The organism is Streptomyces sp. NPDC001902, from assembly GCF_042891295.1.
Lineage (GTDB): Bacteria > Actinomycetota > Actinomycetes > Streptomycetales > Streptomycetaceae > Actinacidiphila.
In genome coordinates this window covers 57,672-104,785 of sequence record NZ_JBIATA010000035.1, presented here as the reverse complement: position 1 = coordinate 104,785, position 47,114 = coordinate 57,672, and the positions used below count along the sequence as shown (strand labels likewise).

Genomic DNA, 47,114 nt, shown 5'->3' with positions numbered 1-47,114 from the left:
ACACTGGCTGCACACCTACAATCACCACCGCGGACACACCGCGCTGAACGGCAAACCACCCGCCAGCCGCGTCCCCAACCTCACAAGGCAATACAGCTAGGACACTGACCACGAGTGGCGCCCCGTAAGGGTGCACAGGTGGCCATCCGGGATCCAGTGTGTGGCTTGAACGTGGCGAGCTCCGGGTCCACCGGACTCGCTGGTCCTGGAGAGGTGGGCGCTGCGTCTCGCACGCTCCCCGCCGGCGACCGTCGCGGTTCCACGGCCGAGTAGATTCGAGCGCGGGCCGGCGCCGCCAGGAACCGGCTGACCGTCGGCGCGTCGGTGTTCCCGCAGTTTGCACACCACGACCAGCCGGACGTCCGGCAGTGCCGGTGTGAAGTGCCATCGAGATTCCAGTAGGGGAGTGACATTTCTAAGCGAGCGTCAAGTTGCTGGCAAGGTGCGTTGACCTGCGGTCATTGAATGCAACTCCTGGTATTTGGTTGCGCCATACGCTGGTGTGGTGGGGTGCCGATAGGGGACGCCTCGGTGGCGCTTCCATAGCGGACCCCTTCCACCTCCGGACCACAAATCCCATCGAGTCCGACGTTCTCCACGGTCAAGCTCCGCACCAAGGTCACCCGCGGGGCCGGCAGCCCAGCGGCGGCCCTGGCGATGGTGTTCAAACTCGTCGAGTCCGCCCAGGCGCGATGGCGCGCGATCACCGGAGCCCATCTCGTCCCGCTCGTCCGAGCCGGAGCCCGCTTCGAGAACGGCCTGCTAGTCGAACGCGCCGAGAACCACGCGGCCTGAGAGAATGCCGAGATGCCCGACTTCGACACCACCTACGGCACGAACTCCTACACGGCCAGGGAGTTGTCAGGCCTGCTCGTTGACCGACTCGGCACGACCTTCACCGAACGCGAGAGCGACTACCTCGGCGTCTACTTCCTCGCCACCCTCGCCACCCTCGCCGACACGACCCGTCTCCAGGTCCAGCCGAACGCCATTCCCGGGGACGACGGGGCAGACGATCTCTACGCGGACGAATACCCTGACGTGTCCGTACTCCTGCTCGTCACATCGTCGGCCGCCGACGAGGCCCTCAGCGACGAACTCTCGGCGATCGAAGGACTCACCCAACTGCGATCACCCCGAAGCTGAGCAACCGCTGATCCACAGGTACTGACGATTGCTCTCGGGGCGGCTCGGAACAGCTCTCCAGCGAAGGGTTGGGGATGGGCGGAGAGACGGCCACGATGATCGGCTCCGGTGTGGTGCTCGCGCTGGGACTGACCGTGCGGCTGATGAGTCGGCGCGGACGTACGGGTATGTGGGAGATCCTGCTCGAGCTGGCGAAAGGACGCACGGCTGCCGTGGCGGAGCGGGAACGCCGGGCTACCACGGTGGAAGTCCTGGATCGCCTGCTTCATGGCGGGCGCGTCGATGAGATTGACGACAGCGGCCATCAGCGGACCTACCAGGTCACGCCGGCCCGTAAACGGGAAGAGGCCCGAGGCGGTCACCGCTGTTCGCGTTCGGCGACATCTGATGTGGCCGGCGCCAGCCGCTGACGACGACGAGGAGGCCACTGTTCGCCGACCGCGGCTTCGATCACGACGGGTAAGTACCAACGCCTGCTCGAGCACCGACCGCTACGCCCGACGTCTTCGTTTGGCGTGCCCGTGCAGCCGGTGGCGGCCCCGAAAGTGATCGCGGCCACCACCTCTCCGCCTCGCGGTCTCCGTTCCGGCGCCACCCGCTGGAGCACGCGGCCCGTCAGGCACCAGACGTTCGACCGCCAACACGCAACCAGCTGGCTGACTTGGCCGAATGAGACAACCTCAAAGCCGGGACGTCATGGCACTCCTGCGGCCGCTGTCTGCGAGCAGGAGCTCAGGAGTACAGTGCAGCCGCCCCGTTCCACAGGGCACCGGGGTTAAGGCGCTCGGGGAACAACTCCAGCATGGCGTTGAAGAAGCTGAGAGCGCTGTCGTAATGGGGGAGCAGCTCATCAGCGGCGTTGAGGTACTGCCGGGTCTCGTTGATGGCGCGCGTCGCGTCGTCGTCGAGTGCCTTGTTCTTGTGACCGGTGACAATCCAGCGGGGCTGGAGCGCTTCGACGGTGTCGATGGCGCGACGCCATGCATCCAGGCCGCCGTTCTTGGCTTCCACCAGGAACTGGTGCACGCCGTTGTAGATCACGTCGCCGGCGACCACGAGATCCAGGTCGGGGATATGCAGGACGGAGGTGTCGTCGGTGTCAGTGTGGCCGACCTCGACGATCACCATCTCATGGTCTTCGAGCGTGAAGCGGTTGTTGGGCACAGTGACAGCCGTGACGGGAGTGTCGGGGATCTGGCCGGGGAGGAGCTTGTCCCAGAAGCCCGGACGGATCGCCACGTTGTGGTGCATCTGCTTGATCGTGCCCTCCGTCGCAACGACCTGGGCGCCGAACCGCTCGGCCAGGAGGTTGGCGGCGAACCAGTGGTCACCGTGACCGTGGGTCACGAAGATATGGGTCAGATTCTTGCCGCTGGCCTCAACCCACTGAGCGACCGCCTCGCCCTGAACGGTGGTCATGGGCGGGTCGACCAGTACGGCGTCGCGCTCGCCGTGGATGAGCGTGATGGACAGGGGCGAGAACATCCGCCGGTCGCCGTTGGGGACGAGTTCAGGAACGTTCAGCGGGATCGGGTCGGCGGTGAAAACCTCGTACGCGAGAGCGCTGTTTGTAGACATGGCTACCTCTTAATGAGTGATCGATGGTTTTGGGGATGACTGCCTACGGCGCAACCGCTATGCGAGCAAATAACGCTGTCGGAATCGAGGCAACGGACGACGCGGCGCAGTCGACGAGCCAGCCAGATGAATCAGCGGCCTCCGTATTCATCCGTGCAGGTAGACAATATCGACAGGTCACTGAGCTCGGACTACTCCAGGGAGTAGGTATGAAGGACTGGGCGCCGTAGTCGCCAACCTGACTAATGGCAACTATAGCCAAGTTACACCCAGGAGCGGAATAGCAAAGTCGGAAGCGGGTGTGATTGATCAGACGCACGATGGATAAAAGAGCGGTGCACAGGCGGAATAGACTTGGACCTGGTTCGCATCTGGATCGCCAATGATCCTGGCGCCGAGGTAAAGGTGCTTAAAATCGCCCTTGGGCCATTGAGTCAGGGTGGGTGAACGGCGATGAGGACGCGCAGTCGACATGCGATATGTACGGTGGACTTTCATGCCGCTGCGCCGGCGTCAAGGGCGTGACCGGCGAGCCATATGGTTGACGTGATGCCGTGGGCCGGGCGTGTACACGCCTTGGAGGCTGATGCTGCGGATGTCAAATATGCGATTCGACCTGCTCAGAACCCTAGAAGTTCAGATGGCATGATCTTCCGCGGACGCCCGCTTGCGGGCCCGCGAGGCGCGTAGGTTGGCCGGGTTTCCACATGACCGGAGGCTGTGCCAGACCCCAATGTTGTTCCGTGTCCGGTCATAGAACACGGCTACACATGCGGGATTTCGGCACGCTTTTAGGCGTCGCCACGTACCCTCCTTCTGTGCATTGAAGGATTCCGCAAGAACCGCAGAAGCTACCCAGTGCCAGCCGTATCCGTTCGGCAGGGCGACAAACGAAGGGCCCGAGGCCGTCGCTACTGTCACTGCGGCCGAGCGAAGTCGGGACGGAGGGGCGGATTGATCAGCGTCTGCGTCTGCTTGCCCGGAAACGAGTAGTCGGAGCTCGCTTCGCAGTTCCCTGAGAGCCGGGAGGTCTTCCTCGGGCAACGATGGCAGCGAGAAATCGAGTCCGGAGGACTCGCTCAGGGCCCTTCCCGCCGACGTCAGCCAGTTCCGCGCAGATGCGATGTCAGACAGAAGATCATCGTGAGTGTGTCTGGGACCTACCAGGCCGTCAGAGGAAGAGTTCAAGAGGTCCTGGACAAAGGCCAATCCTCCTGGAGCCGGAACCAGTCCGGGAATTCGCTCTGTAGCGATCCACTGCACCATGCGAGACCTCCCTCAACTTAGGTTGATCCTAAAGCCAACAGAATTCCGTACTTCGACAGCCGTTCGCACTGAGCCGCATGTTCGGAAGAGGCTACTAGGGCGAGCAATGGCTTAGGTGTGTTCGTCTAGGGGGGCGAGTTCGGAACCGAATCAACCCCCTCGGGTTGATACAGCCAACCACGCAGGGTCACATCCCCCTGCGCCCGGAATTCAACGTCAGTGCGCGTATGAGCCATCGAGTCACTCCTCCTCATAGGGCGCGACACTACTGTAAGCCTGTAGCTAGTGTCGGTCAACCAGTGTGTGCAGATGGTGCCTCCATTCCTACGCCGTTCTGCGCCTCCTCTCGGCCCACCGTCAAACGCTTCGACTGGCCAGCTGTACTGCCCCTCCCACTCGATGGTTCTTCTGGGACCTCAGGCGTTGGCGTTGCGCCACCGCAGGTAAGTCATGGAGCCTGCGGGCGAGCGCGATGTGGTTGGGGTGGTTGGAGATTTCGGGGTCTGCATCTCGCCACAGGTGCAGCCGGCGGGTTCTGACAGGGTGCCCGTTCTGGCGGCGAGACGACTATTCCGCGTCGAGCCCCAAGTCCTGAGGCGCGGCGTCACAGGCCGTGAAGACGGCTCTGCCCGGATCAAGGGGGCCTTCGACGGTCCGGCGGTGCTGTCAGATGTCTTGAGCAACGACATGCGGGTTGGACTGCGCCGATGGGTCGAGTCCACCTTCGTCGTCGCCGAACGACGGGGCAGGAGCCGCGGCGTGATCGTCGAACTACACCATGATGGAACCGTCGCTGTTGCTGTTGACCTGGCCCACGGTCTGGGCCACGGCGGCGGCATCGCCGTCAACACCCAGGTTCTGCAGGTAGTGGTATGGGAAGCCGTCGCATTGGCCGACGCCTTCCGTCGTCACAGCGCGCCGGACAGCCCTCTTGACATCACGGCGACCGTGACCACCAGGACCGTGGATTCCCGCCTGCTGCCCTTTGGCGGGAACTCAGCGGGCTATGCGTTGTACCCGGACACACGTCACCCCCGGCGACTGATACCCGCCTCCACCGAACTGGCTCCACATGCCGATGACGCGGCGTTGAGGGAGTGTGCGCACGAACTCTCCACCGGTCTGCTCCACCAGTTCGGAATCAACATGCACCGATGATCGCCGAGGGCGCATCGCACGTGCTGTGCCCGGTCTGGCCGGCTAGTGCGTTGGCCACGAACGTTGCCGGGTGTTGGTGACTCGCCGGTCGGTGCTCGCGGTGCTGGGTTGGTAGGGGTCATCCTCGTTGTCGACGTGGTCGGTGTTGAGGGTGAGGGCGAAGATGGCAGAGCCGGTCAGGGCACGGCGATTGAGCGATGAGGAAGGGCAGAGGCTGCAGCAGATCGTCCGGCGGGGCCGTCACGAGTCGGTGCGGGTCCGCCGGGCATTGATCATCATGGCGTCGGCTTCGGCTACCACCGCGACGGCGATCGCCAGGCTGGTCGCGGCGCACGAGGACACCGTCCGGGACGTGATCCACGCCTTCAACGAGAAAGGTCTGGCCGCGCTGGACCCTCGGTGGGCGGGAGGCCGTCCCCGCCTGATCAGCGATGACGACCGTGAGTTCATCATCGCGACGGCCACAACCCGCCCTATGAAGCTGGGGCGCCCGTTCACGCACTGGAGCCTTCGCAAGCTCACCGACTACCTGACCCGCAACGGGGACCGTCGGGTGCGCATAGGCCGCGAACGGCTGCGGCAGATCCTGCGCGAGCACGGGATCTCCTTCCAGCGCACCCGCACCTGGAAGGAGTCCAAGGACCCGGAAAAGGACACCAAACTCGACCGCATCGAGCACGTGACCAGCCGCTTCCCGGACCGGTGCTTCGCGTTCGATCAGTTCGGCCCGTTATCGATCCGGCCCTGCCACGGCACCTGCTGGGCGCCGGAGAAGAAGCCGGACCGGTTGCCGGGCTGCGCACCCGCCTGAACCTGCCCGCCACGCCGACCGCCCCCGGCCTCACCCTCGGGGCCGGGCATGCGTTGCGCACCACGGCCCTGCACCTGGCCGTGCTCAAGACCATGGCCGAGCACCAGCTCAAGCGGGTCCTGGTGTATTTCCAGCTTGTCGCGGACGCGAAGAGGTTCACGCGCGAGCTCGGCCACACCCTGCGCCTGCTGCGCACCACTGCCCCGGAGCTGTGCCCGGACCTCGACCCGCTGACGCTATACGTCGACGGCGACTGTGGGGTCTCAGTTTTTCGTAGGGGATTACTCGGCAGGGTGGAGCTCTGACCTTGTCATCCGTTGATTGACTGCGACGAACTGCGCCGATCTTGAACGGGGCTGACCTGGCAGCTTGGCAACCTTGCTTGCCCAGCTCTGTCCTGTCTGCTGCTGTGACCTGGGAATCCGTCGAACAGATGAAATTTCGAGCAGCAGTTGAGACCTCCTATGGCGCTCGCGAGATGCCCCGCCGGGTGCTTCGGCCTGCGTCTGAGGTTACGAAGCAGCGCAACTCGATGAGGTGAGGCGCTGTATCAACAGGCTGAGGGCCGGGCAATGTTGGTTCATTTGGATCCGCAGTCTCCCGCTGGGGTCGCGGATCGGCGCCCGACGTAGCTGCAGGCAGGCCCTGGTGCTCGACGTTAAATATCTCGCCTCGGAGCCACGGGGTACTTGGAGTGCCCGCACCCTCGCGTACGGTCCTACAGGTTGGGGCCAGTCCACAGACGCACCGGCAGCGCGTTCAGCCCGGCCGAGGGAGTGCCACGTTAACTCGCCACTTCCTCCCGTCGCCGGCCATCGCTGGACGTGGCGGGGATGGCGTTGTCGATGAGGACGGCGGCGATGGCGGCGGCGGTGGGGAAGGCGTCGGCGTTGAGGACTCGGGTGCGGGCCGCGGCGCCGTCGATGAGCAGCGCGAGCTGCTCGCCGAGCTGCTCAGGGTCGGCGGCGCCGGCTTCGCGGGCGGTCTCAGCGAGCCGCGCGGCGACGGCCTTCTTGTAGTCGCATGCGTACTGGGACGCGGGGTGCTGGGGGTCGTTCAGTTCGACGGCGGCACCGATGTAGGGGCACAGGGGGGTGGTGGGGGGGATGTCGAAGGCGGCGAGGAGTCGCTCGCGGGGCGTGAGGTCAGTGCGGTCGAACACGCCGGACAGAACGGCGGGGTCGAACCGGCGCAGGTACTCGGCGACGAGTTCGTCCTTGCCAGTGAAGTGCTGGTAGGCCGTGCGCTTGGACACCTCAGCCACCGCACAAAGCTGGTCCATGCCGGTGCGGTTGATGCCCTGCTCGCGGAACAGCTGCTGGGACGCGCTGAGAATGCGCTCGCGGGCGCCCCGGCCGCGGCGGCGGCCCGTGGGGCCCTTCTCCAACTCCGTCATAAGCCCATGGTACCCGAAATGGGTAACGGCCGGTGTACATAGTTTGCGTCCCGACCACCCGCCCCGTACGGTAAGCACACAAGGCGGTGTACATAACATCGTCATCCCAGGTGCGCACGCATCACCGACCCAAGGGGACCGACTATGGGAAAGCTCGACGGCAAGGTCGCGGTCATCACCGGCGGCACCACCGGCATGGCGCTGGCCGGCGCGAAGCTGTTCGTCGACGAGGGAGCGCACGTCTTCATCACCGGCCGCCGCCAGGACGCCCTGGACGAGGCCGTGAAGCAGATCGGCCGCAACGTCACCGGCGTCCAGGGCGACGCCGCCAACCTGGACGACCTGGACCGCCTGTACGACACCGTCAAGCGGGAGAAGGGCAGCCTCGACGTGCTGTGGGCCAGCGCCGGTGGCGGCGAGCCCGCCCTGCTCGGCGAGATTACCGAGGCCCAGTTCGACACCTGGTTCGGGCTCAATGCCCGCGGCACCCTGTTCACCGTCCAAAAGGCCCTTCCGCTCTTCAACGACGGCGGCTCCATCCTCATGACCGGCTCCAACGCCTCCCTCGGCGCCTTCCCCGGCTGGAGCGTCTACGCCGGCAGCAAGGCCGTCCAGCAGGCCTGGGCCCGCGTCTGGCTCAACGAGCTCAAGGACCGCCGGATCCGCGTCAATGTCCTGACCCCCGGCCAGGTCGCCACCGCCAAGCAGGAAGAGCTCTTCGACGAGGCCACCAAGCGCCAGTTCGAGTCCCTCATCCCCCGCGGCCAGATGGGCCGACCCGACGAGATCGCCACCGCCGCCCTCTTCCTCGCCTCCGACGACTCCAGCTACGTCAACGGCATGGAACTCGTCGCCGACGGCGGCACCACCGCCATCTGAACCGAACAACACACCACCAGGGCAGGACATCTCATGAGCAGCATCAGCATCATCGGCACCGGGAACATGGCCCGCACCATCGGCGCGCGGGCGATAGCGGGCGGCAACACCGTCGAGGTCATGGGCCGCAATCAGTCCAAGGCCGCTGACCTGGCCAAGGCTCTCGGCGGCGGCACCACGACGGGAGAATGGGGCACCGCCCCGGCCGGGGACATCGTCATCGTGGCCCTGCTGTACAACGGCGTCGTGCCGGCCGTCGCCCAGTACGGAGACGCTCTCGCGGGCAAGGTCATCGTCGACATCAGCAACCCCTTCAATTCCACGTTCGACGGGCTGGCCCACCGCGAGGAGACCTCGAACGCGCAGGAAGTCGCCAAAGCGGCCCCGGCCAGTGCCAGCGTGGTGAAGGCGTTCAACACCGTCTTCCGCCATGTCCTGGAGAAGGGTCGGCCCGACGTCTTCATCGCCGGCGACAATGCGCAGGCCAAGGCAAGTGTGGAGGTGTTCATCAAGAGCCTCGACATGCGTCCGCTGGACGCCGGCGGCCTGAAAATGGCGCACTGGCTGGAAGGAGCGGGCGTGGTCACGGTGGGCCTCGCCAACCACGGGGTGGGGAGCTTGAACTTCGCCCTCGGCATCACCGAACTTCCCGACTGAGCAAACGGTTGACGGATTACTGATAGGAGAGAGCCCACCGCCGCATCACGGCGACTGACAGTGAGCGGAACCCAGGTATGCGAGGTAGACCTACCGCTCTGGTGATGTCGAGCCTGCTGTCCATATCGAGGTGACATCTCCCGTTCGGGTCGGCGTGGGACCAGAACAGCGGGGACAGCCCGCGCCCGTCTGCGGTGGTGAGCTTCCCAGCCCACTGCGGGTCGTGGAGGGCTGCCAGGAGAAGCTGGGTGTTGATCAGGACCATGCTGGATTGCAGGAGATGGGGTGTGAGCATGGAGACCTCGGTGTGCTCGCGTGTCTGCCTCGGTGAGGATGCTCTCGCGGCCGCAGAAGATCTTGTCGTTGGCGGAGTTCCACTTCTCGACGACCTGCAGTCCGCTGTTGATCTCGCGGTGAAGATGCTCATCAGCGAGATAGTCGCAGGCGAAGACGGTCCCGACCGCCCACCCGCGTTTTTCGGCTACAGGAATTCGAGGCCGTGACCGGGGCGTGTACCGGTGGTTCTGGATATCGATGAGGACTCTCCAGAGCGTTGGAGGGGCCTCACCTGATCATGCGGTCGGATCCGTACCGACTCCGTCCGTCGGGTTCGAGGCGGCCGGGGGTGTCGGCCAGAGGTCGGTCGGCCGCAGGCTACCTGCTGGATCTCCCGGCGCAGCAGCTCCAGGTTCGCCGCGCTCAAGGGGCCCGCCTTGACCTGCCGGCCGCGCGGGCCGAAGGGCGGTACCTGCGGTCAGGGGCACCTGGCGCGACCTGCACCGCCGGGCACCTGACAAAGGCCACGATGGCGGGCGGGTCCGAAGATCAGTCGTCCGGCCCGGCACCGCCTCGCTGGCCATGCGCAGGGGATCCATCGCTCGGCGCATCGGCTGGGGGGCGGGTCATTTGTTCCAGGAGGAAGACGAAGGATTCGTACGGGCGGCCGGTGGCGTGCCGCAGTCCCATCTCGCACGTGCGGTTCGCCGACAGGTAGGCGTCGGCGGGGGTCCGGTCCAGGGCGGCCTTCTCGTCCCGTGTCGCGGATCGGACGAGTTCGGGGTGGAGGAGTCCTCTGTCGCCGGCCGTGCCGCAGCAGGTGGTGCCGACCGGGACGAGGACTTCGGCGGCGAGTTGTCCGGCGATGGCTTCCAGGGTCTTGCTCAGGCCCAGGTGCGCCGTCGAGCAGGTGGGGTGCACGGCCACCCGGTCCACCTGCCCGGTGACGGTCAAATGCGGGAGCAGGTCGGAGCACCAGGTGATCGCATCGAGAAGGGTGATGCGCTCGAGCCGGGCGCGGTGTTCGTCGTCGAGGTAGTTCTTGACGTCGTCGAGCAGGCCGTTGGTGCACGAGGCGGCGTCGATGACCACGGGAAGCGTGCCGTGTCCGCTCCAGGACCACAGGGCGTCGCAGGTGGTCGCGGCCATCCATGCGTGTCCGCGGCTGTAGCCCTTGCTGCTCCATGGGGTCGAGCAGCACTTGCCGGCCACGTCGTCGGGGATCCACAGCGGTTTGCCGGCTCGTGCCGAGACCTCGACCAGTGCGTGCTGCAGGGACGGGTGCCGCGGCATTCCGGGGTCGCGGCCGAAGATGCGGTTGACGCAGGCCGGGAAGTACACGGCCGCCGCTCCATGGCGGGATGTCGGCGGTGGCTTGCCCACCGCGGCGCGCGGCATCGGTCCCGGGACGGCCGGCATGAGGTCGTTGCTGATGGCGAGCCGCGCGCCGGCCGTGAGGCCCGTGAGGGCCTTCGAACCGACGGTTCGCTGCACGATGTCGGCGGCGCCCATGGCGGTACGGGCGAACTCCTCCACGGTCGCCCATCGCTGGGCGATCTTCAGCGCGACCTTCTCGCGCTGCTCAGTCGATTCGTCCCGCCGGAATTCCTTGATCAGCGCGCCGGTGTTGATGTGGACGGGGCACGGGAGCGCGCAGGTGCCGTCGACAGCGCAGGTCTCGATGGCGTCGTACTCGTACTCCGCCTGCAACTGGGCCAGCAGCGGGGACCCTTCCGCCTGCCGGGCCATCTCCCTGCGCAGCACGATGCGCTGGCGGGGCGTCGTCGTGACGTTCCGGCTGGGGCAGACGGCCTCGCAGTACCCGCACTCGATGCAGTGGGTCGCGACGTCCTCGATGTCAGGGGTCGACTTGAAGGACTTGAGATGGATGGTGTCGTCGCGGGTGAGGACGACGTCGGGGGCGAGGACGCCGTACGGATCGGCGAGTTCCTTGATGCGCCACATCATCCCGGTGGCCTTCTCGCCCCATTCGTGACGGACGAACGGCGCCATGTTGATCCCGGTGCCGTGTTCCGCCTTGAGCGACCCGTCGTACTTGTCGACGACCAGCGCCACCAGGTCGGACATGAACGCGGCATACCTGTCACGGTCCGCGGGGTCGGCCAGCTTGGGCGTCAGGGTGAAGTGCAGGTTGCCGTACGCGGCGTGGCCCGCGACGCCGGGCAGGAAGCCGTGCTCGGCCAGGAGTGCGTGCAGGTCGCCCGCGCCTTCGGCGATCCGCGCGGGCGGGAAGCAGACGTCCTCGTTGACCACGGCGGTACCTGGCGGACGCAGTTGGCCGACGATGCCGAGCAGGCCCTCGCGGATGCGCCAGTCCAGTTCGATGAGCTCCTGGTCACGGGTGAAGTCCAGCGGGTGCAGCAGGGGCGCGTCCGCGACCAGCTCCGCGACGTGGGCCTCGGCCCGGTCGAGATCCGCCGGGTCGGCGGCGGCGAACTCGACGAGAAGCGCCGCCGCACCCGGATCGAGGGTCTTCCAGTACGCCGGGGTCTTCGGGAACGCCTGTGCGGCCGCGGTGAGAGCGGGTGCGACCATGAGTTCGACCGCCTCGGCTCCGAGGTCGACCAGGCCGGGCACGAGGGCGACCGCTTCGCCGACCGACGGGAGGGCGATCCAGCTGACCGTGGTCGCCGTCGGGGCCGGCAGGGTGTCGATCACGGCTTCGGCGATGAACGCGAGGGTGCCCTCGGAGCCGATGAGGAGGCGCCGGAAGATCTCGAGCGGGGTGTCGGCGTCGAGCAGCGCCGCGAGGGTGTACCCGGTGGTGTTGCGGATGGAGAACTTGTGGCGCACACGCGCGGTGAGGCGGCTGTCGCCGAGCAGTTGCTCCCGCAATGCGGCGAGACCGGCCGCCAGCTCGGGTTCGGCCGCGGCGAACCGCTCCTCGGCGTCCGGCGCGGCGGTGTCGACGACCGTGCCGGACGGCAGCACAAAGGTCATGGACGCCACGGTGTGGTAAGCGTTGCGCTCCAGGGTGCAGCGCATTCCGCCCGCGTTGTTGGCGAGGACTCCGCCGATCGTGGCGACGTCCGAGGAGGCCGGATCCGGTCCGAGGCGCCGACCGTGCCGGCGCAGCAGCGCCGCGGCGTGGCCGAGGATCGTACCCGGCCGCGCCCGCAAGCGCGCACCCTCGTCCTCGACGGCCATTCCGCTCCAGTCCCTGCGCACGTCGATGAGGATGTCGTCGGACTGCGCCTGCCCGTTGAGGCTGGTCCCGGCGGCACGGAAGGTGGCGTGCCGCCCGTTGCGGCGGCAGTAGCCGAGCAGCTTCTGGACGTCGCGGACGTCGCGGGGCAGGACGACGACCTGGGGCAGGTAGCGGTAGGGGCTGGCGTCGGACGCGTACCGGACGAGGTCCGAGATCCGGTGCAGCACTTGGTCCTCACCGAGCAGCGCGACGAGGTCGCTCCTGAGTTCGTGAGGCGTTCCGCCCACGTGAGCGGAGTCGATCGCATCGGCCTGCGGGAGGCCCGGCGGACGGCCGATGGCGGGAACGCCCGGGCTGAGCAGCTTCTTCACGTTGGCAGCCTCTCCGCCACCGCACCGGCCGTCGGCGCATACGGCTTTCTTGCCGAACGGCTCAGCCGGCCACGCGGACGGTCTTGTCTGTGGCGGGTCGTGAACAGGCCATGAAAGTCATTTTAAACCGGGCCGTCCGGCGCGCGCCCGGTGGCTGATTCGCTGACCGCGTCATCTCGGGCGGCAGGGAATTGGCGTCAACGCGCGAGAGCGGCATACCTGGCACCTTCATCTCATACTGATAAATTCGCGATCAACGGTCGGCGTCACGTCGGCTGTCCTGTCCGGGTTCAGCCCGGGGGCCGGTTCACCACGTGCGTATGTCCGGTCGGCCCCGTGAACCAGCACGCAGTGCGTGCGACGAAGGGACACGCGATGGCATCTGTCCGTCAAGCCATCATCGACCTGCTCAGGCAGCACGGGCTGACGACGTGGTTCGGTAACCCCGGCTCGTCCGAGCTGACGCTGCTGGAAGACTTTCCGAGCGACTTTCGCTACGTACTGGGATTGCAGGAAATGGTGCCGGTCGGCATGGCCGACGGATTCGCCCAGGTCACGCGACGCCCCGCATTCGTCAACGTGCACACCGCACCCGGCCTCGGCAATGCGATGGGCGCCCTGTACAACGCGCATCTGAACAAGACTCCGCTGATCGTGACCGCAGGAAACCAGCGCCGTGTCATGCAGAACCAGAAAGCACTCCTGACCAATGAAGACGCGGTGCTGCTTCCGCGTCCTTTCGTCAAGTGGTCGGCTGAGCCGGCCACCGCGAGCGAGGTCCCCGCGGTCCTGGCACACGCCATTCACATCGCGCTGGCGCCACCGATCGGACCGGTCTTCGTCTCACTGCCGATGGACGAGATGGCCCATGAACTGACCGCTTCCGAGGCAGCCGAGGCCGAGGTGATCCGGGACCGCTCGGTGACCTATGCCGGAGGGTTCCCCGGACGGCTGGCGAAGGAGATCGGCGATCGGATCTCCTCCGCGAGCTCTCCGGTATTCGTCGTGGGCTGCGACGTGGAGCACGCCGGAGCACGGGAAGCCGTCGTGAAACTGGCGGAGCGGAGCAAGGCACCGGTCTGGACTGCACCACTACCGGGTCTTTCCGGCTTCCCGGAGGCCCACCCGCTCTACCAGGGCCTTCTCCCACCCGGTTCGGGCTGGATCTCGACCGCGCTGAAGGGCCACGACCTCATCGTCGTACTCGGCGGACCAGTCTTCCGCTACTACCCGCACATCCCGGGCCCCTACCTCCCCGAGGGCGCGACCCTCGTCCACATCACCAGCGATCCCGACGAGGCCGCCCGCGCACCCGTGGGGGACGCCTACGTGGCCGACCTCCGCGCAGCGGTGGAAGCCCTCCTCGACGAAGTCGTCGACACACCCCGCGGCGCACCCAACCGGCGCCCCGACGTGCCGTCCGCTGACCGGGTCGCGGCTCCGATGCAGCCGTCGCAGCTCTGGACAGCCGTCGGCCACGCCGCCCCGGCGGATGCGCTCTTCGTTACCGAGGCCGGTTCGAACGAGGCCCCCATTGCGAACTTTGTACGACCGAGCGCACCTCTCTCCCACATCTCCGCCGTCGGCGGAGGGCTGGGCTTCGGACTGCCCGCAGCCGTCGGCGCCCAACTCGCCTCCCCGGACCGTCCGGTGATCGCCCTGATGGGCGACGGATCGATGCACTACGCGATCACCGCCCTGTGGACCGCGTCCCGGTACCGGATCCCCCTGACGATTGTCGTCGCTTCCAACCAGGAGTACGGCATCCTCAAGCAGTTCGGCGACATCGAGAACACCGCGGGCGTCCCGGGTCTCGACCTGCCAGGCCTGGACATCACCGCCACGGCCGCGAGCTACGGCATCGACGCCCACGACGCCCACGACGCCCACGACTCCGACGACGTCGCCGAACTGCTGCGTGCGGGAGTCGAGGACCGCGAACGCCCCACTCTCATCAACGTCGGCACGACTCCGGTCCACGAGACGGCGTCCCGCCGTTCCTGACCGTTCGGGACCCATCGTCGCGGCGCTCCAAGAGGTCCGGGCCGCCGCACCGAGGAGCCGCCGCCCCAGCCCGGGCCGTTACGGCCGGGCCGTCCGGACTGTGCGTCCACGGGAAAGAAGTGTGCGCCGCCGCGAAAGACCTCTCCGGCGGGATGCCCCAGAGTGGACGGTGTGCCGACGGGCGGGCTGTGCCCGGGTCAGCGGTGCGGACCAGTCCTGCGGCCGGCAGGACCCACCACGACCGCGACCCCGTCTCGCACACGTCCAGCCGATGCCGATCGTGCGACAGCATGAGCCCGAAGGACTGACTTCCATGACTCCGCCCGCCCAAGTGCACACCGTCCGCGGCCCTGTGGCCGCCAGCGACCTCGGGACCGTCCTGATGCACGAGCATGTCTTCGTCCTGAGTGAGGAGTTCCGGCAGAGCCTCCCGGAGACCTGGGACGAGGAGGAGCGCGTCAGCAAGGCGGTCGACCGGCTGAAGGCCCTGGCGGCCACGGGCGTCACCACGCTCGTGGACCCCACCGTGATCGGGCTGGGGCGTGACGTCACCCGGGTCGCGGCCGTGAACGAGCAGGTCGACATCAACATCATCGCCGCAACGGGCATCTACACACTGGGCGACATCCCCCACTTCTTCCGCTTCCACGGCCCGGGAACGCTACTGGGTGGCGCCGAGGGGATGACCGAGCTGTTCGTCCGGGAGCTCACCGAGGGCATCGCCGAGACGGGGATCAGGGCCGCCTTCCTGAAGTGCGCGATCGAGGAGGAGCTCACCCCGGGCGTGGAGCGGGTGATGCGGGCGGTGGCGCAGGCACACCTGCGCACCGGCGCGCCGATCACCGTGCACACCAACGCGACCGCCCGCACCGGCCTGGTCGCCCAGGAAATCCTGCGGACCGAGGGCGTGGGCCTCGGCGCCGTCGTCATCGGCCACAGCGGCGACACCGACGACCTGGGCTACCTGCACCAGCTGATCGACAACGGCTCGTACATCGGCATGGACCGCTTCGGCCTCGACATCCTGCTGCCGGGCGACCAGCGGGTTGCGACGGTCGCCGCGCTTGCACGGGAAGGTCTGGCGGACCGGATGGTGCTGTCGCACGACGCGTCGTGCCACATCGACTGGTTCCCGCCGGGCGTGCGCGAACAGATCGCGCCGGACTGGCACCACACCCACCTTCACGACACCGTCCTGCCCGCACTCCGCCAGGCCGGCGTCACCGAGCAGCAGCTCAGCACCATGCTGGTCGACAATCCGCGCCGCTACTTCACCGCCCCGGGCGACTGACCCGCCGAGGTGGAAACAGGCTCACCCCAGGTCTGCCGTAGGGGCGAAGACGCCGTGTCTGGCATCACGGGGCGCCATGCCGAACTCCTGCCGAAACGCGGTACTGAACGACGCATGGCTGCCGAACCCACAAGAGTGAGCGATCTGCGCGATGGAATGCCCGGCCCAGCTCGCGTCGGCCAGTCGGGTCCGGGCCAGGTGCAGCCGTTCACGGCGCACGAGGTCGCGCGGGGTCGTACCGGCTGCACGCAGCACCTGCTGGATGTAGCGGGTCGACCAGCCGAGCGCCCGTGCGATGTCGGCGACGTCGAGGTCGTCGTCGCCCGCGTGGCGGCGGACGTAGCGCCTGATCTCGGCCTCGACCGTGGCCCGCTGCCCCGTCGGCGCCGAATCGGTCGCGCCTTCCGCGGCGAGGCACACCAGGTCGAGCAGCCGCTCGCAGGCGACGTCGAAGGTCGCCTCCGAGAACTGTTCCCGCTCCTCCTGCAGCGTGGCCACCATCGTGCGGATCACCCGGCCCAGGCCGCTTGTCCCCTTGAGGGTCCGCGGCTCACGGGCCAGGGCCGGGTTGCGGTGGGCGACCTCATGCCCGGGCACGATCAGCGCGATCGACCGGAAGTCGTCGTCGTGTGCGAAGGTCACCGGCCGGTCCATGTCGCACAGTGCCATACGGCCCGGCTGGAGCTCCCCCGAGGACGTCCCTTGCTCCACCCAGGCAGTCCCGGCCAGGGGGACGAGCAGTTCGTGGGTGCCACGGGGGTCAGCGGCGATGTGCCGGGCGTCCCGTACGACCGTCTCCTGGCCGCCACTGCACAAGGCGATGGCGTACGTCCGGGACTGCTGGGCTTCCAGGAGTCCCCTCCATGGCGCCTCGCGGTCCATGACCGTGATGCGGCTCGCCCCGTGCAGACCGGAGAACGCCTCGCTCCAATCGCTCAGCGACGGTGCGGACGCAGCTGCAGTCCATCGGTACATGCGCCTTCCCATCGGCTGTGCCGGCAGCGGAAGCAACCACTTGGTCACCCCGCGACCGCGCCCTTGCGACACGTCGATGTTCACACGCCGCGGCAATCAGAAGTTACACCTTCACGGACATGCACCACGCATGCAGCCAGAGAAACGGAGACCTTCCATGCCGAAAACCATCGTCGTCACCGGAGCCAGCGACGGTATCGGAGCCGCGGGCGCCCGCCGGCTGCACCGGGACGGCCACCGAGTCGTCATCGTCGGCCGCTCACCCGAGAAGACCGCGAAGATCGCCGACGAAATCGGAGCGGATCGCTTCCTCGCCGACTTCACCAGCTTGGCCGACGTCAGGGAACTCGCCGCGGACCTGGACGCCGCATACCCGCGTGTGGATGTCCTGGTGAACAATGCGGGGGGAATCTTCGGCGATCGCGAAAAGACCGTCGACGGCTTCGAGAAGACCTTCCAGATCAATCATCTGGCGCCGTTCCTGCTCACCAATCTCCTCATGGACAAGCTCCTGGCCTGCAAAGCATCGGTCATCCAGACGTCCAGCGCGGGGGCTCGTCTGTTCGGAAAGCTCGACATCGACGACCTCGACCACGACCACGGCTACTCCGCGCACCGGGCGTACGGCACGGCCAAGCTGGAGAACATTCTTTTCACCAAGGAACTGCATGCCCGATACGCGTCCCACGGTCTGTCCGCTGCCGCCTTCCATCCCGGAGCCGTCGCCACCAACTTCGCCACCGGCAGCAAGAGCTTCATGCGCCCCATCTACAGCAATCCGCTCAGCCGGCTGGCCATGGTCAGCCCCGAGAAGGGCGCCCGCCAGCTGGTATGGCTCGCCGAGACCACTCCCGGCCTGGACTGGCACTCCGGTACGTACTACGAGAACGGCAGGCCCGCTCGACGCACCAACCCGCAGGCGGACGATTCCGACCTCGCCCGTCGGCTCTGGAACCGTTCCGCCGACCTCACCGGGTTGGACATCACGGCTCCGTGACGGCGGCCTCCCCCCGCGGACCGAGGCCGGTCGATGGGTGCGGCGCCGGCGCCTGTCCGCCGCCGGAGTGAGCTGCACCCCGTCATCCGGCCGCCCCGGGTGACCGGCGCGCAGGCGTGGTTGCCGGGCTGCGGCAGAGCGCGGCGCGCGGCGATCTCCGACTGCTGAACCTCAACGATCCTCGTCGCAAAACCATGACCTCTTCCGCAGCGGCCTGTACGGGTTGCGCGGCCTCCCCTGGCAGCCCGACCGGACTGCCTTCCGGGAATCTCTACGAGTAGGTGCCATGACCTTCGAAATCACTCAGAGCTCGCCACGTGACGCCAAACACGAAGGGATACACGTGCCTTCCGCGGACGGCACCGTGAAGTGGTTCTCAGGGGACGTGTACTCGATAAAGCTGACAGCCGGTCAAACCGGCGGTGCGCTCGGGGTCGTCGAGGCCTGGGTGCCGCCAGGCGGTGGACCGGTGGCTCACACCCACGCCGACCACGACGAGACCTTCTTCCTCATCTCCGGCGAACTCGAATTCCTCGGTGGCGACCGCGTCTTAACCGCAGGTCCCGGCGACCTGGTCCACTGCCCGCGGGGTACGCGTCACCGATTCAAGAACATCGGCTTCTATACGGCCCATATGCTGTTCTTCTACACTCCCGGTGGCTCCGAGGGGCTGTTCCTGGCAGACGCTGGTGCTTGTACTGTGCACCGTCCCGAGCACCACCGCCACGTACCAGCTGGAGCGACCGACAGGTCATCTCCGCAGCCGGCGGACCCGTCGACGCCGTCATCGACCTGAGCGGGGGGCTGGACGTGCCTGTACTAGCCACCGCTGTGGCCCCTGGGGGCAGGATCGCGCTGTACGGGCGCCCACCAGCAAGCTCAGCGCCGATCAGCATGGACCTACTCCTTGGGCAGTCGCTGACCATGTCGGCGTTCCGGCTAACGCACCTGCGCCGCGATCAGATCGGCCTCGCCATGGGCATGCGCGCCTTGTTCACCACCATCCTCGACGGCACACTCATCCTGCCGCCCGGCCAGACCTACCCCCTGGGTTCTGCGGCCCAGGCACACCTCGATCTGGAAACGCACCCGGGACCTCAGAAGCTCGCCCTGGACGCCACCACCTGACCAGAAGGCTCTGGACAGGGCGGACACTGACCTCCCTGTCCAGAGCATGTCAGTCTTGAAGTAAGCGCTCATCCGACGTCCCATACCAGAACATCAGTGCGGGAAGCGTGGGTATGTCGAGGCGCTCCTTGAGCACGTTGAGACGACTGATCAGCGTTCGCTCGCTTATGCCGTGTTCCTTGGCCACCTGCTTCTGCGACTTACCCTGAGCCAAGCCGTGAAGGATTGACCGGGTCTCGGGAGTGGTGAAGGGAGTCCTGCCGCGCTCCCCCTGGTCGCCGCCCGAACCCAAGCTCGGTTCCACGCCCGGAACCCACGGCTCGGCCCGCTCCCAGTGCAACTCAAATACGGCGCGTACGAACCCCACGATCTGTGCATGCCGGATATGCAGGGCACCCGGCATCAGCTCACCGTTCTCGTAGACACCGACAAAGGCTTCGCGGTCATCGAAGATGATCAGCTTTGGCAGCGGGGTGGGAAGGGTTCGTACCTGCGCTCCGCGTTCCGTCACAGAGCGCACCCACCTACCGGTCCAGTGGTCGGGCCGATTGCTCTGGTGGTACAGAGTCCGCAGCTTGATGCCACGCGCGAGCAGTTTGTCGTCGCGCTCCTCCACGTTCTCCAGCACCACTCGATCGCGTCGACCCGGATGGCAGGTCATGGCGTCGGACTGGAGGGCATCTGAAGCCCGAGCCAGCCGGCCATTGATGTCGTCGTGCTCGGTGATGACCTCCACTGCTGCCGTCTCCGTGCGCTGAGCACGGCGGAACTCGTCAGTCATGGCGTCCACGAACCCCGGCAGCTGCGCGAGGTACCCGGTCACTGCCGAGAGAGCCTGGACCGCCCCTCCACGCAACGTTTTGGCCACACGGTCAGGCTCTGCCGGGATGTAGAAGCCCGGCCGCGTCGGATCGGGCACGATCACCCCAAGCTGAGCGAGTTCCTCAACTTCCTTGCTATCAGGGCCAATTACCTGCTCTCGCAACGCTTGCCGGTACAGCTCCCATGCCTCGGGTGACAGCTGCGGCAACCCCAACTCATGCATTCATATGCCCCGTTCGCCCTGTTTTGGCACTTCATTTTTGCGCAATGCAGGTTTCTGCGACCGGCAATCCGTTGCTCCGGCGTCGTACGTCGGGTCACCCTAAGGGTCGGCATCACAAATGCGCGATGCATGTTTCTGCAATATCGCGCTCGGGGTGAGGCCGACTGCCTGTGCCGTCGACAGCACAGGCTCGCTCAAAGAGGGGAAAACACCACATGAACCACGCGATCAAACTCTCGTCTGCCGCGCTGGCCGCCGCTCTGCTTGTGGCGCTTGGCGCTGCTGGAGTGGCGGTGACACACCAGGGCAGCGCGGTCCGGGCGGGAGACATCAACTGGAACCAAATCAATGCCACGCCCGGAGACATCAACTGGAGCGTGGAAGCGGGCGCGACCGCCACCAGCGTCGCAGCGAACGACATCAACTGGTGAGGTCCGAGGGTGCCGTGCAGCTCCGCGGCCGCCCGGCGCCCTCGCCCCAAGCACGACCGCACGCGCACCAAACCCCGGAGCCTCACGGCCCTGGGAACCGAACGAGATGGCACCGTAAGCGGCACAGGTCCACGTCGTAGGACCGTGAGTGCAGGACAGAAGGGGCTCGGGGCACATGGGGATCCAGCAGGCCGGCAGCGGGCGCGGCGGTGCCCGGTCGGGCCGCGTCTTTGCTGTACAGGCTGCCTTCACCACGATCGGCCGCCCCACCGCCCGACTTGCCGAGCTGGCCAAAGCCTCTGGTCTGGATGACTCCACCGTCAGCAGAATCCTGCAGGCCGGTGTCTATGACGGCTACTTCATCCGTCCCGAACGTGGCGTCTACGCCCTCGGGCCAGGCACCGCGCGGCTCGGATTCCAGGCCTCAGCGGCATACGGGCACGACGGAGACACAGTCACCACTCAGCTGCAGGAACTCCACCGCGTGACCGACAAAGGCCTGGTCCTGCTGTACATGGCCAGCTTCGGGCTGACCCGGCAATGCGTTGACATGGCCGTGGGCGACAGCGACCTGGTAGAGCTCGGCTGGACGCCCCGCGACATGCTCTCCATCACTCGCTCTCTGCGCGTCGGCGCACCCGGCCGGGCGATCCTGGCCTATCTCCCCAGGCCCATGCAGAAGCAGGTCCTCGCCACCCCGATCCCGGCCCGCGCAGGCCCGGGAGCCTTCCGGGACGACGAGGACCTGTGTGCCTCTCTCAGCGCCATCCGGGACACCGGCTACGCCGTTGGATATCAAGAGTGCGTACCCGGCTGGAACTCCGTGGCTGCTCCCATTTTCTGGGATGACTCGGTGATGGGCAGTCTCCTGCTCCTCAAGCCGTCTGAGGTGATGTCGGAGCCGCCCGGGGACTACATCACAGCTGTTAAAGCAGCGGCCGCCGCACTCAGCCGGTCCGCTGGCGCCTGGCCAGCATCATGAACCAGACCGCATGGGGGCGCAGCGGCCACACGGGACCTGCTGTCACCACGGTCTTCCTTCCACTTCCGTCCGCCTACCGGCGTGCGTGCGCTGGAAGAGTGAAATCCGATGGCGGGCTTTTTTCACACGATGGAAAAAGGCGCGGGCGAGGGCTCTCGTCCCATGGCCACCTGACGCCGCGTACGTAACAGTGGTCTCACTCGGCGCCCGCCTCCCTCTTGGCGGGCGCCGGTCCCGAACTCCCCGGGCTCACGCCCGGGTGCACGACTTCCGGCCGGGGACCGCAGACCCTTCGGCCGGGGGAAAGAAGGACGGTCCGATCCTCATGGAGGTGTGGTTGGACCATCCTGGACCGGCCCGCTTTGGGAGCGTGGTCGGTCCACATCGCCGACACCCCCAAGTCGGCGGGCGAAGGACCTTCCAGCGGGCGTGAGCTCCCGCCGGGAGTGGTCCGGCCGGTGCCTGGGGGCTCTTCGGAGCAAAACGCACCGGCCGGGCCACCTTCGCGTTCCGGTCCGTGACCCGCCGATAAATCAGCATCCGCAGCCGGACACACGGGCCGTCACACCCCCTGGAACCCAGGCCCGCAATCTCCCGTCGGACCCGACGCCGGTGGCCGGTGGCCGTCCCTCCCCTCCCTGGACAGCCCCGGCCACCCGCGCCCAGACGCGCCGTTTCTCCCGGTGGAATCGCGATGTTCGCATTCCACTCACCGGAACGCCGACTGTGCCAGACCCGGCCGCAGTTGCCGCGCTGATCCTGGCGCCAGCAAGGTGAGGACCCCAAGGCCCCGCCCACCGCTCACGACCGCGGGGATTTCCTCCGAGCACCGAAGGCCCCCGCCATGACCCTCCTGGACGACCTTCCGGCAACCGGTCACGAAGCACTGAAGATCGGCGGGCTGCCGCACGACCCTCGTGAAGACACCCGGCAGATCCTCCACCTGGTCGACCGACTCCGCCGGGAGACTCCCCACATCCTGGGCTACCCCGGCAACAGAGCCTTCGACTTCACCGACCTCGCCCCGGCTCTCGCCGTGATCCCCAACAACGTCGGCGACCCGACCGCGGGGAACCCGGACGACGTCACCCACACCAAACCGTATGAGCAGGCCGTCGTCGACTTCCTCACCCGCGTCGCCCACGGCGACCCGGCCCGCACCTTCGGGTACATGACCGCCTCGAGCACCGAAGGCCTGCTCTACGGCCTCCACACCGCACGCCGCCGCCTGCCCCGCGCACTGCTGTACGCCAGCGACCAAGCCCACTTCTCCGTCCGCAAATGCGCCGACCTGCTGCGCGTGGAGCTAGTGACCATCCCCAGCCTCCCCGACGGATCGATGGACCCCGCCGCGCTGCGCGCAGCGTGCCTCGCGCGCCGTCGCCGCGACACCCTCAGCGGCCGCCTCACCCGGCGCGGCGCGATCGTGCTCGCCACCATCGGCACCACCATGACCGGCTCACTCGACAACCCTGCCGCCCTACGGGAAGCGGCCAGCGTCGCGGGCGAGGTCCATGTCCACGCTGATGCCGCCTGCGGAGGCCTGCTCGCCGAATACGCCCCGACCGCCGTCCCTGGGGCTTCGACGCCGGCAGTGACAGCCTGCAGATCAGCCTCCACAAGGTCATCGGCAGCCCCGTGCCCGCCGGAGTCGTCCTCACCCGCAGCGAAGTCGTCCCCGACCAGCACGCCGGCGCGTACGTCGGCGCCATCAGCGACCGCACCCTCAGCTGCTCCCGCAGCGGCCTCGCACCCCTCATCGCCTGGTCCGCGCTCCGCCGCAGCGGCGAAGCCGGCCTGTGCGCCCAAGTGCGGCGCTGCCAGGAAACCGCCGCCTACGCCGTCGAGCGGCTCGAGGCGCTCGGGTGGAACCCTTGGCGCTTCGACGAGTCGTCCATCACGGTCGTCTTCGACCGCCCGCCCCAGCGCGTCATCGAAGGCTGGCATCTGGCCAGCGAAGGAACGCGCAGCCATCTGGTCACGGTGTCGCACGTCACCAGGCGGACCATCGACGCGCTGTGCGAGGACCTCGCTTGTAGGGTCTAGAGATCCTGTACATCGTGATCGGCCGATCGGGGCTGTCTCCAGGACTTCGGCAGGTGTGAAGGCGCCCGGTGTCGGGCCGGTGCTTCTCGGGCGCCGGGGCATATCCACCCCCGCACACAAGTGATGGAAAACCCTTTCGGCGGTGTCAGCGGCCTCTGTTAGTTTCGTGCGGCTCGTGTGATCCACGAGCTGCGAGCACTCACAGGGGAGGGTTACTTGATCATGTCCGGAAGATCGGGCAGGCGCAGACGGATGGCGGTGGTGGGGAGTTGTGCTGCGGTGCTCCTGGCCACGACCGCCGGCACGGTGCATGCGGTGGACAACCAGCCGCCCAAGCAGCCCCTGGCTCAGGACCTGCAGTCACAGGGCAAAGCCTGTGCGACCGGCGACGATACGCCGTACGTCTCCCAGCCGCCCAGACTCAGTGCCGTGCTGTACGACGCCGACGAGGACAACCAGCCTCCCCAAGCCGGCCCGCTCAACGGCGAGTTCGAAGCGTGGTGGACGGACGCGGCAGGAGCGGAGCAGCGCCGTACCTTCACCACCATCACCTTGTCTTCGGGGTCGCGTTACTACTGGACGATGCCGAACGACATCCCGGCGAACACGGTCGTCTCCTGGCACGTCCGCGCGAATGACACCAAAGCGACCTCCGCATGGAGCGATGAGGGCGACGGCTCGGTCTGTTCGTTCGTGTACGACGACGTGAACCCCGAGAAGGCGGTGATCAGCTCTCCCGAATATCCCAATCCCGAGCAGGTTTTTTGGGTGGACGGGGTGGGCGTGTACGGCCACTTCACCATGGACTCGCCCTCCGACGACGTCGTGTCGTACACGTACGGCTTCCTGGGCGGCCCTTACGGGACCGTCTCCGCGGAGCGGCCGGGTGCAGCTGTGACCCTTACGTACCTGCCGCTCACCACGGGGCCCAAGTCGCTGACGGTCCACGCGATCGACAGGTCGGGCCGGAGCAGCGCGCAGTCGTCGTACGACTTCAACGTGAAGGCCGGGCGTGCTCCTGTCGCCCGCTGGAAGCTGGACGACCCGGCAGGCTCCCGTTCGGCCTCCGCCGAGGCGGGCACCGCCGCACGGGCCGGCACCGGCGTGACCTTCGGCGGCCCCGCGCCCGCGGGCACCGGAGCCAGTGCCACCGTCAGCCTCGACGGCAGCGGCCACGGCTTCCTCACCACCGACGCCCCCGCCACCGACATCAGCAAGACCTTCGCCGTCAGCGCCTGGGTGCGGCCCGCCGAAACCGGCCGGAACATGACCGTCGCCAGCCAGGACGGGGACGGCAAGCCCGCCTTCAGCCTCGGGCTGCGAAGCCAGGACCCTGGCCCTGTCTGGTCGTTCGCGATCGCGGGCGCGCGGGTGACCGGCGGCGCGCCCGAGACCGGCGAGTGGGCCCATCTGCTGGGTCTGTACGACGCGGAAACAGGTCGCGCGCAGCTGTACGTCAACGGCCAAGAGGTGGGTACCGCGGCAGAGGCGAAGCCCGTCGAGACGGCCGGCGCGTTCCAGATCGGACGCGCCCGCGGGACTACCGGCTACCGTGACCGGTGGCGCGGTGACATCGGTGACGTACAAATCCACGACCGGGTCGTGGTGCCGGCCGAGGTGGCCCAAATCGCGTGGCGCCTGCCGAAGCTACTCGGCCACTGGTCGCTGGAGAACGCGGCGGACGGGGCGAGCCCCGAGCAGTCGGACGGCGCGCCGCTGCGGCTGGGTGCGGGAGCGTCTATCTACCGGGGCTCCGACAGCACCTGCATCCCCGACATCGACCCCGACTGCACCTACATGCCGCCGCCCCTCGTCGACAACGGGCATCTGCGCCTGGACGGCGAGACCGGGTATGCGGTCGCCGACGGGCCCGTCGTCGACACCGGGGACAGCTTCACCATCGGCGTCGTCGTCCGCCTCGCCGACGCCCGGCCGGGCCACCCGATGACCGTGCTGTCGCAGGCCGGCGAGCACACCGACGCGTTCAAGGTGCGCTACGAGCCGTCCACGTACAGCTGGCAACTGATGATGCCGGAGAAGGACGAGGCCGGAGCCCCCGAGAAGGTGGTGTCCCAGATCACCGGTGCCGACGGCGGCGAGGGCCAGGGGCATCGTCTTGCCGTGGTCTACGACGACGGGACCGACACGATCAAACTCTTCGCCGACGGCTACACGAACGCCGAGGCGACCGCGAGCCTCCCCAACGGCTGGCACAGCGGCGGTGCCCTCCAGATCGGCCGGGCCAAGGCTGGTGACGGCTGGGGTGAGTACCTCCACGGCGACGTGGACGAGGTGCAGGCGTACTCTGGCGCGCTGCGGGACGACGACGTGCTCGGCCTGGGCTGGGGTACGGATCCCTGCCTGTGCTGATCCGTCTGTTCTAAATCCAGAGGCTTGACCTCCCGATGGCCCGCCGAAACCCTGTTCCGGCGGGCCATCGGCTGTTGCAAGAGTCGCCATGGATGTGGTCCCGCATCGTCAGCGCCCGGTTCATCGTGTTTGAGATCACCCACGACGCCATCACCAGCACCGCGGTACTGCGCCTCTGCCTCCACGGCGGCCTGGTCTGTTCCCGCGAGGCGCGGGCGTGAAGGCCAGGTAGATGGGCCGCCTCGTCTACCGCGACCCGGCCGCCCGCGCCAAGGCCACCGCTTGGCTGCGCCAGCAAGCCTGCGACCGGATTTGCGGCGCAACTGGCCCCCCTTGCCCACAAGGGTGTCCTGCCGTTCTTCGCGGTCGTCGAAGTGAACGACCGATCCGGCTGGCCCGGCGAGGGCAAGGGCTCCACCGTCCGGTGATTGTCGGGCGTTGGGCCGACGCCGCGCCCATGGGAGCCGTCCGGGACGGCAGTCGAACCCCTCACCATCAATGGCACCATCATCGACACCGGCACCGGCTCCTACTGCCTCGCCAACCAGCACCAGGGCGGGACCGAAGCCCCCGCCATGGCCGACTGAACGCTGCATGCTTCAGCTTGATAGTCCTCCAGCCCAAGGATCGGCAGGCACTGCTCCGGGTGTGTTTGCCGTCAGCATTTCGTCGATGCAACTGCGCAGCCCGGCGCCAGTGTGGTGGACCCAGGTGAGCCAGGGCACCGGCTGCAGCAGGGCGTCGTACTGACGGATGCTGGGGTCGGTGAGGAGGGCGCGCAGCTCGTCGGGTGCAGGGTTGGTGGCCAGACACAGCCAGGCAAGGCCGGCTCCGATGCGGACCTCGGGCGGCCGTCCGGGATCCGACCACAGGTCCTGGGCCCATTCGAGAGCGTTTCCATCTTGGTGTTCGCGGGCGAGTTGGGCGATCGCCAGGATCAGGCTCACCCGCACCACCGCATCGTCTTCTCTCGCCAGCCTGAAGCGCAGAGCCGAGGAGACACGTGGAAGGTCGCCGGTCACCGCCGCCAGAACGTAGGCGGTCGCGGAGCGGACCTCGAGGTCGGGGCTGGAGAGAAGCGGGAGCAGAAGGTGCACGTCGTCCGTGACGGCTTGACGGGCGGCCTGGATCCCCCAGTCCACCGGGTACATCGTGCTGCCATCGATCATCAACGGCTCCTCGGCAACCTGGAGCAGGCCTTCCCGTGATCCGTCCCCCATGTGCTGACACCGGCCGATCTCGGCGATCAGGCGAAGGGTCTGGGCACGAAGTTCGGGCCGCCCGGTCGCCGCGATCCGGAGCAGGAACGGCACCGCCAGTGCTCCCACCGCGATCGTGCGGCCCTGATGATGAAGTTTCACCCAAAGCTGCTGCAAGGCCCTGTCTGCAGTTTCGGCGTCCCCGGACGCGAGCGTCGCGAGCAAGCCGGGGATCTCCTCGCCCGGGCCGTAGAAGTGCCGGAACCGCCGCCAAGGGACCTCGTCATACCTGAACCCGTCCTTGACCTCCCGCGGGATCGCGCCCAAGGCCGTCCGGACGTCGCAGTCTGTGCCGGCCCATCGTTCCGGCCAGCCAGCCCAAAAGTCATCGTCCACGACTTGTTTCCAGTCCACCGAGAGCACCCGAACCACGGGAGTCTAACGACCGGTGATCAAGGGGCGGAGCCTTCTGCGCAACTCACCGCCGTGTACGCCCGCGACGTGCCGGACCGGCGTTCGACTGAGACACCTGCGCCCGTGACCTGCACGCACGAGGCGGGACGGGACGACATGGAGGCCGCTCCCACTGACTGGCCCGGTCCAGCAGGCGTTCGCGGCGGGAGCCCCTTCCGCTGAACGAAATCAAAACTGGCAAGTGATTTCAGGCAGCGGAATTGGCGATGCGCAGGCATTGTTTCATTTCCTCGCGCGCCGTTTTCGAAGCCTGAAAGTGAAGTCTTTTCGGTTTCGGAGGATGAAAGGGGGAGCTAGGTAAAGCGCCTTGTGATTGTTGCGTCCTTGCCATTCGCGGTCCAGTGGTGGTCACGCGGTGCCGCAAGCCGGTCTTCAGCGGGACGATCCGCCGGCTGCGGCCATCGCACTCCACCTCTGCAATTGCGACTGCTGCGCGCCCACTAGGGCGTAGGCGCGGCAGGGACGGGATCCGCCATGAATATCGGGCACACAGTCGCAACGGTTGCCGCCACGGCGGCCCTCATCGTCGGGGGGAGCGTGGCTCTCGCGCCGACGGCATCGGCCGTCGGTGCGTCGGCCTGCACCTGGAGTCCGTCGCCCCTCACCTTCAAGGTCGACGGGAACGGGGTGAACTACAGGACTGGGCCGTCGATGGGTTACGCGTCCCAGGGCCTGCTCTACAAGAGCGACGGCTACATCTTCCGGGTCCAGTGCTACGGCGCGAAGAACCAGTGGGCTTACGGCTACCTGATCAAGCGGAGTGTGACCGGTCTGGCGAAGGGCCGGACCGGGTGGATCTCCACGCCGCTCCTCGGCTGGTACAGCTGACGGCCGCCTGACGACTGGCCCCACGCCTCAGCCCCCGCTCACCACGAAGCGCTGACCATCCTCCCTTTCGCCCGGAGCTCCCTGAGATGACTCTGCCTGCGACAGCACCGCTGCGCTCTTCAGCCCCCATCACTGTCGGCTACGCCGGGGTGTTGCGCAGCCCGTACGTGGCGCGGCTGATGCTGGCCACGCACGTCGGGCGGCTGCCGTGCGGCATGACGCCGGTGGCGCTGCTGTTTGTGGCGGCCGCCGACGGGGCGAGTCTGGCGCAACGGGGAATGCTCGCTGCGGCCTATGGGCTGGCAGCCGCGCTCAGTCAACCGCTGCTCGGGCGCCTGGCCGATGTGCGAGGGCAGACGCTGCCGCTGGCCGGCGGCGCGGCGATCTCCGCCGGGGCGCTTGCCGCCGTGACGTTTCTGGACGCCACCAGGTGGCCCGCCGCCGTGTGCGTGGTCGTCGCCGGTGTGGCCAGCCCACCGTTGGAGTCGTGCCTGCGTGCGCTCTTGTCCTCGATGCTGCACGGGCGTCCGGCGGCGGTGAAAGCCGCGTATGCGCTGGACTCCAGCGCGCAGGAAGGCGTCTACGTGGTCGGCCCGCTCCTGGCGACCGTGCTGGCGACCACGATTTCCCCGGGTGCGGCTCTGCTCACCGTCACGGTGGTGGGCCTGGCCGGTGCCCTCGGGGTCGCCACCTCGCAACCGTCCCGTAGCTGGCGGCCGTACCCGCGCCGCGACCGCGACCTGCTCGGGGCCCTGCGGCCGACCGGGATGGTTGTGGTCCTGGCTGCCTACTTCTGTGTGGGCGTGGCCTTGGGCGGGCTGAACGTGGCGGCGGCGGGGTCCGCGGACCGGCACGACGCTCTGTGGCTGACCGGCGCCCTGCCGGCGGCGCTGTCGTTGTCCGGGATCACCGGCGGCCTCGTCTACGGACGCTGGGCCTGGCCTGGCAGCCGCACCACCCACCTCCACGCGCTGGCCGCGCTGTTCGCGCTGGCGTGGATCCCTCTACTCATGGATCCCCCGCCGGTCCTGGCGCTCGCCCTGATCGCCGCACCGGGCGGGATCTTCCTGCCGCTGCTGACCGCCGGCTACCAGGCCGTGACCGACCTGGCCGCGCCCGGCACCGTCACCGAGGCCATCGGCTGGTTGGTGTCCGCCATCAACTGCGGGCTCGCCCTGGGCACCGCGCTCGGCGGCCGCATCGGACCCGGCTTCCAGTTGTGCGCCGCTGCGGCCCTCGCCGCCGCCCTCACGCTCCTGACCCACCGCAACCGCCCCACTCGACACCACCACCGGGAGACCTCCCCATGCGTGTGACCACCAAGGCCCTCACCATCGCCGCGAGCGCGGCCGTCCTCCTCGGCGGCGGAATCGCCCTCGCCCCGACCGCATCCGCCGTCGGCTCCAGCGCCTGCACCACCAACATCAAGGACCAGGACGTCTGGCCCCTGACCAACGGCCTGCGCTTCCGCACCGGCCCGGGCACCAGCTACACCGCCACCGGACTGCTCTACACCTCCGACCGGCTCACCGCCCGCTGCCGCAAGGGCTCCTGGTACTACGTCAGCACCGACAAGAAGACGAAGACCGGCATCAAGGCCGGCACCTACGGCTGGGTCAGCGCCTCCTACCTCGACATCCAGATGTGCCTGCCCGAGAACGTCGAGTGCCCCTACAACCGGTGACCTCCTGACCCGGGCACCCCCATGAGCCGGTGCTGCTGGGTCGGGCCACCCAACGCCTTTGTCCACGCCCGGCCCGGCGGCACCACCCACCCATCCACTCACCAACGGTCCGCTGCGACGGCGATCCGCGGCAGGAGGCACGCCTTGATCCCGATCCATCTCATTCTGGGCCCGACAGCCGTCGGCAAGACCGGCCGCTCTGTCGCGCTGGCCCAGCGGCACGACAGCCCCGTCCTGGTACTGGACCGCGTGCAGTGCCACCCGCAGCTGGCCATCGGCTCCGGCCGCCCCACCCACGACGAACTGCAGGGCACCGTCCGCTACTACCTGACGGAGCGGCCGGTGCACCACGGCGTCATCACCGCCGCCGACGCCGTCGACCGCCTGGTCCACCACCGCAAGGTGCTTCATGACAGTGGCGTCGACCGACTGATCCTCGAAGGCGGCTCCATCTCCATCCTCGCGGAGCTCCTTACCCGGGTCGACTGGTTCGAGGACGCGACCGTCGCCGTGGAGTGCTGGCTGGAGTCCAGTGCTGGCGCGTACGTCGCGCGGGTCGCCGAACGCGTTGAGCAGATGCTCGGCTACGGCGACGGAGCGGGCCGGACCCTGGTCGACGAACTCGCCGACCTGTGGCCCCATCCGGAAGCCCGGCCCCGGCTGTACAGCATCGCCGGATACCGCGAGGTCATCGACCTGTGCACGACCGAGGGCATCGACCCCATGCACCTGCGCGGATTGCCCGCCCGCCTGCGTCGCGCCCAGTTCGCCACCGCCGTCACCAACGCGCACCTGGAATACGCCCGCCAGCAGCGCCGCGCTCTGGCCGATGCCCTGCCCGAGATGGCGATGCGCGGATTCGAGGTGACGTTGTGCGAGATCTGACCGCGCCCGCCCCGCCCACCCTGGACACCCCGTTCGACCCCGGCCGGCCGCTGCGGTTCACCGTGTTCTGTGGCTCGGCCACCGGCCGTCACCCCGCATTCGAGCACGCCGCCCGCACCATGGGCGGCCTGCTGGCCGCGGCCGGGATCGAGATCGTCTACGGCGGCGCCCGCATCGGACTGATGGGGGCGCTCGCCGACACCGCCCTGGCCTCCGGCGGCCGCGTCACCGGCGTGCTGCCCGAGGTCCTCAACCACGCGGACATCGTCCACCCCGGCCTGACGCATCTGGAGATCGTGGCCGACATGCCCGCCCGCAAAGCCCGGCTGTGCCAGTTGGCCGACGCCTTCCTCGTCCTGCCCGGCGGGCTCGGCACCCTCGAGGAACTCGCCGAGATGTGGTCCTGGGCTCAACTGGGCCTGCACACCAAGCCGATCGCGCTGCTCAACACCGCGAACTACTTCTCGCCGCTGCTGACCTTTGTCGCCAGCGCTCAGCAGGCCGGGTTCCTCGCGACCCGTGACCGCGACCTGGTGGTGGTCGACGCCGAACCGGCCCGGCTGACCACCGAAGTCCTCGCCCAACTGACACCCGCCAAGGCAAAGCCATGCTGACCACCACCGCCCCCGCAGCTGCAGCACCCGTCATCCACGATGCGCCGCCCGTCACCGCCAGAAGGCTGCTCACCGGCTACTTCGCCGGACTCGGAGCGCTGATGGCGATCTGGGGCGCAAGGATGCCCGCCGTCCAGGCCGCCGCCCACCTGTCCGCAGGCCGCCTGTCCCTGGTACTGCTCGCGGCCGCCGCCGGAATGGTCGCCGGCCTCTACGCCGGCGGCCGCATCGCCCAACGGCACGGCCCCGCCGCGCTGCTGACCGCACCCGCCGTGGCGCTCGCCGCTGCGCTGGCTGCCCTCGGTGCCTGCCGCACCCTGCCCGCCCTGATCGCTGCCGCGCTCGTCTTCGGCCTGGCTCACGGGCTCCTCGACGTCGGCGCCAACGTCGCCGCCGTCCGCTGCCAAGACGCCTACGGCCGCAGCATCATGTCCTCCCTGCACGCCGGCTTCAGCCTCGGCGCGCTCCTGGGCGCGGCCGCGGCCGCCACCACCGCCCACACCGGCCACAGCCGGGTCTTCCTGATCGCGGGACTCACGGCCGCCGCCCTGGCTCTGCTCACCGCACCAGCCGTCCGCAACATCACGGCCCTCCCCACGAACCAGCCGGACAGCTCGGGCGGCTCCACGTCGGAGCCCGCCGCCCCGGACCGTGGTCGAGCCGGACTATGGCTGTTCGGAGCGCTGGCCGCGGCCTGCCTGCTGGGCGAGGGCGCGGCCGCCGACTGGTCCGCGGTCCACCTGCACGGACTCCACGCCACCGCCGCGGTGTCCGCATCGGCGTACGCGGTCTACAGCGCCGCCATGGCCACCGGCCGCCTCGCCGGCGACCGCCTCACCACCCGCTACGGCGCACCCGCCCTGGTCCGAGCTGGCGCGATCCTCGCCACCGCAGGCCTCGGCACCGGACTTCTGGTCGGAACCGCCTGGTCGGCTCTCGTGGGCTGGACTGCGCTGGGGCTGGGCCTGTCCACCACAGTGCCCGCCCTGATCACCGCCGCAGGCCGCCACGGCCCCCGTGCGGTCGCGGCCGTGACCGCCACCGGATACATCGGCCTGCTCGCCGGGCCCGCCGCCATCGGCGCCCTTGCCTCACTCACCGGCAGCCTGCCGGTCGCTCTCGCCCTGCCCGTCCTGCTCGCGGCCGCCGTTGCCGCAGCCTCCCGACATGCCCTGGAGTCCCCCCGATGACCCTTCGTCCCCCGGCCAACGCATTGCAGGCCGTGATCCTCGATTACAACGGCGTGGTGGGCACCGTGCCGCCGTCCGAAGCCTGGCAGCACCTCGCCCACTTGGCCGGATGGCCCGCCGACCGCACCCCCCAGTTCCAGCAAGCCTTCTGGGCGCGCCGCGACGGCTACGACGCCGGCGTCATCACCAACGCCCAGTTCTGGGCCTCCGGCCTGGTGCTGCGCACCGACCGCACCTTCGGCGACCTGCTGCCCGACCTCATCGCCACCGACGTCGCCATGTGGACCACCGTCGACCCAGCCGTCGTGCACCTGCTGCGCGCCGCACACCGTGCGTCGACGCGAATGGTGCTATTGAGCAATGCCCCACACGTCGTCGCGGACGCGATCGACGTCGCCGAGTGGTCCTGCAGCCTGATGTCCCGCACCGTCTACAGCGCCCGCATCGGCATCAACAAGCCGCACGCCAAGGCGTACGAGGCCGCGCTCGCGGCCGCCGGCTGGCCCGACCCGGACCGGACCCTGTTCATCGACGACCGCAGCGAGAACTGCGAGGCCGCCGCCCGGCTCGGGATGCGCACCCTGCACTACACCGGCAACCTCGCCGAACTCGCCCACCACCTGCCGCAGCTGCACCCCGCCCCGGCCGTGGTCCGCCCGGCCGGCGCCGCGTCATCGGTGGCCGCCTGACCACGACACGTCCGCCCACAGACGAGCCGGGCGCGACCAGGGCCCCCACTCTGGCCGCGCCCGGCTCTTGGCGTCGCTGACCTCCTCCGCCCGTTACTCGTGACGCGAGTGGCGAAAGCCGGTATCAACGTCGTGCAGACCTGCAGCTTGGGCGAATGGCTCCAGCGCGTGTGATGCGCCGGAGCCTCTCGTGGACAGCAGCACGAGTCAGGTCAGTAGGCGATCGATCCCTTGGTGCTGAACTGAAATTGCACTATGAATCTGGTGCCGTCCTTGACGTCGGTGGCTGCCAGACCCCAGGTTCCGACCGTGATGTCGCGGTAGGCATTGCAGTAGGAGCTGCCGCTCGTGGGGTAGAAGCAGGTGCGCACGGGCACGAAGTCGAACCCGCCGCCGGCTGCGATGGACGGCTTGACGTTGATGTCGTTGCAGTTAGACGTGGCGTAGGCGTATCCGGATGTGGGCCACACGTACTCGTTCCCGTTGTCGACGGGAGTGAAGCTCCTCGCAGTACCCAGGCAGGTTGCTGCGCTGGCTGGCGTGGTGGTCATGGCAGTGAGCCCACCAGCCGCCAGAACCGCGGCCGCCAGGGTTGCAAGGATTCGACGTGCTGACATGCGCGTTCCCCTCTCGATTCGTCTCCGGCGCTCCCGTTCCCCGCCGGCGCTTCGTAGACCAGGCGCAGTATGTCGTGGACACGATCGTTTGGCAGAGTCCAGATTCAGCCGCTGTCGACGGGTCGGCTCTCGGAAGCCGGGCCGACTCCAGCGCTGCGCGTGCCGCAGGTGCAAGGCGCTGACCATGCCGGCCTCGGCGGCCTCGACGTCGTCGTCAACAACGCCGGATACGGGCTCTTCGGAGCCGCCCAGAGTCAGCAAGGTGGCTGCGCTGCTGCCCGCACAACCGGCAGGGTCCCGCCGTTCGGCCCGCAGGTGCCAGAACTGCCGGAGGTTGCCGGCACCGGCGGGCAGCAGATCACTACTGGCGATGAGCCGACGCGGCCAGGGCCTCCACCCTGGTCGCGCCCGGCTCATTGGCGCCGTACGAACGCCCAATCGACGTCGTCACCACCACCAGGGCATACGCGGTCCCGGATGAGGCAGTCCCAGTTCGCTCGGAGCCTCCAGGCCGCACATCGTCGGCGTACGCAGCGACGGGGTGGGCACGGCCAACGAAGCCGGCACTTCGGGTTCGGTGCGCTCGGTGGGCTCGCTCGCCGGTGGGGCGGGCCTGGCGGGTACGGCGGACTGCTGGGCAGCCACCGATGCGGGGCTTGGCCACGGCACGCTGAGGAAGTTGGCAGTCACGATGGTTCCTTCCGTACGACGAGGTCAGTGCGCGCCGGCGCTTCGGCGTAGGGCACGGGAGAGCGGGAGGCATGCCGCGACACCCAGCAGGGCGCAGCCGCCCAGGAGCGCGGCAACCAGTGGCCGGCCGCCGACGTTGAGAGCGATGGCGATACCCAGCGGGGGCAGGGACGCGACCGCCGAGGACGCGGAGATGACGGCCTGGTAGCGGCCAACCGCGCCGTCCGGCGCCGCGGTGGACAGGTACGCGCCCACAGCGATGCTGTAGGCGACCTCGCCGGGGACCAGGGCGGCGCACGCGATGGAGTAGCCGAGCGTGGTGTGCTGGTACGCGGCGAGGCCGATGCCCGCGCCGAGGACGGCCGTCCCGGCCGCCAGCACGGCGACGGGGGAGAACCGCAGCAGGTCGCCGCGGCCGATGAGCAGCCTGGTCATGGGCGGGGTGAGGGCCAGGACGGCCACCGTGTTGGCGATCATCGCGGCGCCGTACGCGGTCGGCGGAAGCCCGTCGGCGGTCATCAGCAGCGGCAGGACCGACACCATGCCCCTCGCGCACACCATGGCTGCCGTCGAGACCAGCGCGATCCACCGCAGGCTGGGGTCGGCGAGGACCTGGCGGAAGGTGACATCCGTCCCTGGGTCGTCTGGTGCCGCCCGGCGGGCGGCCAGCAGACGCAGGGCCAGCAGCGCGAAGGCCAGGCACACGGCGCTGTTGGCGATGAACAACGGCTTGTAGCCATAATGGTGGGCCAGGTAGCCGCCGAGCCCGCCGCAGATAGCGATGCCGACGTTGATCGTCCAGTACAGCGCGGTCTGCGCCCGGGCCCGGGCGCCGCCGGAAGCGATGTGTTCGTTGATCGACGCCGAGACCGCCGGGCGGTAGGTCTCCATGGTCAGCCCGAGACAGACGGACACGATCAGCAGCGCGGGCAGCGACGCCACCAGGGTCAGCGCGACGCAGGAGATGGCGGCGAACGTCATCATGATCACCAGCGCGGTGCGCTGGCCAGCACGGTCGGTGAGCTGTCCGGAGATGGCCTGGCCAAAGCACCAGCCGACGCCGAACAAGGTCATGGCCGCCCCAGCGGCTGTAGTGCCGTGCGTGACGGAGACGTAGTAGCCCAGGAAATCCCAGGCGAAGCCGCCCGCTTTCACGAGCAGCGAGGCGGCGATCAGCGCCCAGACCACTGAGCGGCCTGCCCGTGCGGGCGCCGCGTGGCGGGTGAGGGTGAGGGGTGCATCAGTGGTGGCCACGGGCCGGTCCCCCTGCAGATCACGGATGGGTGCGGGCAAAGCAGAAGGCGGCCGCGAAGTGCGGCCGCCTTCTGACCAGGGGGGGGCGACGCTCAGTTGGGGCGGACGGCCCGGAGCGGCCGGATGGCGCGGTTCGGGCGGCGGTTGGGGCGGATGCGGTTCGGGCGCATGGCTTCCTCCGTGTACGTGTGTGGCCCCGGATGTGGGGACGACCATCACGCTAGGAAGGGTTCGGCGGCCGGGGAACCGCGAACGCGCCGCTGGGGGCTTGTCCGTTCGGCAGGTGGAAAATCAGGGGTGAGCATTTCGGCCGCTGGAATCCGTCGGGGCAGGTGCGGTGTTGCAACGGATCCAGCGTGGGGCGACGCAGACCGTCACGTGAACACGAGTTCGCGAAAGTTGTTGCGGATGGCTGTCAGCGGCTCACGGTCACGGGTGAAGTACAGCTTGTTGGTCAGCAGGATCGCCCAGGTACCGAGCTTGGGGGAGAGCCACATACCGGTTCCGGTGAAGCCGTAGTGCACCCAGGTGCGGTCGGCAGGGGTGGTGTTGGGGGCGGGGTGCCAGAACAGACCACGAACCGGTGTCAGCTTGCCGGTGTGCACGGTCAAGGACTCCTCTGTCCAGTCGGGTCCGAAACCGGGTGTGGCCGGGGCGGTGGACGGGTCGAGGAGGTAGCGCAGGAAGCCGGCGAGGTCGTTCAGGACGGAGAAGGCGCCTGCGATGCCACACACTCCGCCCAGGAGCCGGGCGGAGAAGTCGTGCGCTGTGCCTTTGAGGTGGGTGCCGGTGGTCTGGTCGATTTCGGTCGGGGCGCAGCGGGCGGCGAGGTCGGCGGGCAGCGGGCCGAAGCGGGTGGCGTGCATGCCCAGGGGGGCCCAGACGCGTTCGCGGGCGAGCTGGTCGAGGGGTTGCCCGGAGAGGTGCTCGGCGAGGTAGCCGAGGATGAGGGCGGCCCGGTCGGTGTACTCTACGGCCTGGCCGGACGGGCGGTGCAGGGCTTCGGTCAGCACGCCGGCGCGGATGATGCCCGGGTCGGTGCCGTAGAGATTCTTCAGCTGGGCGCGCAGCGGGACGCCGGCCGTGTGAGTGAGTAGTTGCCGGGCGGTGACCTGTTCGAGCGGGTGTCCGGTGACTTCGGGCCAGAAGCCGCCGAGGGGTTCGTCCAGTGGCAGACGGCCGTCCTGCCAGAGGCAGCCGATGGTTGACCACACGGCCAGGATCTTGGTGAGGCTGGCCACGTCGAAGACGGTGTCGGTCCGCATCGGATGGGCGGGACGGGTGGGGTCGAGCAGTCCCACGGCGCCGCTGGCGCTGGTGCCTGTGGCGTCGCCGACCGCCCAGACGGCGCCCGGGTAGACCTGATCGTGGACGCCGTCTTCCAGCAGCTGGCGGATGCGGTCGGTGCTGGGTGTCATGGTCTCCCCGAATTTCTTGTGGGTGGGCTGCCCCGCGCCAGCGTAGTCACGCCGGGCGGGGTGGGGCGGGTGCGGCACGAGCTGGTCAGGTGAGCTGTTTACCGAGGTCCGTCAACGCCGCGGCCGTGGCGCTGAGCGGGTAGCGTGCGGCGTTGGCCAGTCCTGCAGCCCGCAAGGCAAGCAGCAGGTTCGGCGAGGCTTTGATGCGTTCCAGGGCGCGGGCGGCTACCTGGGGGTCGGAGAAGTCGGTGGCCAGAGCCGAAGTGCCCAGCGCGTCGCGCAGCCCGGGTACCGGCTGGTAGACGACGGGCAGCCCGCAGGCTTGTGCTTCCAAGGCAACCAAGCCCATCGCTTCCAAGGTGGTCGAGGGCATGATCAGCGCGTCGTGGTCGGCAAATGCGTTCCACAGCTGGGGCCGCCGCAGCCAGCCGAGGTACCGGGGGCGTACGCCGTATCGCTTCAGCACCGGCGCCAAGGCTTGAAACTCATGGCGCGGGGCGGCCACGGACAGCTCGATGCCAGCCGTGGCGGTCAGCGCCCTGACCATGTGTTCGCCGCCCTTCTCGGCGGTCAGCCGCCCCGCGTACAGGAGCCGCAGCGTGCCTCGGGGATGCTGCGGGCGCGCGGGCGGTGGGGTGGTCAGGAGCCGGTCGGGGATGCCCCAGGGGATGTGCGCGATCTTGCGGCGGTCGGTGTGTGGTGCCAGCCGGATGAGGCGGTCGGCCATCGCGCCGGTGGGGACCACGATGGCGTCGGCGTGGCGGGCGGTTGCGCGCAGGATCCGTAGCTGGTCGCGGTGGGCTTCGGCGAATAGCAGGTCGGTGCCGTGCACGAGGGCGATCCGCGGGTGCTGTGGGAGGGCTCGGATGAGCGCCGGGGTGGCGCCAAAGACCAAGTGCTGCAGGTGGAGGACTGAGATGTCGGCGGGGTCGATCGCTGCCCGCAGGGCTTGGCGCAGCCTGGCAAGGTAGTGCTGGAAGGCGGGTCCGTTCAGGCATTTGCCGTCTACCGAGAGCAGGTTCAGGCCCGCCGGGACGCCTGGTCGCTGTCCTGCGGGCTGGAGCATGAACGCGTGGGCCGAGATGAGCGGCGGGGCGCCGGTGTACAGGTCGAGGAACAGTTCGACGCTGCCGCCGGGACTGCCGGCGGGAAGGTCTAGGAACGTCGCCACTGTCATGCGGTGCCCCCGTGGATCTCTTCGTAGAGGCGGGAGATGTCGATGCCTTCGGTCGACTGGTACTTGAAACCGGGCTGCTGGTAGCTGGTGGGGCCTCCGAAGGTCTGCAGGAAGATCAGCTTGCCGAAGGTCATGCCGGGGTAGACCCGCACGGGCCTGGCGGCCCGGATCTCCAGCGTCCAGCGGATGGCGTGGCCGACGTGCCCGAGCGGCGCCGAGACGTGCACCCAGATGCCGAGGGTGCCGGTGGAGCGGTCACCGTTGAGCATCTGCGCGTACCGCTCGGACCCTGTTCGCTCCAGCGTCACCCCCAGGTACAGCACGCTCGGCTGGAGGACGAATCCGGTGGCGGGGATGGTGGTTTCGCTGAAGGGGGTGGGGGCGGCTGCGTCGAGGTCGCCGTCGCAGATCCTTAAGGTCTCACCCAGCCGCCAGTCGTAGGCGTTCGGTGACAGGCGACCGGGGTCGAAGGGGTCGATGGCGATCTCGCCTGCGTCGACCGCTGCGGCGATCGCTGGACCGGTCAGGATCATCAGGCCACCGCTTCGCTGGCCAGGTCCCGCCAGTACCCGGACGGCTGCGGGCCGAGCGCGGCCTGGTACTTGCCCTGGTAGAGGTCGACGGGGCCGACGGAGACGAAGAACATGATCTGCCCGATCTTCATCCCCGGGTAGACCCGTAGCGGCCGGGTAGGGGTGAGCATGAGCGTCCACTGGCCGTGGAAGCCGATGTCGCCGATGGGGGCAGTGATCTCGACGAACAGGCCGAGGCGGCCGACGGACGAGCGGCCGAACAGCAGAGGCACGAAGGTGTCGGAGCCGACCTCTTCCTGTGTGTGGCCGAGGTAGAGCTCGCCGGGCTGCAGCACATACCCCTCGGAGCCGATCACGACCGGAGTGGTCGGGTTGGGCCGGTGGGCGTCGATGACCGGGTCGGTATAGGTCAGCAGGGTGGAGCCGAGGCGCACGTTGTAGCTGTTGGGATTGACCTGTCCGGGCTCGAACGGGGTGATCCGCAGGCGCCGGTCGCGGACAGCGGCGGTGATCTCCGGTCCGGTGAGAATCACGTCGGAGCTCCTTCCTCGGTGACGGTGAGGGGATCGCAAAGGACGCGGGCGACGGCCTGCCCGAGCGGCAGGACGGGCGAGGGCGCACGGCCGCCGAGCATGGTTTCGGCCAGGTAGCCGGTGGTCAGCACCGTGCGCACATCCGGCGGGAGCGGATCGGGGGCGAGCACGAGGGGACCGGCCCGCTCGGTGAGCCGGGCCGTCAGGCCGGACAGATCGGCGACGACGGCGTCGGGCACGACCGCGTGGACGAGCTGGTTGCCGAACGGTTCGATGGCCAGCAGCTCGTTCAGGGTCAGGGCCTGCCCGAGCAGCACCGGCCGCAGCGCGGTCTCGTTCAGCACAACGGCGTCAGCGCCGAAGCCGGTGTGCAGCCGCCGGGCGACCTCGGACAGCACCTCATGCCGGTCTGCCATCATCCGGCCGCGCCAGCGTTCGGCGATGCGACCGAGGGGAACGGCAAGTTCGGCCTGCAGCGCCTGGATCTGGCGGCCGATCGGTTCCAGGTCGGCGGGCAGCCTTGCCGCGGTGGGGAAGCGGCAGGCGCGGGCGGCCCAGCCTGCCCCGACCGACTCGGCGACCGCGTAGCCGGCAGCGAGCTCGGCGCCCTTGACCACCAGGGTGCGCCCGGCCGATTCGGGCCCGTAGCGGTCGCTGTGGCAGTGCCCGGCGAAGATCACGTCCAGGAACGGGCACTGGTCGGCCAGTCGCAGGTCGCCCTCGAAGCCGGAGTGCGACAGCAGCACCCAGGCGTCGACCTGGTGGTGGTGTTCCAGCAACAGCTCGACCAGCGCGCGGGCGGGATCGGTGACCTGGTGACCGGCACGATCGGCAGTGGGGATGGCGTCAAAGGCCTGCGGGCTGATGACGGCGGTCACCGCGACCGTCCGGCCGCCGATCCAGGCCCAGTGCATGCGGCGGAACAGCGGCTTTCCCGTGACGGCGTCGACGGCGTTGGCGCACACGGTCAACTCGCGGAGATCAGGCTCGAAGTGGTGGCTCCAGCCGTGGTTGCCCGGCGCGAGGACGTCGTACAGCGACGTCAGGATCGCCTGCTCGGCGTGCCCCCGGCCGAGCCGGTAGTAGCCGGTGCCTTCGAAGAAGTCTCCGCAATCCACGATCAGCGACCGTCGACGCTCGGCAGACAAGTGGGCCAGCAGGGGCACGGCGTCACCGAGTTGGGAGTGCACGTCGGTGGTGGCGATGATCCCTCCCAGGTCACGCTTCACGCGGTGACCTCCCGCAGGTCGGCTCCCAGAGCGCGGAGCTTTGCGGGGAGGTCGGCATGGCCGCGCTGGAGCTGGCCCAGCCCCCGGATCGTGGTGGTGCCGCGGGCGGTCAGTGCGGCCACCATCAGGGCGGAGCCGGTGCGAATGTCGGTGGCCTCCACCGCTGCGCCCGTCAGGCGCTGTGGGCCGGTCACGCAGCACTGGGTCGGCGAGAGTTCCTCGAAGCTGGCGCCGAGGCGGGCGAGCTGGGGCAGCAGGTTGCCGTGCCTGCCGGGGTTGATGGAGCCAGCGAACAGGTGGGTGCCTGGCAGACCTAAGGCCAACGCCAGCAGCGCGGGCTCGAAGTCGGCGTCCAGGCCGCCCGGGGATAGGGAAGCGACCGCCCTCAGCGCCCGGCCCGTCGGGTTGCCGCCGCCGTGCACGACCACCGCGCGGTGCTCGCACGCGGCCGGGATACCCGCCAGGTTCAGGGCCGCGACAACGGCGGCGACCTCGTCCCCACGCACCCCTTCGATCCGTCCCGACCCGCCGCTCGCGGCGATGGCGCAGGACAGCGTGCCAGCTTCAATCTTGTCGCCGGGCACGGTCCAGGTCACCGACGGCCCGCGGTGGGCCGGCGGGTCCACGGTGAGTGTGTCGGTGCCGAGGTCGATCCCCCACCCGGTCCGCGTCAGCGCGCGCAGCATGCCGGTGAATTCAGGGGAGTGGTTGGGGTTGGTCAGCCGCAGCCGCTGGGCGCCGACCACCGCGCGTAAGACAGCCACGACGCTCGCTCCCCGGGATCGGAACGGCAGCTCTACCGACACTTCGCCGGGTGCGTGGCCGGCCGCGGTGATCTGGTAGCCGCCGTCGCCGGTGTCGACCTTGTCGCCGAAGGCGGAGTAGACCTGGAAGTGCACCTCCATGCCTCTCTCGCCGATCTGGCAGCCGCCGGGCCAGGGCAGGCGGGCCTGTCCACAGGAGGCCAGCAGGCCGGGCACCAGGTAGTACGAGGCACGGATGCGGGCGGCCTCGGGCAGCTCGGGCACCGGCACGGGCGTGGACGGGGGCGTCAGCGCGAGGGCGTGCGGATGGCTGACAGAACGGGTCAGTTGGTACCCGGAGCGCTGGAGCAGCGTCAGCATTGCCGTCACGTCCGCGCTGCCGGGAACGTTGTCGAGATGGACCGTACGGCGGGTCGCCGCAGCGGCGGCCAGCAACGGCAGCGCTGCGTTCTTCGAGCCGTCGACGGTCACCAGTCCGGCCAGCGGGCGACCCGGGCGGACGGTGACGGCTGGGCTGGTGGTCAGGACATCTGTCATGGACAACCTCCGGTCAGAGATCGAGGTGGGAGTCGACGTGTGAGGTGGTCGCGGTTGTGCGGTGGTCCGCGCGGCGTGGCGCTGGACCGGCTGTAGTGGGGCGACCGTCCTTGCGAAGTCGCAGCGGGCTCCTCACGGGGCGAAGCCAGTGCGCGGCAGCGTGGCGGTGATCTGCTTGCCGATCGGGGTCGGCTCGACGGTCCACCCCGGGGCCAGGGCATCGAGGATCCACAGACCTCGTCCCGACTCGAACCGGGCGTTGTCCGGCCGTACCGCGTGCCGATGGGGAACCGCGGACGGCTCCGGATCGTGCACCTGCACCTGAATCTCGTCTGGCGCGCTGATGATCTGCACGATCAGCGGTGCCCAGGGGCCGCACAGCCGCACGGCGTTGCCTGCCAGCTCGCTCGCCACCAGCCGGGCCGTCTCGGCGACCTGGTCGTCCGCCCCGGCTGAGACGACCGTGTCGAACACGGCGGTGCGCATGCGCCGTAGGTGGTCGGGGCTGGCACTCATGTGCAGCACGAACCCGCCGGGGCGTGAGGCAAGGAAGTAGCCGCAGTCGGCGACCTGAAGTGGGCCAGCAGCGTGCGACACGGATGGCGTGGGACTGCGGAGTGCATCGTGCATGGCGTGTGCTCCCCGATGACGAAGTGAGAAGCCGACCGTGGATCGCCCAGGTCGGCCTACGGGTGGGGCGGCAGGCACGTCGGGGCCGGTGCCCAGCAATGGGGCCACGTGACGCGATCAAGCCGTTACGTATGGCGACTGCTGACATCATGCCCCTACGTAAGGAGTTGGACAACATGTCCCACAAAGATTCCCGGGGTTGATTGTCCTTCGGCCGTGCGGCCGACACACTGTGCGCATGGCGCTGAAGAGAAGTCCCGCCCTGAAGTCGGTGTATCGACGACAACTCGCAGCCAAGCTCAAAGAGTTGCGGGAACGAGCAGACCTGACGATGGCCGAGGTCGCGGCTGCGATCGAGATCAACCAGGGTTCACTGAGCCGAATCGAGAGCGGCGATCGAGGCACAACGCCCGTGCTGGTCAAGGCGATGCTCGAGTGCTACGGCGTCAGCGATTCAGCCACTCGCGACGACGTCCTGGACTTGGTCCGCGCAGACCAAGCACAGAGGCAACAGTGGTGGCGCAAATACTCCGCGGTCATCAACACCACCCAGTACGGCGGCTACCTAGCGCTGGAGTCCAGTGCGACCACCTTGCGGAACTACGAGACCGAACTGATCCCAGGCCTCCTGCAGACCGAGGAGTACGCGCGACAGGTGATCACCTCGATGCGGGTCGACCTGGACGACAAGGGTGTCGAGGCTCTGGTGAAGGTCCGCATGAACCGCAAGAACCTGCTGGCCGGCGAGGACGCCGTCAAACTGTGGGCCATCATCGACGAGGCCGCGTTTCGCCGGATCGAACCCACGCCGCAGGTACTACGCGGCCAGTTGGAACACCTGCAGACGGTGATGACTCAGACCAACATCACGGTGCAGCTTCTGCCCTTCACTGCGGGGTTCCACCCGGGACTCGACGGCTCGTTCGTTCTGATGGGGTTCCCGGAGCCCAACCCTGATGTGGTGTGGATGGAGAATGGCCCGCACTCGGTGTACTTCGAGGGACCGGACGATGTGGAGCGCTACACCGAGGCCTTCGACCACTTGCGGGCTCTGGCCCTCGGTCCGCCTGAGACCCGCAGCCGTCTCGACAGCATGATCAAGGAGATTGAGTGAGCATCAAGCCCGACCCCGCTGGACTGGACTTCTCTGGCGTTACTTGGGAGAAGAGTCCGTTCAGCGGCGGGAGCGACAACTGCGTGGAGTTCGGCACCATTGGCGGCCTGATTGCCGTGCGGGACTCGAAGCGGCCGGAGCAGACGCCGCTGCTCTTCACGCGCGATGAGATCGCAGCAATGATCGCTGGCGCAAAGCACGGGAGCCTCGACCACCTGGCTTGAGGAGACTCCCAGCGACACAGCAGGCGGAAAGACGGCGGCCGACCCCAGAGAAAGTGGGGTCGGCCGCCGTCGTTAGTGTCCCAGACCCACAGCTCGCAGGCTGCCGCCCTGGTCAACCGCCTCGCCGCTGTGCAGTCCGCCGCAATGTCCCCAATCCCTGAACCGGCCCGATGGGCACCCACGAGCGGCCACGGCCAGCGCTGTACCTCCAGGGTGAAGACCGTCACTCGCTCGTCTCGGCAGCCTCTGCTGCGGCCGTGACGACCGAGTCAGCGGGGGACGCGTCTGCCGTGTAAAAGACCGACCTACCCTGCCGTGACCGGGTGACCCGGCCCTTGGCAACCAGCTGCTCCAGGGTGCTGCGAACCACCGGGGTCCCCACGCGTCGGTCGGGAAGCGCCTGGGAAAGGTCTGTAGTCACCTCGGCGGCCGTCCGAGGCTGCTGGTGCTGCAGCAGTCGCTCATGGATCACGGCGCCCAGGGTGGGGCCTTTGGTCGCCGTGTGCATGAGGACAGGGCCTCCGGTGCAACTCGGGGTTGTCGAGAGCGGCGTGCTGTGGAACTCCGCGAAGGCCGTCACGACCTGAGCCTGCCCCGCAGCCGGCCGATGGCCAGGCTGCGGTCCTGTGCGAACCCGTTCCACGCGTCGTCAGGGCACCGGTCGGCTTCGCCGGATGGTCAGAGGCCGTCCGTGGCGGCAGTGGTTCGTCGTCAGCAGCGCAGGCCGTCCACGACGACGGCGAGCATCCGCTGCGGGCGGTCGGCCGTGGTGGGGACTTGCTCGTTGACGAGGACGATGCCGTGCACGACGAGCAGCAGGTCTCCGAGGTCGATTCCCTGCCGCACTTGTCCGGCGGCTTGGGCGCGCGCCAGCAGTTCCGCTCCGGCTTGCTTCATCTGGTGACAGCTGGTGTTGACGTCCGTGCCTTCCTGCAACTTCGCGCTCATGACGCTGGCCGCCAGGCCACGCCCGCACGCGCCGCTTTCCAGGTGTGAGTGCAGCCAGGCAATGAAGGCTTCGAACGGATCCGCCGCTTCGAGCAGTGTGACGGCCTCGTCACGCAGGCTGTCGGCGATTCGCAGGAAGACCGCCTCCAGGAGGTTCTGCCGCTCGGGAAAGTGCCGGTAGAGCGTCGCGATGCTAACTCCGGCGCGGCGCGCGATCTCCTCCAGCGACGCGTCCGCCCCATACTCGTCGAAGGCATCGTCGGCCACGTCCAGGAGCTTGTCGTAGTTGCGCCGGGCGTCGGCGCGCATCCGCCGGGCAGCGGGGGGCGTCCCCGTCTCGCTCCGCATGTCAGTGGACCTCCTCTGTCGTCTCCGTTTGCAATCGTAGGCATCCTACGCTTACAGTCAAACGTAGGGAGTCTACGTTTATCTCTGTGCTGATCGACCGCACGTTTTCCCTGGTCAAGGCTCCGACACCTCGAAACCTGGAAGTCAGTCATGCCACGAAACTCTCTGCGGGGACAGGTCGCCCTTGTCACCGGGGCCGGATCAGGAATCGGCCGCGGCTGCGCCCTGGGCCTGGCCGCGGCTGGCGCGACCGTCGCCGTTACCGACGTCGACCCGGACACCGCGCGGCGGACCCACGAGTTGATCGCCGAGCAGGGCGGCTCGTCCGCCCCCTACACCCTTGACGTCGCCGAGGACCGTGCCTGGGAGGCGGTACTCCAGGACGTGCGTGCCAGGTTCGGGTCGGTGACCGTGCTCGTCAACAACGCCGCGCTGAAGGCGTCGGTCGCCGGGGACGGAGGCCTGCTCGACACCTCGGTGCCCGTGTGGGACCGCGTCTTCGCGGTGAACCTGCGCGGCCCGATGCTGGGTGCCCGTCGGGTCCTGCCCGACATGCTGGAAGCGGGAACCGGCTCGATCATCATGATGACCTCGACGTCGGCGCTCCGCAGCGTCGCCGGCTTCGCCACCGCCTACTCCTCGGCGAAGGCGGGGATGATCGGCCTGACCTGCATGATCGCGGCGACCTACGGCACCCAGGGCGTGCGCTGCAACGCGATCGCTCCCGGCGTGATCATGGTCGGCGACGACACGGCCAGCCAGGAAGCCTTCCGCGAGTCCAGCGGCGGCCTCACCCAGCGGGCCGGACGCCCCGCCGACATCGCCTCCACCACCGTCTTCCTCGCCAGCGAAGCCGGCGAGTACATCAACGGACAGGTCCTCGTCGTCGACGGCGGCCTCACCACCCACATGCCCGGACTGTCCAAGGCAGCCCGCGCCTGACATCCGCTGGCCCCGAACAGGCGCATCGGCACTCCGGTGCCCCCTCGCAGCGGAATCAGCCCATCACCCCAGCGCATCGCTCATGGAGCTTCCTTTGAACATCCTGGACGGCCAGCTTCACGCGAACCAGATCGGCCCGCACTGGCAGACAGTCGACCTTGAAACGACCCTCAACGCCACCATCGTCGCCCTGGACGCCGTCGGCGTCCAGGGAGCCGTACTGGATGAGTTCACCGGACTTGACGAGAATCACCACATGCTCCCGGGGGGCTACCACGCCAACGGCGCGTGGCGCCCGGAACGGCCCTTCTCCGAACTCGCCGCGGCCATCTACCCCGACCGGTTCGTCTGGCTGACCCGCGTCGACCCCCACGACCCCGACCTCAAGCAACTCGTCGCCGGTGTGCGGGCGAAGCCGGGCTGTGCCGGCATCCGCGTGCACGCCGGCTTCGACGGGGGAGTCTGGCGGGACCCGTCCTTCCTCAGCGGCGGTTACGACGACCTGTTCGCCGCCTGCCAGGACCACCAGGTGCCCGTGTTCATCATGATCACCCCGCGCCTTGACACCCTCGAGCCGTATCTGAAGCGCTTCCCGGAACTGCCGTTCATCGTCGACC

General features: G+C 68.5%; 47 protein-coding genes and 5 pseudogenes (1 of these 52 only partly in view). 31 read left to right on the top strand and 21 right to left on the bottom strand.

Going from position 1 to position 47,114, the window contains the following annotated elements; translation table 11 throughout:
- The 4 genes and pseudogenes from ACFYYN_RS38245 to ACFYYN_RS38230 form a co-directional block, all read left to right on the top strand.
- Nucleotides 1–100: pseudogene (locus ACFYYN_RS38245) on the top strand (IS481 family transposase); the annotation flags it as partial.
- Between the two features lie 457 nt (nucleotides 101–557).
- A pseudogene (locus ACFYYN_RS38240) lies at nucleotides 558–795 on the top strand (IS256 family transposase); the annotation flags it as partial.
- 12 nt (nucleotides 796–807) lie between these two features.
- Nucleotides 808–1,146, top strand: coding sequence for a hypothetical protein (locus ACFYYN_RS38235; RefSeq protein WP_500549425.1), 339 nt, complete (start codon nucleotides 808–810; stop codon nucleotides 1,144–1,146).
- Between the two features lie 74 nt (nucleotides 1,147–1,220).
- Nucleotides 1,221–1,556: a hypothetical protein gene (locus tag ACFYYN_RS38230; protein WP_500549424.1), complete on the top strand. Its 336-nt coding sequence runs from the start codon at nucleotides 1,221–1,223 to the stop codon at nucleotides 1,554–1,556.
- Nucleotides 1,557–1,878: 322 nt separating this feature from the next.
- Here ACFYYN_RS38230 and ACFYYN_RS38225 read toward each other — a convergent pair whose 3' ends face one another.
- Nucleotides 1,879–2,724 carry an MBL fold metallo-hydrolase gene (locus tag ACFYYN_RS38225; protein ID WP_500549423.1) on the bottom strand — a complete coding sequence of 282 codons (846 nt, stop codon included), beginning with the start codon at nucleotides 2,722–2,724 and terminating at the stop codon, nucleotides 1,879–1,881.
- A 636-nt stretch (nucleotides 2,725–3,360) separates the two neighbouring features.
- Nucleotides 3,361–3,990, bottom strand: coding sequence for a CGNR zinc finger domain-containing protein (locus ACFYYN_RS38220; protein WP_500549422.1), 630 nt, complete (start codon nucleotides 3,988–3,990; stop codon nucleotides 3,361–3,363).
- Between the two features lie 450 nt (nucleotides 3,991–4,440).
- On the opposite strand from ACFYYN_RS38220, the gene ACFYYN_RS38215 reads away from it, so the two are divergent.
- From ACFYYN_RS38215 to ACFYYN_RS38205, 3 genes and pseudogenes are all read left to right on the top strand, one after another.
- On the top strand, nucleotides 4,441–5,148 hold the full coding sequence (locus tag ACFYYN_RS38215) for a hypothetical protein (protein WP_500549421.1): 708 nt from the start codon (nucleotides 4,441–4,443) through the stop codon (nucleotides 5,146–5,148).
- 163 nt (nucleotides 5,149–5,311) lie between these two features.
- Nucleotides 5,312–5,941 (top strand): annotated as a pseudogene (locus ACFYYN_RS38210) (helix-turn-helix domain-containing protein); the annotation flags it as partial.
- Nucleotides 5,942–6,051: 110 nt separating this feature from the next.
- Nucleotides 6,052–6,264, top strand: a complete 213-nt coding sequence (locus tag ACFYYN_RS38205) for a hypothetical protein (protein ID WP_500549420.1) — start codon at nucleotides 6,052–6,054, stop codon at nucleotides 6,262–6,264.
- A 479-nt stretch (nucleotides 6,265–6,743) separates the two neighbouring features.
- Here ACFYYN_RS38205 and ACFYYN_RS38200 read toward each other — a convergent pair whose 3' ends face one another.
- Entirely contained in the window at nucleotides 6,744–7,355 is a 612-nt protein-coding gene (locus ACFYYN_RS38200; RefSeq protein WP_500549419.1) for a TetR/AcrR family transcriptional regulator, read from the bottom strand.
- 144 nt (nucleotides 7,356–7,499) lie between these two features.
- Between ACFYYN_RS38200 and ACFYYN_RS38195 the strand changes: the two genes are divergently transcribed.
- A complete protein-coding gene (locus ACFYYN_RS38195; RefSeq protein ID WP_500549418.1) occupies nucleotides 7,500–8,234 on the top strand; it encodes an SDR family NAD(P)-dependent oxidoreductase in 735 nt (244 codons plus the stop codon).
- A gap of 33 nt (nucleotides 8,235–8,267) precedes the next feature.
- Nucleotides 8,268–8,891 carry an NADPH-dependent F420 reductase gene (locus ACFYYN_RS38190; protein ID WP_500549417.1) on the top strand — a complete coding sequence of 208 codons (624 nt, stop codon included), beginning with the start codon at nucleotides 8,268–8,270 and terminating at the stop codon, nucleotides 8,889–8,891.
- 16 nt (nucleotides 8,892–8,907) lie between these two features.
- Here the strand turns inward: ACFYYN_RS38190 and ACFYYN_RS38185 are convergent, their stop codons facing one another.
- From ACFYYN_RS38185 to ACFYYN_RS38175, 3 genes and pseudogenes are all read right to left on the bottom strand, one after another.
- Nucleotides 8,908–9,156 carry a hypothetical protein gene (locus ACFYYN_RS38185; RefSeq protein ID WP_500549416.1) on the bottom strand — a complete coding sequence of 83 codons (249 nt, stop codon included), beginning with the start codon at nucleotides 9,154–9,156 and terminating at the stop codon, nucleotides 8,908–8,910.
- A 121-nt stretch (nucleotides 9,157–9,277) separates the two neighbouring features.
- A pseudogene (locus tag ACFYYN_RS38180) lies at nucleotides 9,278–9,382 on the bottom strand (hypothetical protein); the annotation flags it as partial.
- 334 nt (nucleotides 9,383–9,716) lie between these two features.
- Nucleotides 9,717–12,707 carry an FAD-binding and (Fe-S)-binding domain-containing protein gene (locus ACFYYN_RS38175; RefSeq protein WP_500549415.1) on the bottom strand — a complete coding sequence of 997 codons (2,991 nt, stop codon included), beginning with the start codon at nucleotides 12,705–12,707 and terminating at the stop codon, nucleotides 9,717–9,719.
- A gap of 336 nt (nucleotides 12,708–13,043) precedes the next feature.
- Between ACFYYN_RS38175 and mdlC the strand changes: the two genes are divergently transcribed.
- Both mdlC and ACFYYN_RS38165 read left to right on the top strand, forming a co-directional pair.
- Nucleotides 13,044–14,711 (top strand): benzoylformate decarboxylase, encoded by a 1,668-nt coding sequence (mdlC, locus tag ACFYYN_RS38170; RefSeq protein ID WP_500549414.1) that lies wholly within the window; start codon nucleotides 13,044–13,046, stop codon nucleotides 14,709–14,711.
- 313 nt (nucleotides 14,712–15,024) lie between these two features.
- Nucleotides 15,025–16,002, top strand: a complete 978-nt coding sequence (locus ACFYYN_RS38165; RefSeq protein WP_500549413.1) for a phosphotriesterase family protein — start codon at nucleotides 15,025–15,027, stop codon at nucleotides 16,000–16,002.
- Nucleotides 16,003–16,023: 21 nt separating this feature from the next.
- Here the strand turns inward: ACFYYN_RS38165 and ACFYYN_RS38160 are convergent, their stop codons facing one another.
- Nucleotides 16,024–16,977 (bottom strand): AraC family transcriptional regulator, encoded by a 954-nt coding sequence (locus ACFYYN_RS38160; RefSeq protein WP_500549412.1) that lies wholly within the window; start codon nucleotides 16,975–16,977, stop codon nucleotides 16,024–16,026.
- 157 nt (nucleotides 16,978–17,134) lie between these two features.
- On the opposite strand from ACFYYN_RS38160, the gene ACFYYN_RS38155 reads away from it, so the two are divergent.
- The 3 genes from ACFYYN_RS38155 to ACFYYN_RS38145 all read left to right on the top strand — a co-directional run bounded on the left by ACFYYN_RS38155 (nucleotide 17,135) and on the right by ACFYYN_RS38145 (nucleotide 19,102).
- Entirely contained in the window at nucleotides 17,135–17,974 is an 840-nt protein-coding gene (locus ACFYYN_RS38155) for an SDR family NAD(P)-dependent oxidoreductase (RefSeq protein ID WP_500549411.1), read from the top strand.
- Nucleotides 17,975–18,260: 286 nt separating this feature from the next.
- Nucleotides 18,261–18,770 (top strand): cupin domain-containing protein, encoded by a 510-nt coding sequence (locus ACFYYN_RS38150; RefSeq protein WP_500549410.1) that lies wholly within the window; start codon nucleotides 18,261–18,263, stop codon nucleotides 18,768–18,770.
- A gap of 14 nt (nucleotides 18,771–18,784) precedes the next feature.
- Nucleotides 18,785–19,102, top strand: coding sequence for a hypothetical protein (locus ACFYYN_RS38145; protein ID WP_500549409.1), 318 nt, complete (start codon nucleotides 18,785–18,787; stop codon nucleotides 19,100–19,102).
- 49 nt (nucleotides 19,103–19,151) lie between these two features.
- Here ACFYYN_RS38145 and ACFYYN_RS38140 read toward each other — a convergent pair whose 3' ends face one another.
- Nucleotides 19,152–20,147 carry a hypothetical protein gene (locus tag ACFYYN_RS38140; protein ID WP_500549408.1) on the bottom strand — a complete coding sequence of 332 codons (996 nt, stop codon included), beginning with the start codon at nucleotides 20,145–20,147 and terminating at the stop codon, nucleotides 19,152–19,154.
- Nucleotides 20,148–20,362: 215 nt separating this feature from the next.
- Here ACFYYN_RS38140 and ACFYYN_RS38135 point away from each other — a divergent pair, with 215 nt between their 5' ends.
- Together ACFYYN_RS38135 and ACFYYN_RS38130 are read left to right on the top strand one after the other, a co-directional pair.
- Nucleotides 20,363–20,578, top strand: coding sequence for a hypothetical protein (locus ACFYYN_RS38135; RefSeq protein ID WP_500549407.1), 216 nt, complete (start codon nucleotides 20,363–20,365; stop codon nucleotides 20,576–20,578).
- Nucleotides 20,579–20,753: 175 nt separating this feature from the next.
- Entirely contained in the window at nucleotides 20,754–21,560 is an 807-nt protein-coding gene (locus tag ACFYYN_RS38130) for an IclR family transcriptional regulator domain-containing protein (RefSeq protein WP_500549406.1), read from the top strand.
- A 709-nt stretch (nucleotides 21,561–22,269) separates the two neighbouring features.
- Here ACFYYN_RS38130 and ACFYYN_RS38125 read toward each other — a convergent pair.
- On the bottom strand, nucleotides 22,270–22,704 hold the full coding sequence (locus tag ACFYYN_RS38125; RefSeq protein ID WP_500549431.1) for a hypothetical protein: 435 nt from the start codon (nucleotides 22,702–22,704) through the stop codon (nucleotides 22,270–22,272).
- Nucleotides 22,705–22,731: 27 nt separating this feature from the next.
- On the opposite strand from ACFYYN_RS38125, the pseudogene ACFYYN_RS38120 reads away from it, so the two are divergent.
- The 4 genes and pseudogenes from ACFYYN_RS38120 to ACFYYN_RS38105 form a co-directional block, all read left to right on the top strand.
- Nucleotides 22,732–23,100 (top strand): annotated as a pseudogene (locus tag ACFYYN_RS38120) (pyridoxal-dependent decarboxylase); the annotation flags it as partial.
- A gap of 98 nt (nucleotides 23,101–23,198) precedes the next feature.
- On the top strand, nucleotides 23,199–23,606 hold the full coding sequence (locus ACFYYN_RS38115) for a hypothetical protein (RefSeq protein ID WP_500549430.1): 408 nt from the start codon (nucleotides 23,199–23,201) through the stop codon (nucleotides 23,604–23,606).
- Nucleotides 23,607–23,828: 222 nt separating this feature from the next.
- Nucleotides 23,829–25,976: a LamG domain-containing protein gene (locus ACFYYN_RS38110; RefSeq protein ID WP_500549405.1), complete on the top strand. Its 2,148-nt coding sequence runs from the start codon at nucleotides 23,829–23,831 to the stop codon at nucleotides 25,974–25,976.
- Between the two features lie 92 nt (nucleotides 25,977–26,068).
- The gene (locus ACFYYN_RS38105; protein WP_500549404.1) at nucleotides 26,069–26,197 is read left to right on the top strand and encodes a hypothetical protein; all 129 of its coding nucleotides are present in this window, start codon (nucleotides 26,069–26,071) and stop codon (nucleotides 26,195–26,197) included.
- A 378-nt stretch (nucleotides 26,198–26,575) separates the two neighbouring features.
- On the opposite strand, the gene ACFYYN_RS38100 is transcribed toward ACFYYN_RS38105, so the two are convergent.
- On the bottom strand, nucleotides 26,576–27,571 hold the full coding sequence (locus ACFYYN_RS38100) for a hypothetical protein (protein ID WP_500549403.1): 996 nt from the start codon (nucleotides 27,569–27,571) through the stop codon (nucleotides 26,576–26,578).
- A 729-nt stretch (nucleotides 27,572–28,300) separates the two neighbouring features.
- Here ACFYYN_RS38100 and ACFYYN_RS38095 point away from each other — a divergent pair.
- The 7 genes from ACFYYN_RS38095 (at nucleotide 28,301) to ACFYYN_RS38065 (ending at nucleotide 33,539) form a co-directional block, all read left to right on the top strand.
- Nucleotides 28,301–28,477, top strand: a complete 177-nt coding sequence (locus ACFYYN_RS38095) for a hypothetical protein (RefSeq protein ID WP_500549402.1) — start codon at nucleotides 28,301–28,303, stop codon at nucleotides 28,475–28,477.
- A 152-nt stretch (nucleotides 28,478–28,629) separates the two neighbouring features.
- A complete protein-coding gene (locus ACFYYN_RS38090) occupies nucleotides 28,630–29,793 on the top strand; it encodes an MFS transporter (protein ID WP_500549401.1) in 1,164 nt (387 codons plus the stop codon).
- Nucleotides 29,784–30,161: an SH3 domain-containing protein gene (locus ACFYYN_RS38085; RefSeq protein WP_500549400.1), complete on the top strand. Its 378-nt coding sequence runs from the start codon at nucleotides 29,784–29,786 to the stop codon at nucleotides 30,159–30,161. Before ACFYYN_RS38090 ends, ACFYYN_RS38085 begins: the two co-directional genes overlap by 10 nt.
- Nucleotides 30,162–30,305: 144 nt before the next feature.
- On the top strand, nucleotides 30,306–31,046 hold the full coding sequence (locus ACFYYN_RS38080; protein WP_500549399.1) for an isopentenyl transferase family protein: 741 nt from the start codon (nucleotides 30,306–30,308) through the stop codon (nucleotides 31,044–31,046).
- Nucleotides 31,034–31,660 carry an LOG family protein gene (locus tag ACFYYN_RS38075; RefSeq protein ID WP_500549398.1) on the top strand — a complete coding sequence of 209 codons (627 nt, stop codon included), beginning with the start codon at nucleotides 31,034–31,036 and terminating at the stop codon, nucleotides 31,658–31,660. Before ACFYYN_RS38080 ends, ACFYYN_RS38075 begins: the two co-directional genes overlap by 13 nt.
- Nucleotides 31,654–32,850 carry an MFS transporter gene (locus ACFYYN_RS38070; RefSeq protein WP_500549397.1) on the top strand — a complete coding sequence of 399 codons (1,197 nt, stop codon included), beginning with the start codon at nucleotides 31,654–31,656 and terminating at the stop codon, nucleotides 32,848–32,850. The genes ACFYYN_RS38075 and ACFYYN_RS38070 overlap by 7 nt, the downstream gene beginning before the upstream one ends.
- Nucleotides 32,847–33,539, top strand: coding sequence for an HAD-IA family hydrolase (locus ACFYYN_RS38065; protein ID WP_500549396.1), 693 nt, complete (start codon nucleotides 32,847–32,849; stop codon nucleotides 33,537–33,539). The genes ACFYYN_RS38070 and ACFYYN_RS38065 overlap by 4 nt, the downstream gene beginning before the upstream one ends.
- A gap of 212 nt (nucleotides 33,540–33,751) precedes the next feature.
- Here the strand turns inward: ACFYYN_RS38065 and ACFYYN_RS38060 are convergent, their stop codons facing one another.
- The 9 genes from ACFYYN_RS38060 to ACFYYN_RS38020 form a co-directional block, all read right to left on the bottom strand.
- Nucleotides 33,752–34,156 (bottom strand): hypothetical protein, encoded by a 405-nt coding sequence (locus ACFYYN_RS38060; RefSeq protein WP_500549395.1) that lies wholly within the window; start codon nucleotides 34,154–34,156, stop codon nucleotides 33,752–33,754.
- 714 nt (nucleotides 34,157–34,870) lie between these two features.
- Nucleotides 34,871–36,100: an MFS transporter gene (locus ACFYYN_RS38055; protein ID WP_500549394.1), complete on the bottom strand. Its 1,230-nt coding sequence runs from the start codon at nucleotides 36,098–36,100 to the stop codon at nucleotides 34,871–34,873.
- A gap of 374 nt (nucleotides 36,101–36,474) precedes the next feature.
- Nucleotides 36,475–37,518, bottom strand: coding sequence for a serine hydrolase domain-containing protein (locus tag ACFYYN_RS38050; protein ID WP_500549393.1), 1,044 nt, complete (start codon nucleotides 37,516–37,518; stop codon nucleotides 36,475–36,477).
- Nucleotides 37,519–37,603: 85 nt separating this feature from the next.
- On the bottom strand, nucleotides 37,604–38,695 hold the full coding sequence (locus ACFYYN_RS38045) for a glycosyltransferase family 4 protein (RefSeq protein WP_500549392.1): 1,092 nt from the start codon (nucleotides 38,693–38,695) through the stop codon (nucleotides 37,604–37,606).
- On the bottom strand, nucleotides 38,692–39,228 hold the full coding sequence (locus tag ACFYYN_RS38040) for a dCTP deaminase (RefSeq protein WP_500549391.1): 537 nt from the start codon (nucleotides 39,226–39,228) through the stop codon (nucleotides 38,692–38,694). The genes ACFYYN_RS38045 and ACFYYN_RS38040 overlap by 4 nt, the downstream gene beginning before the upstream one ends.
- Nucleotides 39,228–39,761, bottom strand: coding sequence for a dCTP deaminase (gene dcd, locus ACFYYN_RS38035; protein WP_500549390.1), 534 nt, complete (start codon nucleotides 39,759–39,761; stop codon nucleotides 39,228–39,230). Before dcd ends, ACFYYN_RS38040 begins: the two co-directional genes overlap by 1 nt.
- Complete coding sequence (locus tag ACFYYN_RS38030) at nucleotides 39,758–40,990, bottom strand: metallophosphoesterase (RefSeq protein WP_500549389.1); 1,233 nt, start codon at nucleotides 40,988–40,990, stop codon at nucleotides 39,758–39,760. Before ACFYYN_RS38030 ends, dcd begins: the two co-directional genes overlap by 4 nt.
- Entirely contained in the window at nucleotides 40,987–42,291 is a 1,305-nt protein-coding gene (locus ACFYYN_RS38025; protein WP_500549388.1) for a carboxyvinyltransferase, read from the bottom strand. Before ACFYYN_RS38025 ends, ACFYYN_RS38030 begins: the two co-directional genes overlap by 4 nt.
- A 132-nt stretch (nucleotides 42,292–42,423) precedes the next feature.
- Complete coding sequence (locus ACFYYN_RS38020) at nucleotides 42,424–42,921, bottom strand: ATP-binding protein (RefSeq protein ID WP_500549387.1); 498 nt, start codon at nucleotides 42,919–42,921, stop codon at nucleotides 42,424–42,426.
- Between the two features lie 238 nt (nucleotides 42,922–43,159).
- On the opposite strand from ACFYYN_RS38020, the gene ACFYYN_RS38015 reads away from it, so the two are divergent.
- Both ACFYYN_RS38015 and ACFYYN_RS38010 read left to right on the top strand, forming a co-directional pair.
- Nucleotides 43,160–44,035 carry a helix-turn-helix domain-containing protein gene (locus tag ACFYYN_RS38015; protein ID WP_500549386.1) on the top strand — a complete coding sequence of 292 codons (876 nt, stop codon included), beginning with the start codon at nucleotides 43,160–43,162 and terminating at the stop codon, nucleotides 44,033–44,035.
- Complete coding sequence (locus ACFYYN_RS38010) at nucleotides 44,032–44,259, top strand: DUF397 domain-containing protein (RefSeq protein ID WP_500549385.1); 228 nt, start codon at nucleotides 44,032–44,034, stop codon at nucleotides 44,257–44,259. Before ACFYYN_RS38015 ends, ACFYYN_RS38010 begins: the two co-directional genes overlap by 4 nt.
- Nucleotides 44,260–44,482: 223 nt before the next feature.
- Here ACFYYN_RS38010 and ACFYYN_RS38005 read toward each other — a convergent pair whose 3' ends face one another.
- Nucleotides 44,483–44,767, bottom strand: a complete 285-nt coding sequence (locus tag ACFYYN_RS38005; protein WP_500549429.1) for a BlaI/MecI/CopY family transcriptional regulator — start codon at nucleotides 44,765–44,767, stop codon at nucleotides 44,483–44,485.
- A 203-nt stretch (nucleotides 44,768–44,970) separates the two neighbouring features.
- The gene (locus ACFYYN_RS38000) at nucleotides 44,971–45,555 is read right to left on the bottom strand and encodes a TetR/AcrR family transcriptional regulator (RefSeq protein ID WP_063805797.1); all 585 of its coding nucleotides are present in this window, start codon (nucleotides 45,553–45,555) and stop codon (nucleotides 44,971–44,973) included.
- Nucleotides 45,556–45,705: 150 nt separating this feature from the next.
- Here ACFYYN_RS38000 and ACFYYN_RS37995 point away from each other — a divergent pair, with 150 nt between their 5' ends.
- Nucleotides 45,706–46,497, top strand: coding sequence for an SDR family NAD(P)-dependent oxidoreductase (locus tag ACFYYN_RS37995; protein ID WP_500549384.1), 792 nt, complete (start codon nucleotides 45,706–45,708; stop codon nucleotides 46,495–46,497).
- A gap of 82 nt (nucleotides 46,498–46,579) precedes the next feature.
- Nucleotides 46,580–47,114, top strand: partial view of an amidohydrolase family protein gene (locus ACFYYN_RS37990; RefSeq protein WP_500549383.1) — the 5' portion only. The gene runs 371 nt beyond the window's last position; the window shows 535 of its 906 coding nt (coding positions 1–535); its start codon is at nucleotides 46,580–46,582; the stop codon falls past the right edge of the window.

Bases quoted from the DNA above. Each gene is read 5' to 3' on its own strand.
- ACFYYN_RS38215 (WP_500549421.1), top strand. From the start codon at position 4,441: ATGGAGCCTGCGGGCGAGCGCGATGTGGTTGGGGTGGTTGGAGATTTC.
- ACFYYN_RS38200 (WP_500549419.1), bottom strand. From the start codon at position 7,355: ATGACGGAGTTGGAGAAGGGCCCCACGGGCCGCCGCCGCGGCCGGGGC.
- ACFYYN_RS38160 (WP_500549412.1), bottom strand. From the start codon at position 16,977: ATGTACCGATGGACTGCAGCTGCGTCCGCACCGTCGCTGAGCGATTGG.
- ACFYYN_RS38000 (WP_063805797.1), bottom strand. From the start codon at position 45,555: ATGCGGAGCGAGACGGGGACGCCCCCCGCTGCCCGGCGGATGCGCGCC.
- ACFYYN_RS38045 (WP_500549392.1), bottom strand. From the start codon at position 38,695: ATGACAGTGGCGACGTTCCTAGACCTTCCCGCCGGCAGTCCCGGCGGC.
- ACFYYN_RS38060 (WP_500549395.1), bottom strand. From the start codon at position 34,156: ATGTCAGCACGTCGAATCCTTGCAACCCTGGCGGCCGCGGTTCTGGCG.
- ACFYYN_RS38205 (WP_500549420.1), top strand. From the start codon at position 6,052: ATGGCCGAGCACCAGCTCAAGCGGGTCCTGGTGTATTTCCAGCTTGTC.
- ACFYYN_RS38040 (WP_500549391.1), bottom strand. From the start codon at position 39,228: ATGATCCTGACCGGTCCAGCGATCGCCGCAGCGGTCGACGCAGGCGAG.
- ACFYYN_RS38065 (WP_500549396.1), top strand. From the start codon at position 32,847: ATGACCCTTCGTCCCCCGGCCAACGCATTGCAGGCCGTGATCCTCGAT.
- ACFYYN_RS38020 (WP_500549387.1), bottom strand. From the start codon at position 42,921: ATGCACGATGCACTCCGCAGTCCCACGCCATCCGTGTCGCACGCTGCT.
- ACFYYN_RS38195 (WP_500549418.1), top strand. From the start codon at position 7,500: ATGGGAAAGCTCGACGGCAAGGTCGCGGTCATCACCGGCGGCACCACC.
- ACFYYN_RS38190 (WP_500549417.1), top strand. From the start codon at position 8,268: ATGAGCAGCATCAGCATCATCGGCACCGGGAACATGGCCCGCACCATC.
- ACFYYN_RS38150 (WP_500549410.1), top strand. From the start codon at position 18,261: ATGACCTTCGAAATCACTCAGAGCTCGCCACGTGACGCCAAACACGAA.
- ACFYYN_RS38005 (WP_500549429.1), bottom strand. From the start codon at position 44,767: ATGCACACGGCGACCAAAGGCCCCACCCTGGGCGCCGTGATCCATGAG.
- ACFYYN_RS38155 (WP_500549411.1), top strand. From the start codon at position 17,135: ATGCCGAAAACCATCGTCGTCACCGGAGCCAGCGACGGTATCGGAGCC.
- ACFYYN_RS38015 (WP_500549386.1), top strand. From the start codon at position 43,160: ATGGCGCTGAAGAGAAGTCCCGCCCTGAAGTCGGTGTATCGACGACAA.
- ACFYYN_RS38105 (WP_500549404.1), top strand. From the start codon at position 26,069: ATGTGGTCCCGCATCGTCAGCGCCCGGTTCATCGTGTTTGAGATCACC.
- ACFYYN_RS38235 (WP_500549425.1), top strand. From the start codon at position 808: ATGCCCGACTTCGACACCACCTACGGCACGAACTCCTACACGGCCAGG.
- ACFYYN_RS38230 (WP_500549424.1), top strand. From the start codon at position 1,221: ATGGGCGGAGAGACGGCCACGATGATCGGCTCCGGTGTGGTGCTCGCG.
- ACFYYN_RS38165 (WP_500549413.1), top strand. From the start codon at position 15,025: ATGACTCCGCCCGCCCAAGTGCACACCGTCCGCGGCCCTGTGGCCGCC.
- ACFYYN_RS38025 (WP_500549388.1), bottom strand. From the start codon at position 42,291: ATGACAGATGTCCTGACCACCAGCCCAGCCGTCACCGTCCGCCCGGGT.
- ACFYYN_RS37995 (WP_500549384.1), top strand. From the start codon at position 45,706: ATGCCACGAAACTCTCTGCGGGGACAGGTCGCCCTTGTCACCGGGGCC.
- ACFYYN_RS38220 (WP_500549422.1), bottom strand. From the start codon at position 3,990: ATGGTGCAGTGGATCGCTACAGAGCGAATTCCCGGACTGGTTCCGGCT.
- ACFYYN_RS38050 (WP_500549393.1), bottom strand. From the start codon at position 37,518: ATGACACCCAGCACCGACCGCATCCGCCAGCTGCTGGAAGACGGCGTC.
- ACFYYN_RS38070 (WP_500549397.1), top strand. From the start codon at position 31,654: ATGCTGACCACCACCGCCCCCGCAGCTGCAGCACCCGTCATCCACGAT.
- ACFYYN_RS38095 (WP_500549402.1), top strand. From the start codon at position 28,301: ATGGGTTACGCGTCCCAGGGCCTGCTCTACAAGAGCGACGGCTACATC.
- ACFYYN_RS38135 (WP_500549407.1), top strand. From the start codon at position 20,363: ATGAACCACGCGATCAAACTCTCGTCTGCCGCGCTGGCCGCCGCTCTG.
- ACFYYN_RS38140 (WP_500549408.1), bottom strand. From the start codon at position 20,147: ATGCATGAGTTGGGGTTGCCGCAGCTGTCACCCGAGGCATGGGAGCTG.
- ACFYYN_RS38085 (WP_500549400.1), top strand. From the start codon at position 29,784: ATGCGTGTGACCACCAAGGCCCTCACCATCGCCGCGAGCGCGGCCGTC.
- ACFYYN_RS38225 (WP_500549423.1), bottom strand. From the start codon at position 2,724: ATGTCTACAAACAGCGCTCTCGCGTACGAGGTTTTCACCGCCGACCCG.
- ACFYYN_RS38110 (WP_500549405.1), top strand. From the start codon at position 23,829: ATGTCCGGAAGATCGGGCAGGCGCAGACGGATGGCGGTGGTGGGGAGT.
- ACFYYN_RS38185 (WP_500549416.1), bottom strand. From the start codon at position 9,156: ATGGTCCTGATCAACACCCAGCTTCTCCTGGCAGCCCTCCACGACCCG.
- ACFYYN_RS38130 (WP_500549406.1), top strand. From the start codon at position 20,754: ATGGGGATCCAGCAGGCCGGCAGCGGGCGCGGCGGTGCCCGGTCGGGC.